The following is a 55,318-nucleotide window of genomic DNA, read 5'->3' on the forward strand; positions in this document are numbered from 1 at the left end:
AAGATCAGGACAATCCGGTCAAAGCGCTCGGCGGCTACCCGCTCATCAATCATGGCTGCCCTTCCACGCCGCTGTTACCGAAACAGTCACACCCCTGTCCCATGGGCGCCGTGCAGCTCGGCCCCACCGGCTTTCAGACCATCATGACACTTTTGCGGGTGATGCTCCCCGCCGAGTACCGCAAGCTCGCCTTCTCGTTCCCGCGGGCCAAGCCGAGGCGGCGTCGCCGTCGTCAGCCCCTGGTCGCACCGTCCTTCACGTGCGCCTCAAGGACGTCACGGACGCTGGTCCACGCCTGCGGCCCGTAGCGGTCGTTGTTCACGTGATGCAGCTGGCCCTCGCCACTGAACATGCTCACGAAATATTGCATACCCTGCCAGGCAGGGAACGTCGCGTCCTCGTCCCTTGATATGCGACGTCCGATCCGGGCCATGCCGGACAGCAATCCCGTGGTGCCCGCCCACTGGGTGCTGAACGCGGCGCCGGTGAGCTCGGACATAATCCGCGCGATATCCCGGGCTGTCACCCGGCTCCCGGCCACCTCGACGACGCGTGGCGCGGCGTCGTCCAGTGCCACGCGAGCGACGGTGCGGGCGACGTCGTCTTTGGTTGTGAAGTCGAGCAGCTGGTCGGGCGAGGACCAGTAGAGGACCTTGTGCCTCCTGAACAGGATCATTGGAGCCTGCCCGGTCAGCATGTCCGCGAAGGCCCCGTTGAGCACGGACGTGGCCCGGAGCGGAGTGGCATCGACGGCGGCGGCGAACTCCCGGCGCAGCTCGAAGTTGCGGTTGCTGCCAGGGGTTACCCGGCGGTAATCAGCCGAGTAGTCGGACGGGATGAAGCGTGCCACACCGGCCTCAACGGCCGCAGCCAGCAGCGCCTCCTGGGCGTCGACGATGACGGAGCGCGCGCCGCTGACGGCAGACACGACGACGTCGGCGCCGCGGAGGGCGACGACGAGGCCGGTGTGGTCCGTATAGGCCGCCGCGCGAACCTCAACGCGGTCACACCCGCCGTATTGCGCCTGAGCGGCGCCGCCGCCTGGGCGGGTCAAAACACGAACAAGGACTTCGGCGTCGGCGGCGAGCAGCTCGCGGACGATCCGATGGCCGAGATCACCGGTGGCTCCGGCAACGAGGACAGTGGTCATGATGGGGTGCTCTTCTCTGCTTGGGTGGTGTGCTGGTCACTGCTTGGAGTCACGTCGCGGGGGGCACGGCTACCGTCCCAAGGCAATGGCGATGGCCAAACCAGCCAGCACCAAGGATGTCGGGGCCATGAGCCTGCGTTCGTCCCGGCTCTTTGATGCAAGGTTGGGCAGGACGCTCAGTAGTAGGTAGGCCGCAACAACCCACATTGCAACCACATCAGCTGGCGCGGGCAGGAGGGAAATCAACCCGGACCTGTCGAGGGCCACGGCTGCAAAGACGGCGTAAACAAAGACCGACAGGGCGCTTCCCAATCTGAGGCGCGCCGGGAGGACTTCGTTGTGGCCGCCCCAGGCGAAGCGGCCCAGCGGAAGCCCGACAATAAGAAGCACCTGAAATACTGCGAGGAAGCCGAGCAGTGCGCAGTAGGTCAAGGTTATTGTCAGCGTCATAGGTTGAAGACTAGCGTCCGTGACGAGTCGCCCTGACCCCTCCCCTCCTTTGCTCGGCCGTGTCTCAATTCCGGGGGCGGCTCGCCCTCGTACCCCGAGTTATCTGGACTCCACGGAGTCCACGCAAGCGTTCTACTGACGGCCATCAGGTCGTTCGTGGAGATTTCTCACAGCCCCAGTGTCTCGAATCGCGAAGGATTCGAGGCACTGAGGTTATGAGGCGCGTGGTCCAGCGATGGCGACGAGTTTAGGTCCCCGCAAGGGATGCCGCAATGGGCACGCGGGGTGATTGCGATGGCACACGGGGGGATTGCGATTGAGACTCGACCTTCCGGGACCGAAGAAGTGATTGAGTTCAACTGGTGGGGCGCGAGAACAGGTTGACGAGGTTGCCATCAGGATCGCGGAACAGCGTGGACCTGTTGCCCCACGGCATGGTGGTCGGCTCGAGCACGATGTTCTCCAGTGAAGCGCGGAGTCGCGCAACTTCAGCGTCCACATCCGGGACGAGGAACTCGATGACGAGACTGTCATTGCTACTCGGCCTTGGAGCCTGGTCGCCAAGCATGCTCACGGTCGCTGTGCTCCCAATCGCGACAACGCACGTGCCGGTGCGGATTTCTGAGAACACGGGAGCCGGCCTTAGCGCGGTCGTGCCCGTGACTATCTCATAGAAACGGGTGAGCCGCTCTACGTCGTGGGTGATAATGCGGATTGATGCGAATTCCATGGGTTCTCCAGTTTGCAGGGGTCTTGCCTCAACCCGTCCAGACTAAAGTGATGTCCCGACACCGTAGTGTCGGTGTTTAGCAACTTCTCCGCCCGGGGTGATCTCCCGGAGAAGCCCATGGACAATGCCGAGGTCATCTGGATGCAGTGGGCGTCGCGGCGGCTTTTCGCCAGTCGGTTCAGCCGTGCTGATGCGATCGCCACGGAACGCACGAACTCCGTCTCGGAGGCGGCACCAGGCAACCAGGTACCAGTCGCGGCCCTTTCCGACGTAGCCCATCGGTTCGACTTCGCGTGAAGTAGTGACGGCGTTGCGGTCGACGTAGGCGATGCGAAGAACCTGCCCGGATCGAAGCGCCGTTGCGAATTGATCAGGCACCACCGCCGTGGGACCCTCGTCCAGGAGTTGGATGCGCGCAGCAAGTCCCGCAGTCTCACCAAGATTTCGATCTTCCATGACGGCAGCAACTTTTCGTTGCGCAGAACTCGCCGCGTCACCGAACGGAGACGTCGCCAGCATCCCGAGCGCAATCGTCACCGCGAGAACTTCGTCAACGGTGAACCCGAGCGGCGCCAGCGTGTGCGCCCTATCAAGACAATAGCCCCCGGAACGCCCGGGTTCTGCCCAAATAGGGACGCCACCCTGTTGCAGCGCCGACAAGTCCCGCTCAATGGTGCGTGCGCTGACGCCAAATTTCTCGGCAAGCCAACGTGCACTCCTCGGTCGCGGCGCCACGGCACGCAATTCCTCAACGAGAGCATAGAGCCGGTCCGTGCGAGTCACGTCCCGATCCTACAATCCCTACGATGCTGAACCTCCGTTGCAGCATGCCGGTCCCCTAGCGAGCAGCCAGGAGTGAATTCTTCGCTCGACGCTGTTGCGTGCCAAGGTTTCGAGACACATCGAGTCAGGTCTGGCGGCCGGTTCAGGCGTCCTCAAGGCGATCGTCGAGTGAACCTGCCTGACGGGAGCTCGCAGCGCCTAGGTCCGGTCGTGGAGAGTGATGTGGTAGCCGTCCGGATCGGCGAAGGTAAAAGTACGACCGAACGGACCGTCGATGGGAGCCGAGATGATCGTATGGCCATCGCGGGCGAGAGCGTCATGAATGACCTGGACATCGGTGGCGTGGAGCCAGATCGCGGCCCCGATCCCTGGCTGGGCAACAGAGGAGAGATCAGTGCCTGGAAAGATTTCCCGCAGCGCAAACGCAATCGGGGCCGTGTCAAAGACGACGGCGTGGGGCGGGCCGGCTTGGGAGCGAACCAGGCCGAGGTAGTGCTCGTAAAAAGCCTGAGAGACGTCGAGGTTGCGAGCTTGGAGCGAGATGAAGTCCGGGCCGATGGCGGGCATAAATAGCTACTTTCTGTAGTGTCAGTTTTCTGACATCGACAACCTATGTCAGAATACTGACATGCGTCAAGGCGGAGTGAATCTCGAAACCTCACTGGGTTACCTGCTGAAGGAAGCCTCAAGTGCGCTGCGGGCAGCAATGGAGGAAGCCTTGCGGCCGCTGGGAATGACCGTGACGCATTATTCGTGTCTCGAACTCCTCGCCCAGCGCCCGGGCCTGTCGAACTCTGAATTGGCACGGGGAACGTTCGTGACCCGTCAATCCATGAACGTGTTGCTGCAGAACCTGGAACAGGATGGCTACGTTGTCCGCCCGATCGAGGCGCGCGTGGGAAAAGTGCTTCCCGCGCAGCTCACACCCCGCGGCCGACTCAGCCTGGAAAAGGCCAGTATCGCGGTCCGGGCAGTTGAAGACCGAATGCTCGGTGGCATGACGAAGGACGAACAGTCCGCCGCATTCGGAGCGCTGCAAAGCATGATCTGGTCCCTGCGCGGTCATAAGGGAAAGTAAGTCGCGGCGATAAGGAAAGACCTGACCGCGCCCGTAAGCCGGTTCCCCACTGCGACAACCGAGGTTTGACGTACGACACTGCGGAATATTCGTTCAGGATGTCCCGTGCAGGCCGCCCGCAATCTGCCGCGCGAAGGTGCCCTAAAGAGAATCCGGCGCCGGACTATCGACTCCGTCTCGACCCGTTCTTAGTCCGGCTCGCTGCTTCTGCCAATGGTGGCGTATCGCTGGGCGAGGCTGGCGAAGGCTGAGGCGAGTTCGGGGGGACCAACGACTTCCATGTGCGCCTCAAATTTTCCAAATGAGGCGGCCAGCGCTTCCCAGGACCAGGCTCCTGCTTCGAGGCTGCAGGTTAGGGCATCGATCGCGGTCACTGTTCCGTCGCCGGCGAAGGGAAGAACGTCCTGCGCGGGGAGGTGGAGAATGACCGTGCCGCGGCACTGCCACTGATTGAGATGGGACCCCTTGAAGCGGGCGGAGACAAAGTCCTTGACGTCGCCGCCAGGCACCATGCGCGGGGTGAAGCGGGCGCCACGGGGTTCGCGGAGGCGGAGCCGATCGATTCTGTAGAGGCGCCAGTCTCTTCGATCCAGGTCCCAGCCGACGAGGTACCACCGCCCGCGAGAGGTCACCAGGTGATGGGGTTCCGCGCGGCGGGGTGATGGTGCCTGACTCCCAGTGTCAGAGGTGGCTTCGTCTGCGGCGTAGTCGAAGCGGAGGGATTCCCGGTCACGGATGGCATTCGCGACGGTGACAAGAGTGTCTAGGGAGACATCTCTGGGTGCCGCGTCGCCGGGCCCCCCGACTGGCGTGACCGTCAGCGCATCGAGCCGGCGCCGGAGCCGTAATGGCATTACTTGGCGGACGGTGCCGAGGGCGCGGATTGCGGCTTCTTCGATTCCCGCGCCGAGGGCGGGGGCTGCCTGCAGGGCGATGGCCACGGCGAGGGTTTGATCATCGTCGAAGAGCAGCGGTGGCAGCTCTTTGCCTGCGTTGTCGAGACGGTACCCGCCGTCCGGACCCATGGTGGCCCGGATGCTGTAGCCCATTTCCCGCAAGCGGTCGATGTCTCGGCGGACGGTGCGGTCGCTGATGTTCAGCCGTGTGGCCAGGAGCGATCCTGGCCAGTCCCGGCGGGTCTGCAGCAGAGACAACAGATTCAGCAGCCGTGAAGTCGTTGTCATGCACTCCAGCATATGTGGAGGTCTAGGACACGACCTGACCTAGACGCCTGTAATGCTGGTTCCATCGAGCCGGTAGGCCGTATTTCACCGAGGAGCCCAATGACTATTCAAACCACTACCCACCTCAACTTCCGCGGCGATGCACGCCAAGCGCTGGAGTTCTACCAGTCCGTATTCGGCGGACACACCGTGCTAAACACCTACGCAGACTTCGGCATGCCAGCTGAACTACCCGGTGCCGACAAGATCGTATTTGGCCTCGTCACCGCGGAAAACGGTTTCCGCGTGATGGGCTACGACATTCCCGGCGAAAGCGAAGGCACGATTGCCGGGGGCGGCTCGACCCGCCGTGAGAACAACACCACTATCACCGACCAGGCTTTCTTCGTCGCTATCGAATCCGACCTCCTCGAAGAGCTTCACGGTTACTGGGACGCGCTGGCCGTTGATGCCATCATCATCGAACCGCTTGCCGCGTCGGCGTGGAGCGCCGGTTTCGGGATGCTCACCGATCAGTTCGGCGTTACCTGGAGCGTCAGCGTCACTATCGCCTAAATGCTCCAAACGCCGTGGCGCGGGGTCCGGTTGACTCCCGCCACGGCCTCCGCAGCTCCCCACCAGCCCGCCCGGAACGGAGAATCATGTCCGCTGCACGCTCTAACTTCACTTGGCCCGCACACCCGGCCAAGTCGGTTGCCCTGGTGGGCGGCAACGACACGACCCGCTGTGAAGCAGGCAAGCCATGATCCACTCACATTTGACCGTGGCAGACGCCAGTGCATGGCGGGAGTGGTTGAACGAAAACGAGAACACAAGCGACGGGGTGTGGCTGACCCTCGCCAAGAAAGACACCAGCACGCCAACGACACTGACTTACACCCAAGCACTTGAGGAAGCGCTGTGCAGCGGGTGGATCGATGGACGCAAGAATAAGATCGATGCCCGAACGTACAGCCAGCACTTCACTCCGCGCCGGGCACGATCCATGTGGTCAGAACGCAACATCGAAATTGTCGGTGCACTTACCGCTGCGGGCCGCATGCGCGAACGCGGTCACGCCGAAGTAGCTCTCGCCCAGACAGACGGGCGCTGGGACCACGCCTACGCTGGGGCCGCGACAATAGAGGTACACGACGACTTACGCTGCGCTCTCCGCACAGCGCCCGATGCAGAGGCTGCCTTCAATGCCCTCACGCGCGGCGCCCGCTATCGGATACTGCTCGATGTAACCACCGCCCGGACAAAAGGTCTGCGTGCGAACCGCATCGCCAGGCACCTCGCAAAACTCGCGACGCCAGCGCAGGTGACCTAAACACGCCACACTCACCACAAGAGGTTCGGTAAAGCCCAGCCCGATCTATCGGACTTCGAACCCAGCGTCGCGGATCGCGGTCTTGACCTGGGCGATCATGTCCACCGGGCCGAAGTGGAAGACGGAGGCGGCCAGGACGGCGTCGGCCCCGGCGGCCACTGCCGGCGGGAAGTGCTCGGGCCGGCCGGCGCCGCCGGAGGCGATCAGCGGGACCTTCACGGCGGCTCGGGCTAGCCGGATCAGTTCCAGGTCGAAACCGTCCTTGGTGCCGTCGGCGTCGATCGAGTTGAGCAGGATCTCCCCCACTCCCCTGTCCGCAGCTTCCCGCGCCCACTCGAGCGCGTCGATGCCGGTGCCCTGGCGGCCGCCGTGGGTGGTGACCTCGAAGCCGGAGGGCGTGGGCTTGGACCCGGGCCGGGTGCGGCGGGCATCCACGGAGAGCACCAGCACCTGCGAGCCGAAGTGCCGGGTGATCTCGTCGATCACGTCCGGCCGGGCCACGGCGGCGGTGTTGATCGCGGCCTTGTCCGCGCCGTAGCGCAGCAGCTTGTCCACCTCTGCAACGCCGCGGACTCCGCCGCCCACCGTGAGCGGGATGAAGACTTCCTCGGCGGTGCGCCGGACGACGTCGAACGTCGTCTCCCGGTTGCCCGAGGAGGCCGTGACGTCCAGGAAGGTCAGCTCGTCCGCGCCGCCGTTGTCGTAGCGGTGGGCCAGTTCCACCGGGTCACCGGCGTCGCGCAGGCCCTCGAAGTTGATGCCTTTGACCACGCGGCCGGCGTCGACGTCCAAACACGGGATGACGCGGACGGCTACTGACATGACTGCTCCTGCTGTTGACGTGCTTCTTCGGGGGCCCTGGCTGACCTAAGACCGGCTGGCTTAGATCCGGCAGGCGTGGATGCTGCTGACCAGGATGGCGCGCGCGCCCAGGTCGTAGAGTTCGTCCATGATCCGGTTGGTGTCCTTCTTCGGCACCATCGAGCGCACGGCAACCCAGTCGGAGTCACGCAGCGGAGACACCGTGGGCGATTCCAGGCCCGGGGTCAGGGCGGCGGCCTGCTCCACGAGCTCGTTGCGGATGTCGTAGTCCATCAGCACGTACTGGCGGGCGACCAGCACGCCCTGGAGCCGGCGGATGAGGATCTCGACGGCGGGGTTCTGCTCGCCCTTGCGGCCGATCAGCACCGACTCGGACTTCAGGATCGGTTCGCCGAAGATCTCCATGCCGGCGGCCTTGAGCGTGGTCCCGGTCTCGACCACGTCGGCGATCGCGTCGGCCACACCCAGGCGGACCGAAGATTCGACGGCGCCGTCCAGCCGGACCACCTTGGCGTTGATGCCGCGCTCGGCCAGGTAGCCGCGGAGCAGTCCGTCGTAGCTGGTGGCCAGCCGCTTACCCTCGAGCTGGTCGATGGAGCTGAAGTCGCCCACCGGGCCGGCAAAGCGGAAGGTGGAGGCGGCGAAGCCCAGCGGCAGCAGCTCTTCGGCGTCGACCTCGGCGTCCAGCAGCAAATCGCGGCCGGTGATGCCGACGTCGAGCGTTCCCTGCCCGACGTAGACGGCGATGTCGCGCGGGCGGAGGAAGAAGAATTCGATGTCGTTGTCCGGGTCGACCATGACCAGTTCGCGGCTGTCGCGGCGCTGGCGGTAGCCGGCCTCGGCGAGCATGGCGGAGGCGGCTTCGGACAGGGATCCCTTGTTCGGGACGGCAACTCTCAGCATGGGAGGTTTCTTTCTGGGTGGATCGTCATGGGGTAACAGGCACTGCGGGCCACGGACTGCTCCGCGTCCGCCGGCGTGAGCCGGGGACGCGGAACCGCGTGGCTAGAGATGCTTGTAGACGTCTTCCAGGGTCAGTCCCTTGGCGAGCATCAGGACCTGCAGGTGGTACAGCAGCTGGGAGATCTCCTCGGCTGCGGCCTCGTCGGATTCGTACTCGGCGGCCATCCAGACTTCGGCGGCTTCCTCCACAACCTTCTTGCCGATGCCATGGACGCCGGACTCAAGTTCGGCGACGGTGCGGGAGCCTGCCGGACGGCTGGCGGCCTTCTCACTCAGTTCTGCGAACAGCGACTCGAAATTCTTCACACCCTCCAGCCTACTTGCTCGGGGCATAGCCCCGCCTGCCGGGTCTCCTGATGACTCCCCTGATGTGAGGGATTCCACAGCCTAGCGGTACTGCTTGAGCCTGACGGCGGTCGCGACGGCGGCGGTGAACGCCTCGTGGCCCTTGTCCTCGTTGGAACCGGGCAGGCCGGCCCGGTCGATGCCCTGCTGCTCCGTGTCGCAGGTCAGGACGCCGAAGCCCACCGGGGTGCCGGTGCGGACGCTGACCTCGGTCAGGCCCATGGTGGCCGCCTCACAGACGTATTCGAAGTGCGGGGTGCCGCCGCGGATGACGACGCCGAGGGCGACGACGGCGTCGAAGTGCGGCGCCAGCCGGGCGGCGGCGACGGGCAGTTCAAAGGTGCCCGGCACGCGCAGGACGGTGGGCTCGTCAATGCCGGCCTCCTTGGCCGCGCGGAGGGCACCGTCGAGCAGGCCGTCCATGATGGTGGTGTGCCAGCTGGCGGCGACGATGGCCACCTTGAGGCTGCCGGTTTCTGCGGACTGGGTGGTCAGGTCGATCGTGGGGGCGCCGTGGCCGCTCATAGGGTGTCCTTGCTGTTGGTGCTGTGGGGAAAGTGGGTGGGGAGGCGGTGCGGCCTAGCCGGCTTGGACACCGGATTCGACGCCGGCTCCGGACCCGGCTCCGGCTCCGGGGTCCAGCGTGGCCGGCTGCATGTCCAGGACCAGGCGGTGGTCCATCCGGTCCTTCTTGGTCTGCAGGTAGCGCAGGTTCTGCTCGCGGGAGGGCACCTCGGTGGGGACCATTTCGACCACGTGCACGCCGGCCTGGGCCAGCCGGTCCTGCTTGTCCGGGTTGTTGCTGAGCAGCCGGACCTCGTTCAGTCCCATCTCCGCCAGGATCTGGGCCGCGGCCTGGTAGGAGCGGGCGTCCACCGGCAGGCCCAGCTGCTCGTTGGCCTCAACCGTGTCGAAGCCGGCTTCCTGCAGCGCGTAGGCCCGGATCTTGTTCGCGAGGCCGATGCCGCGGCCTTCCTGGCCGCGCAGGTAGAGCAGGGTTCCGCCGTGCTCGTGGATCAGTTCCAGAGCGTAGGCCAGCTGCTCGCCGCAGTCGCAGCGGTAGGAGCCGAACACGTCGCCGGTGAGGCACTCCGAGTGCAGCCGGACCAGGGGCGCCTTGCCGTCGGTGGCCGGCAGCGGCGAGCTGACCGCCAGGTGCTCTGCACCGGTTTCCAGGTCCGTCCAGGCCTGGGCCACGAATTCGCCGAAGGCGGTGGGAAGCTGCACGATCGGGCCGCCGCTGACCGGATGCGGCTGCTGCGCCGGGGTGGCCGGCTGCGCTGGGGAAGTCGTCATTGTTTCTCCTCTGTCCAAGGTCCTAGGCGGAGGCCGCCGCGTGGCTACCGGTGTTCCCGGCCTCAAGGTACGCCACCAGGTCGGCGATCGAGATCAGCGGGCAGCCGTGCTCCAGCGCGAAGCTGCGAAGTCCGTCCAGCCGCATCATCTCTCCGTCGTCGTGCACTACTTCTGCGATCACACCGACGGGTTCGACGCCGGCCAGCCGGCACAGCTCCACGGCTGCTTCGGTGTGGCCGGGCCTCTCCCGCACACCCCCCTTAACGGCGCGGAGCGGGAAAACATGCCCGGGCCGGGTCAAGGAGCTGGGTTCGCTGGTGGGATCGGCCAGAATCCGGGCCGTGAGGGCCCGATCCGTGGCGGAAATTCCGGTGCTGACGCCGATCGCAGCATCGCAGGAGACGGTGTAAGCGGTGCCCTTGGCATCCTCGTTGATGGTGACCATCGGGGGCAGTGCCAGGGCGTCGGCGCGGTCGTCCTCCAGCGGCACGCAGATCACGCCGGAGCTGTGCCGGATGGTCCAGCCCATCAGCGCCGGGGTGGCGTGCGCGGCGGCGAAGATGATGTCGCCCTCGTTTTCGCGGTCTTCATTGTCGACCACCAGCACCGGCCGGCCCTCCGCCATGGCGCGGACGGCGTCCTCGATGGGGTCCAGCACCGGGGCGCCCGCGCCGGCGGCGCGGACGGCGTCCTCCTGGCGGTTCTGCAGCGTGCTCATGATGCGTCCTCTCCGGCGGTGCGGGCGGGGGCGAAGGCCAGGAGCCGTTCGGTGTACTTGGCCAGCACGTCCACCTCCAGGTTCACAGGCGCGCCGATCTCCTTGGCACCGAGCCCGGTTTCGGCCAGCGTGGTGGGGATCAGGCCCACCTCGAACCATGGCTCGGACGCCGGGGCGGGGCTGACCGCGGTGACGGTGAGGGAGACGCCGTCGACGGCGATGGAGCCCTTCTCGGCGATGTAGCGGGCCAGCGGCGCGGGCACACCGAAGCGCAGCCGGTCCCAGTTGCCCAGTGCCTCGCGCTCAAGGAGCTGTCCGACGCCGTCGACGTGGCCCTGGACGACGTGCCCGTCCAGCCGGCCGCCGGCCGGGAGGCAGCGTTCCAGGTTGACCCGGTCCCCCGCGGCAAGGCTGCCGATGGTGCTCCGGACCAGGGTCTCGCCCATGACGTCGACGCTGAAGTCGGTCCCGTCGATGTCCGTGGCGGTCAGGCAGACGCCGTTGACGGCGATGGAGCCGCCGTGGGCCAGGCCCTCGGTGCTGGTGGGTGCGTGCAGCCGGAGGGTGGCGCTGGTGTCCCCGTCGCGGGCGACCGAGAGTACCTTTCCTTGTTCGGCGATAATTCCGGTGAACATCAGTTGCCTCCTGGGGCGGTGACCGCGGGGTGGCGCGGGGTGGTCTCAGATGAAGAAGGGGTGCCTGTCTCGGCGCCCGGGTGGGCGGAGCGGGGCCGCAGGTGCAGCCGCAGGTCGCGGCCGAGCCGCTGCACGGAGCCGCCGGTGGCCTCGTCCCAGTCCCAGTGCTGGGCGTCGGCGAGGGTGCCGATGCCGAGGTCCTCGAGGGCGGCCGTGCCGGAGCCCAGCAGGGTGGGCGCGAGGTAGAGGATCAGCTCGTCCACCAGGCCGGCGGACAGGAACGCGCTGAGGATCCTGGAGCCGCCCTCCACCATCAGGTGCCGAACGCCGGCGTCGAACAGTTGGTCCAACGCCTCGGCCGGCTCGCGGGTGGGCAGGTGCAGCACCTTGCCGTCGTCGCCGTGCACGGCGGCGTCCTCCGGGATGCCCCGCAGACCCATCACGGCGCGCAGCGGCTGCTTGTCCGCGTTCCGGCCGTCGGGGGTGCGGGCCGTCAGCCGCGGGTTGTCCACCAGCACGGTCTGCGTGCCCACCAGGATCGCATCGATCCGGCCGCGCAGGGCGTGGTTATCCTCAAGCGACTCGGGGCTCGAGATCCACTGGCTGGTGCCGTCCGCGGCGGCGATCCTGCTGTCGAGGGTCTGGGCGATGTGCAGGGTGACGAACGGCCGTTGCACGGCGACGGCGTCGAACCACCGCCGGTTGAGCTCCAGTGACGTCTCTTCGGCAAGGCCGGAACGGACGGTGACGCCGGCGGCGCGCAGCGTGGCCGCTCCCCCGGCGGCGGGATCATGCGGGTCGTCCACGGCGTAGACGACGTTGGCGATGCCGGCGTCGATGATGGCCCGGGCGCAGGGGCCGGTGCGGCCCACGTGGTTGCAGGGCTCGAGGGTGACCACCATGGTGGTGCCGGTGAGGTCGAACCCGGCCTGCTTCGCCTGCTCGATCGCGTCGGCCTCGGCGTGCGAGGTGCCGGCGCCGCGGTGGTAGCCGGTGACCAGCGGGGACCCGTCGGGGGCGATGATGACGGCCCCAACGAGCGGATTTGCGCCGCGGGGGCCGAGGGCGGCCGCGGCGAGGGCGGCGTCCATCGCCGCCGATTCGGCTGCGCTGAAGTCAGGTGTGGTGTGGTGAACGCTCATCGGCCGCCCGCCCGGTCCCGGAGGACCGCGGTGCGGTGGAAGAGCCATCGCAGGGGGTTCATGTGTCTGTCTATACCTTTCCTCTGAACCGCGATGGCTCCGGGGGTATACGACAGCGCAGTGCCGCGGCGCGAAAGGGCGCCGCAGTAACAGCTGTACGTGCTTCTCTCATCCAGACTTTAACTGTCGGTACCGGAATTCCACCGGTTCAACCGTCCGCCGTTGCCCTCCTGTTGGAAGGCGCCGGCTCGCGGGTCGCGGACTGTCACCGCCGGTTCGGACTTGCACCGACCCCGGAGCACGTATGTGTGAAGCTATTCTGACACAACCGCGCCTGGCGGCCGGGTATTCCGGGCCCGCGGCCGTCACCGGACGCAACAGGCGAGGGATCGCCCAGAAGCCGCGGCGTCGCCCGGACGCTCGGTCCGGTGTTAGCGCTTTCCGGCCTCGCGGAGCCGCTCGATCGCCTCGGCCGGATCGTCCGCGCCGTAGACCGCGGAACCGGCGACGAAGACATCCGCCCCCGCCTCGGCAGCCCGCCAGATGGTGTCCTCGGTGATGCCGCCGTCGACCTGCAGCAGCACGTCCAGGCCGGACGCGTCGATGGCCGCGCGGGCCCGGCGGATCTTGGGCAGGGTCAGTTCCAGGAACTCCTGGCCGCCGAAGCCGGGCTCCACCGTCATGATCAGGATCATGTCCAGTTCGCCGAGCATGTCGAAGAACGGCTCGACACCGCTGCCCGGGCGCAGCGCCAGCCCGGCCTTTGTTCCCCTGGCCCGCAGTTCGCGGGCCAGCTTCACCGGAGCGATGGACGCCTCGGCGTGGAAGGTCACGGAGGCGACGCCGGCGTCGGCATAGGCCGGCGCCCAGCGGTCCGCGTGCTCGATCATCAGGTGGGCGTCGAGCGGGATCGGACTGATCTCCTGCAGCCGCTGCACCACCGGCAGGCCCAGGGAGAGATTGGGCACGAAGTGGTTGTCCATCACGTCCACATGCACCGCATCCGCGGTCCGGATCTTCGCCAGCTCGGTCTGCAGGTTCGCGAAGTCGGCCGAGAGGATGCTGGGGTTGATGCAGGTGTGCGTCATGGAAGTCCTTTGCTGTGGTGCCGGTGTGGTGCCAGTATGACCGCTGGATCAGGCCTTTTTGTGGATGAGCGCCAGGAACATCGCATCCGTCCGGTGCAGGTGCGGCCAGAGCTGGGCGGTCGACTCGTGGCCGGCGTCCAGGTGACCGGTGAGGCTCACGGCGTCCAGGGCGGCGCCGGCGTCGAGCAGCTCCAGGTCCTCGCGCTTGCGCAGGGCGTCGCTGACGACGGCGGTGGTCTCGGCCGGGTGCGGCGAGCAGGTTACGTAGGCGACGACGCCGCCGGGCTTGACCGCGTCGAGTGCGGATTTGAGCAGCTCACGCTGCAGCGGACCGAGGTCCGCGAGGTCCTTGGGCGTGCGGCGCCAGCGTGATTCCGGGCGGCGGCGCAGGGCCCCGAGGCCGGTGCAGGGCACGTCGACGAGGACGCGGTCGAACTGGCCGGTCATCTCGGTTCCCACCTCGCGGCCGTCGCCGGTGCGGACCTGCCAGGTCTCGCGTGGAACGGCGCTAAGAGCCTGGCTGACCAGCTTGGCGCGGTGCGGGGCGGGTTCGTTGGCCAGCAGGGTGGCGCCGTGCTGCCGGGCGAGGGCTCCGAGGAGGGCCGCCTTGCCGCCGGGGCCGGCGCAGAGGTCAAGCCAGCGTTCGCCGCCGTCGTTCTTGGCTTCTCCGTGGCCCTCGGCTGCAAGGTCCACCGCGGCGAGGGCGCGGGCCACGAGCTGGGAGCCGACGTCCTGGACGCGGGTGCTGCCGTCCCGAACGGAGGCGAGCCGGCCCAGGTCGCCGCCGCTGGAGAGCGCCGAGCCCTCCACCAGCTCGCCGGGGGTGGCGCCGTTTTCCAGCGCCTCGTCGAGGCTGCCGAGGCCGGGCAGGGCCACCAGGTTGACCACCGGGGCGGCGTTGTCCGCCTCCAACAGGCTGGTGATCTCGGAGACCGGCCGGCCGTGCGCCACCAGCGACTGGCGGAAGGCACGGACGATCCAATCCGGGTGGGCGTAGCGGATGGCGGCGCCCTTGGTCTCGTCCGCTTCTCCGGTGAGCAGGAGCTCGAGCCATTCGTCGAGCGTGTGGGCGGAGACCTTGCGCAGCACGGCGTTGATCAGGCCGGAGGGGCCGGCGCCGATGACGGCGCGGGCCAGGCCGACAGTCTCGTCCAGGGCGGCGTGGGCGGGAACGCGCATGGCCAGCAGCTGGTGCGCGCCGATCCGCAGGGCATCGAGGATCGCCGGATCCAGCTGGTCCAGCGGCCGGTCCACGCAGCGGGCCAGGATGGCGTCATAGGTGCCCTGGCCGCGGAGGGCGCCGTAGCTGAGTTCGGTGGCGAAGCCGGCGTCGCGCTTGTCCAGGCCGTGGTGGCGGATCCGCGCCGGGAGCACCAGGTTGGCGTAGGCGTCCTCGGCGGCGACGGCGCGGAGCACCTCGAAGGCCACCAGCCGGGCCGGGTCGGCGCGGCGGGTGCGCTGGGCCGGGGCGCTTTCGGTGAAGTTGCGTTTGGGACCCCGGTTGCGTTCGCGGCCCTGGGCGTCGCGGCGCACGCCGGCGCGGGAGCTGTCGGCTCCGGCGCCGCCCTTACCGCGCTGGCTGCCGGAGTTTCCTTGGCCGCGCTGGTTGCCCGCGCCGCCTCCGCTGCGGCCGCGGCCGTTTCCGTTGGATCCGGACTCGCTCATTCGAAGACCACGCTTTCCAGTGTTGCCTGCCCGCGCGCCCAGTCGGCGGCGGCCATCATTTTCTTGCCTGCGGGCTGTACCCGGGTCAGTTCCACCGGGTGTGAGCCGGTTCCCACCAGGACGGCCTTGTCGACCACGGCCACGTGGCCGGGCTGCAGGGCCCCAGCCTGGGGCCGCAGGCGGACGGGTTCAAGTTTGATCCGCTGGCCGTCCAGCGTGGTCCAGGCCCCCGGTTCGGGCGTCACGCCGCGGGAGCGGCGGCTGATTGCCAGCGCCGGAAGCTGCCACTCCAGGCGGCCGTCCTCGAGGGTGAGCTTCGGGGCCAGGGTGACATCCCCCTGCTGCGGGACCGCGGCGGCCTTGCCGGCGTCGACCGCGGAGAGCGTCTGGGCCAGCAACACGGCGCCGCTGTGGGAGAGGCGTTCCAGGAGTTCCCCCGCGGTGTCCTCGTGTCCGACCGACTCGGTGAGGGTGCCGTAGACGGGGCCGGTGTCCAGGCCTTCCTCGAGCCGGAAGGTTACGGCGCCGGTCACGTCGTCGCCGGCGATCAGGGCGCGCTGGACCGGGGCGGCGCCACGCCAGGCCGGCAGCAGCGAGAAGTGCAGGTTGATCCAGCCGTGGGCGGGGACGTCGAGCGCGGACCGCGGGATCAGCCCTCCGTAGGCAACAATGGCGGCGACGTCCGGGGCGGCGGCGGCAATCCGGGCCGTCACATCGGCGTCGACCTTGGCCGCGTGGATGACCTCAATGCCGAGCTCGGCCGCCCGCGCCGCCACCGGCGACGGGGTCATGACGCGCTTGCGCCCCAGCGGCGCGTCGGGGCGCGTCAGGACGGCGACGACGTCGAACCCTGCGCCGACCAGCGCGTCAAGTGAGGGGACGGCGACGGCGGGGGTGCCGGCGAAGAGGACCCTCACTGGGCGGAACCGAAGGAAGCGCCGGCGCCGAAGCTGGAGCCGACAGTCTTGGCGCGCTTCGACGTCGTCTGTTCGGTGATGGAGTCATAGTTGGCGTTGCGGATGGCGCGCAGGGCGGCCTTCCGGTCCTCACCCTCGAGACGGTCCGTGAAGAGGATGCCGTCCAGGTGGTCCGTCTCGTGCTGAAAGACGCGGGCCAGCATGCCCTCGCCCTCGAGCTCCACCGGGTTGCCGTGCACGTCGACGCCGGTCACCCGCGTGTGGCGGAAGCGGCGGACCGGGAAGCCCAGGCCGGGGATGGAGAGGCAGCCCTCCACCTCGTCGGGCTGGAAGTCCTCGCTGTTGTCCAGGACGGGGTTGATGATGTGGCCCTCGACGCCGCGGATCCGGTACGTGAAGACGCGCTGGCTGATGCCCACCTGCGGGGCGGCCAGGCCGGCGCCTTCGACGTCTTCCATGGTTTCGAGCATGTCCGCCACCAGCTTCTCCAGCTCGGGCCCGAACTCCGTCACGGGATCGGCAACTGTGCGCAGCACAGGGTCCCCGATGATGCGGATGTTCAAAATGGCCATGGGTGATCTGTCCTTCGAGCTGGGCGGTCAGGGATTCCATCCAGTTTAGTGCCAGATTCCGTGGCGGGGATTTTCCCTGCCTTGTGCATCGCCCCGCTAAAAATGTCAGACCCCCGCAGGAGACTTGATCCATGGAAGCCATCGGGGGTTTCATCGCGGATCTCGATTCCGGACCGACAACGGTCGCCGGAGTGTATGCGGCCCTGTCCTTGATGCGGGAGGCCGGTCCGGAGGAGGCACGGGATGCCTCCCTGCTCGATCTCCAGACCGCGGCCGATCTGGCAGATGCCGCCGAGGAGCTGTCCCGGCTCACCGCATATTGGCAACTCGTGGCCTCAGCGGCGGTGGACCGAAGCAGGAAGCGTGCCGCGCAGGACGCCCACGCCGTTCCCGGGTGGACCACCGGCTGGCAGGCGTCTGCCAAGCCGACCCGGCCGGAAATCGCGGAGGCGGCAGGGACAGCGGTACCCGCGCGACGGTCTGCCACCGAAGATATTGCCGTCACCCTGTCCGCTGCATCGGACGACGGCTACCGGAATACCGCGGAATTCCTCCGGGCCAGGCTGCATATCTCACTCGCCGAGGCACGGAGCAGGCTGCGGCTGGCCGAGGCAGTACTGCCGCGGCAGGACCTGACTGGAGAGCTCCTTCCGCCGGTCCGCGAGGAACTCGGAGCCGCGGTGGCCGCGGGCGACATATCCGCGCGCTCGGCCGGCGTCACCTTGGCGGCCCTGGAAAAGGCCAAACCCGTCTGCGACACCGAAACGCTCGGGCGCATGGAACACGCCCTCACCCGCACGGCAGTCGAACATGACCCCGATTTCCTGGTCCGGATCGCGCAGCGGTGGTTGAACGCTGTGGACCCGGACGGGAGCGAACCGTCAGAGGAGCTACTCCGGCAGCTGCAGGGCGCTTTCATCCGGAGGCGGCGGCACGGTCTGCAGCACCTCGAGATTTTCGCCACGGACGAGCAGTTCGAGCACCTGATCACCGTCATGAACACCGCGACAAACCCGCGGATCGGGTACGACGACGGCGGGTCCGTGGACTTTCGGACCGTCGCCCAGAAGCGGCTCGATGGACTGGTGGGCGGCTGCGAGGTGGCCCTCGGTTCCGGCGGTCTGCCGGCAGCCGGAGGGCTCAGGCCGCAGGTGATGGTGACTATCGACTACCGGGACCTGCTGGAACGGATCGAATCGAGCCAAGGCACGGGGACCATGCTCTTCTCGGGCCCGGTCACCGCCTCCACGGTGCGGAAGATTGCGTGCGACGCGGACATCATTCCCGTGGTGCTCGGCGGAGAGGGCCGCGTCTTGGACATCGGCCGGGCGTCCCGGGTGTTCCCGCCGCATATCCGGAAGGCACTGGTTGCCCGGGACCAAGGGTGTGCCTTCCCCGGCTGCTCCATCCCGGCGCCGTGGTGCGAGGCGCACCACATCGACTACTGGTCACGCGGCGGGGCCACAAGTACGGACAACGGCGTGCTGCTGTGCTCGCATCACCATCACGTCGTCCACAAGGAACAGTGGGAGATCCAAGTCCGCCTGGGGGTGCCATGGTTCATCCCGCCACCGCACGTGGACCCCGGCCGAAGACCGTGCCGCAACGGATTCTTCCGTCCTGTTGCTGCCTAGCCGGAATGTCCGTCCGTTTGCTGGCCGCTTCCGTGCCATTGCCGCGCGGCCGGCTACTGTCTGCCGTCGTCATCTGGCCGGCGCCGCGGGACGGGATGCTACCTCCCGCCGGTCATTCGGCCAGCGCCGCCGTCGTGACTGGGCCTGCCCGGATTGCTCTCACGAACACATGTTCAGGAAACCGGTGGCTCCCGGCCGCGAATGGAAAGTCACTGCGTGTCCCGCGTCGTTCCGGAAAACCGCTGTGGAGCCACTGACCGTCATCGAGCCGGCCTGGTAGAGGTTGTCCCAGCCGGCGGGAGGGTTGCCATTGCCGTCGTCGAGGATCTTGTCGGCGAGGAAGTACGTCCCGTCGACAAGTGCCTCGCGGATACCGCAATGCGTGAAGAGGTTGAACGGCACGGCCACGGGAGTCTCCGATGCCGGCACGGCAGTAGTGGCTGGGGCGCCCGACGGGGATGCCGGCGTGGTCGCTGATCCAGGAGCCTGAGCGGTCGGGGATCCCGATTCCACGGTGGGTGCTGCGGATGCCGTCCCCTCTCCCGGCCCGCCGGGAGCCGCGCAACCGCTTAGCAGTGCCATGGTAAGGGCACCGACCATGCTGTGATAACGAGAGTTGCGCCGAACTGCCATGCCCAAGGGTGGGCAGCCGACACCGCTTCGCGGAAGGGCGTTTCGGCCCGAAAGAGGCGCTAAGGCGAAGGGTTAGCGTGCCATCGGCGGGGCGATCGGCAGCAGCGCGGGACCCGCCGCCACGGTGTCGGCCGACATCTCCCAGACCCGTCGCAGCGCGCAGAACTTCCACCAGTGATGCTTCAGCACGTTGGGGTTGGCGCGTTCCGGACGGACCTCGGTCTCGCCGATGGCCACGGCCAGCAGGATGGGCGAATCACCGTGCTGCCACGGCTCCCACTCCCCCGCCACCGGGTCAACCAGGCTCTCCTCGGCCTTCATACCGGCCACCAGCTGCATCACCACCTTGGCGTCCAGCGGCTTCACCATGCCGTCCCGCGTGGTGCCCTTGGTCTTGTAGTCGATCAGGCAGGTGCGGCCGTTGATCTTCGCCACCAGGTCGAGGGTTCCCGCGTATCCCACGGTCTGGTTCCAGACGGTGATCTCCGGTGCGATCGGTTCGACCTGGAACAGCTGCCACCACTCGTCGAAGCGGGCCGCGAAGGCTTCCTCGCCGTTTGCCGCCAGTGCCTCGCGGGATTCCTTCATCTGGTGCGGCCGGCCCAGGGCACGCAACGCAACCTGTTCGCAGTAGTTGTGTACCCGGTCGCCGCGCTTGGCCGCGTCGTCCCGATATGTTTCCGCGGCCTTCGCCGCCCGGCTCACGGCCTGGCGGACCTTTGCCGGGCTGCCCAGGATCTCCGGCAGTGACGGATCGGCGGCCAGGCTGTTGGCGCCCATGTAGCCGAACCAGCCATCCAGTCCGTGCGGCTGCTGGCCGATCACCGTGGTGATCGAGGGAACCGTGAACGGAGCCGAGGTGGCACGGGCGTACATCCGTCCGTACTCGGTGGCGTGGGCGAGGAGTGGGGCTGTCATGGCAAGAACTCTTTCACAGGGGTCTGACGCGATATGAGGCTGTGGAGGCGATCAACGACGACGGCGGTTACGGGCGCTGCGCGCGCCGTCGCCGGTTGCCGGTTACGGGCGCTGCGCGCGCCGTCGCCGGTTGCCGGTTACGGGCGCTGCGCGCGCCGTCGCCGGTTGCCGTTGCCGGTTGCCGGGCAGGTAGCCGGGAGACGCTCCCCAGCAGTCGGTACCCGCCCAGTTGTCCGAGACCGTCCAGTCCTCGGCCCGACCGGCCCAGCCGATAACGACGCCTGACCGCCAAAAAACAATGGTCCGCCCCGCTCGGAGAGCGGAACGGACCATCTGTTGGTGGGCGATACTGGGTTCGAACCAGTGACCTCTTCGGTGTGAACGAAGCGCGCTACCACTGCGCCAATCGCCCCGGGTGCCCTTGAATGCTAGCCCACCCCGGCGGAAATCTAAAATCGGCCTTCAACTGGGGCGGGGCGGCCTGCCGGGTCCCGGTCCGGGCCCATATCGGGGGTGTCCGCGAATCGTGATGACGACGTCGGATCCTCCGCAGAGCCTTCGGCCGTACAAAGCCCGCGTTCGGACGGCCGGACCACCGATTCGTAGTGCCCGGAACGGCGCCGTGCTGGTCGTGCCCCCACCCAAGCCGTCGGCTCCGCCCCTCGCGACGCTGCCGGAAACGGCCCCGAATTACAGCCCTGTAATTAGCGAAATCCGCGTGGTTACAGGGATCCGCGGGGGCTGGCAGCCGGCGGATGGCCCTCGATTTGTGGATTGCCTGAACCTCCTATAGAGTTCTTACTCGTTGGAACGCGAGGAACTGCCGAGTGCGGCGGGAAATCAACAATCAACACTGCGGACGTAGCTCAGCTGGTAGAGCACCACCTTGCCAAGGTGGATGTCGCGAGTTCGAATCTCGTCGTCCGCTCGCAGGACACTGTCACGGATAAGAATCTTCACGGATTCTGTCTACACGGTGGGTTGGCCGAGAGGCGAGGCAGCGGCCTGCAAAGCCGTATACACGGGTTCGAATCCCGTACCCACCTCGGTGAAAACCCTGGTTTCCGGTCCCGGCCGGATGCATAGGGGCGATTGGCGCAGCGGTAGCGCGCTTCCCTGACACGGAAGAGGTCACTGGTTCGATCCCAGTATCGCCCACCAAAGCAAGGCAACTTGCTTGATCCAGTACCGCCGGCATTGCCGGACGGACTAAATGCGGACGTAGCTCAGCTGGTAGAGCACCACCTTGCCAAGGTGGATGTCGCGAGTTCGAATCTCGTCGTCCGCTCTCTTTACCATCCACTCCGGATTCCTCCGGTTGCGGGCGATTGGCGCAGCGGTAGCGCGCTTCCCTGACACGGAAGAGGTCACTGGTTCGATCCCAGTATCGCCCACACTCACCGCAGCTCCCCCGGGAGCTGCTTTTTTCGTTTCCACGTCTCCCGGCACCGCGACCGGCCGCCGTCGTGATGCCCCTTCCATCGTGGCTTTCTCCTCTGGGCGTACAAACCGTCAGTACCCTTGGCATGCCTCCGGGCCGGGGCTAGGATCGAAAGCGCTAGGAGCGATCTGGCTCCGCGACTGAAAGGAGGTGCCCGTGGGTTTACTTGACGATCTAAAGGGCAAGGCTCAGAAGCTGATTGATGGCAACGAAACGGCTATCAAGGACGGCATCGAGAAGGCCGGTGACTTCGTCGATTCCAAGACCGGCGGAAAGTACGCCGACCGCGTCGACACCGTTCAGCGGAGCGCCTCCGACTACGTGGACAACGCCAACGGCCGGCCCGAAACCGGTCCCGCCAGCGAACCCCACGTCGCGGGGGTCCCGCCAGTAGCCGGGGAACCCCGGCAGCAGGGCCTCTAGCCCAGGTACGTCAGCGAGGTGCCGGTCCCGCCGTGAGGCGGCGCCGGCACCTTCGTCGTTTAATCAGTGGCACCGAGACACCGAGTCGCCGACGCGGCGCGGCTGCCGCGGGCAGCCGGCGGCGCCGGGGCGGACGCCGGGAACACCGACCCCGTGAGTCCTACGACGGTTCGTGGTTCTGGCCCTCGCGGGCCAGGGCGGTCAGGCGCGAGACCGCCCGGAAGTACTTCTTCATGTAGCCGCCGGTCATCATCTCTTCGGTGAAGAGCCGGTCGAAGGGCACACCGCTGGCCAGGATCGGGACGTCCTTGTCGTACAGCCGGTCGGCGAGCACCACGAAGCGCAGCGCCACGGCCTGCTCGGTGATGGTCTCCACATTGCGCCACACCACGGCGTCGATCCCGTCGATCAGCTGCCGGTAGCGACTGGGGTGCACGCCGGCCAGGTGGTTGATCAGGGTACTGAATTCGTCCTTGGCCACGGTCTTGCCGTCGAATTCCCGCTGCATGTGGTGGGTGAGTTCGTCGTTGCGCAGCGGCGACGGAGCCTTCGGCAGGCCGCGGTGGCGGAAGTCCTCGCCGTCGATCCGGACGACGTCGAACTGGTCCGCCAGCACCTGGATCTCGCGCTGAAAGTCGACGGCGGCAAAGCGGCCGTCGCCCAGGGAACCGGGCAGGGTGTTGGAGGTCGCGGCGAGCTTGACGCCGGCGTCGGCGAGCTCGCGCATCAGCCGGGACATCAGCACGGTGTCCCCCGGATCGTCGAGTTCAAACTCGTCGATGCAGACCAGCTTGTAGCTGCTCAGGGCCTCCACGGTCTTCCGGAAGGACAGCGCGCCGACCAAGTTGGTGTACTCCACGAAGGTGCCGAACGCTTTGGGCCCGGGCGCCGCGTGCCAGAGAGAGGCCAGCAGGTGGGTCTTGCCGACGCCGAACCCGCCGTCGAGGTAAATGCCCGCGCGGGACGATTCCTTCTTGCCGAAGAGCCGCTTGAACAGGCCATCGCCGCTTCCGGCACCGACGCCGGCTGCGAATGTTTCCAGCGCCCGGACGGCGTGAGCCTGGCTGGGCTGGGCCGGATCGGGGCGGTAGCTGGCGAAAGAGACCTCACCAAAGCGCGGCGACGGATAAAAACCCTTGAGGAGTTCATCCACGGAAACCGCCGGGGTTCTGGCGGCGAGCTGTTCGATCTGTACCAAGGTGGTCCGTTCTGCTGGTCTCGTGTCCCCAGAAAGACTACCGGCAAAGCCGCAGTGGCTACCGGCGGCGTCCGCGGCCGTGACGAAGACCATATTTCCCCCCGAGAACCCCGAAGGAACAATCCCGCGCGCCCGTGGTTAGTGTTGTCATAGGCCCGGGGCCGCGACACGCGTCCGCCGGGCACCCCCGACTTCCAGTGAAAGGCGCTCTTGATGCCCTACCCCGTTGAGCAGAACAAGAAATTTGCCGGCTACGCCCACCCCGAGCGGCTGGTCTCCACCGACTGGCTCGCCGCCGCGCTGGAGGACGGAGCCGTCGGGAACGGTCAGCTGGTGGTGGTCGAATCCGACGAGGACGTGCTGCTCTACGAGACCGGCCACATCCCGGGCGCCGTCAAGATCGACTGGCACACGGACCTGAACGATGAGGTCACCCGCGACTACGTCGACGGGGAAGCGTTCGCCGCCCTGGCCTCCGCCAAGGGCATGTCCCGCGACAGCACCGTGGTCATCTACGGCGACAAGTCCAACTGGTGGGCCGCCTACGCGCTCTGGGTCTTCACCCTGTTCGGCCACGAGGACGTCCGGCTGCTCGACGGCGGCCGCGACAAGTGGATCGCCGAGGGCCGGCCGCTCACCACGGACAAGACCGCCGTCGAACCGGCCGAGTACCCCGTGGTCGAGCGCAACGACACCCCGATCCGCGCCTTCAAGGACGACGTGCTGGCCCACCTGGGCAAGCCGCTGATCGACGTCCGCTCCCCCGAGGAATACACCGGCCAGCGCACCCACATGCCGGCCTACCCCGAAGAGGGCGCCCTCCGCGGCGGCCACATCCCCACCGCCGCCTCCATCCCCTGGGCCCGCGCGGCCGCTGAGGACGGCACCTACCGCGACCGCTCCGAGCTTGAGGCGCTGTACCTGGGCGAGGCCGGGCTGACCCCTGGCGACGACGTCGTGGCCTACTGCCGGATCGGCGAGCGTTCCAGCCACACCTGGTTTGCCCTGAAGTACCTGCTGGGCTTCGAGAACGTCCGCAACTATGACGGCTCCTGGACCGAGTGGGGCAACGCCGTCCGCGTCCCGATCGCCAGGGGCGCCGAGCGCGGCACCGTCCCCGCGGGAAAGTAAGCTGGAATCGTGACTTCCACTGCCCTGCCCACCGCCCTGGCGGAGATCGTTGACGACTTCCAGGCACTCGAGGAATCCGAGCGCCTGCAGCTGCTGCTGGAGTTCTCCCGCGAACTGCCCGACCCGCCGGCCCGGCTCTTGGACCACCCGGAGCTGCTGGAGCAGGTGGTCGAGTGCCAGTCGCCGCTGTTCCTTACGATCGAAACCGAGCCCGCCGCGGATCAGTCGGGGGCCCAGAGCGTCCGGCTGTTCTTCAAGGCCCCGCCGGAGGCTCCGACCACCCGCGGGTTTGCCGGTGTCCTGCACGAGGGACTCGACGGGCTGAGCCCCGCGGAGATCCTGGCGGTGCCGGACGACATGCCCGAACTGCTGGGCCTGACCCGCGCCATCACCCCGCTGCGGATGCGCGGCATGACCGCGATGCTCGGGCGGATCAAGCGCAAGGTCGCCGAACTGCCGCAGCAGGGCTAAACGGCACCATGGCACGCAAGACTGCCTCCCAGGGAACCCCGGCCACCGCGGCACTCGCGGCGGCCGGGGTATCCTTCACCGCGCACCCCTACACCCACGATCCGGCGGCGGCCAGCTATGGCATGGAGGCCGCCGAGGTGCTGGGCATCGACCCGGCCCGGGTGTTCAAGACCCTGATGGTCGACGTCGACGGCCGGCTCGCCGTCGGCGTGGTGCCGGTGAGCGGCAACCTGGACCTCAAGGCCATCGCGGCGGCCCTCGGCGGGAAGAAGGCAGCCATGGCGGATCCGGCGACGGCGGAGCGCCGCACCGGCTACGTCCTCGGCGGGATCTCCCCGCTGGGCCAGCGGCAGGCCTCCCCCACCGTGCTGGACGAGAGCGCCCTGGCCCTCGAGACCATCCTGGTTTCCGGCGGACGGCGCGGACTGGACCTGGAGCTCAGCCCACAGGACCTGATCCGGCTCACCGGCGCCCGCACGGCCCGGATCGGCACCGGCCGCTGACGGCCGGGCGTTCCGCCTAGTCCACCGGGGTGGCCCGCGGAGCCAACCGCTGTCCGAGCCACGCCGTCACCAGGGCTTCCCAGCGCTCCGGGTCCACGTTCCATTCCTTGGTGTGCCGCGCGGTGGTGAACGATTCGAACGTGACCATCTCCGGGTTCTTCTCCGCCAGCACCGCAGAGGGGCCGTAGGGAACATACTCGTCGTCCACCGAGTGGATGATGAGCGTGGGCGTCCGCAACTCCACGGCGCGGGACACCCAGTCCATCGCTTTGAGGTCCACCGGCGCGGCCAGCCCGGTAAGGCGCCGGCCCAGCGGGTGGCTCATCATCAACTGCCCGTAGCGTCCGATGCCCGAGGGGATCCGGTTCAGCTGGGCGTGGTGGGCCAGCACGTCCACCCAGTTGATCACCGGAGCGTCCAGCACCATGGCGCGGATCAGGTGGTGGTAGCGGGAGAGGTCGGCGGTCTGCAGGCTGATGGCGCCGCCCATGGACCAGCCAAAGAGCACCACCTCCCGGGCGCCGTGCTCCAAGGCGTAGCCGATGGCCGCCTCGACGTCGCGCCACTCGGTCCAGCCCAGCCCGTAGCGGCCGTCCGGGGCGGAGGGCGCCTGGCCATCGTTGCGGTAGGTGATCAGCAGGCTGGTCAGGCCCAGGTCGCGGGCCACGCGGACGGCCCGCAGGCCCTCCTGCCGTGAGGCGCCGCGGCCGTGGACCATGATCGCCCACACGTCCGACGACGGCGCCGATTCCCTTGACGGCGCCTCGGCACCGGGAGTGGCGGGGGCTTCGCCTGCGGCGGGTGCGAAGGATGCGTCGGGAGCGTCTCCGGCAGCAGAGGATGCGACGGGAGCGCCGGACGGGGCATCGACGGCCGGGGCGGGGCGGACCAGCCATGCCGGCGCCGTGCCGCCGTCGACCTCGATCTCGACGTCCTCCGTCGGCAGGCCCAGCGCCGCGGGATCCGGATGCACGGCGCCACTCCAATAGGCCCGCCGGACCTGGCTGAGGTCGCCGCCGTAGACGGCCTCCACCTCGCGCAGCACGGTCTGTTCCGCCTGCGAGTAGGAGACGATCCGGCCGATCCGGGCGTGCCCGCGGCCGCCGTCGAAGAACAGTCCGTAGACGCCGTCCACCACGGCGTCCGGGGTGGCCTTGAGGATCACCTGCGGCTTCCCGCCGGCGTCCCGGATCACGGCCAGGACCTCCTGGTCCTCCTCCCGGACCCGGACGGGGGTGACCACGCGGCGGGCGAAATACAGCGCCAGCGCCGACGAGCCGGCGGCCAGCAGTCCGGCAGCGGCTCCGCCGCCGGCAATCCCGGCCGCCGCCCACTTCGCGTTGCGGGTCAGGGACGCGGCCGGCGCGGGGGCAGCCGCCACCGGGACGGGCAGGACGCGGAGGCTGGTGCCGAGTCGGAATGCTCCGCCGGAGAAACGCTGCATGGCGCGCGACGCCGGAGGCGGACTCTGCCAGGCGAGGGCGGCTGACATCGGTACCGGCACCGGACGCCGGGAGGGACGCGGAAGGGAGACCATGCCATCATTCTCACCCACCCGGCACGCCAGTCCGGCATCGGGCGCGGGACCCGCCCGGATGCTTTCCGCGGGGACTAGGCTTGGGGCATGAGCGACCCGATTGTCATCCTGACAGAAGAGCCCCTGAACGCGGACGACCGCGTCAACATCGAGACCCTGGTCGCCGACGGCGACATGCCGCTGGTGGTCCTGGTCCCGGCCAACACCGAACGGCACCTGCTGGTGGACTTCCTGGAGAACCTCTCCATGCTGGAGTTCGCGAAGGCATTCCGCGAGCTCTCCGGCAAGCAGCCGGATCCGGAGCACGAGCGCACGGCCGCAGCGGAGACCCTTGCGGCCTCGCTGACCGCCCTGGGCGGGATCGGCGGCGGCGTGACCGGAGAGGTGGTCGAAGGCAAGCCGGTGGATGCGTTGGTTGCCAAGGCACGGGAACTCAACGCCGGCCAGGCCGTGGTTATCACCCGCCCGCACGCGGTGGCAGACACTTTCCACACCGACTGGGCCAACGAGGCGCAGGACAAGCTGGGCCTGCCGGTGCTGCACCTGTACGCCGGCTCGGGATTTATCGGGGACTCCTAAGCGTTATGGATGCCATGAGTATCTTTGGCAACAAACCCAAGAATTCACCCGTCCCCTCCCCCGTCGCCGACGCCGATCCCGACACGCAGAAGACTGACGGCACCGGCGTGCGGCCGGTGGTCAAGTCCGAGGATGAGTGGCGCCAGGAACTGAGCCCGGCCGAATACCAGGTGCTCCGTCAGGCCGGCACCGAACGGCCCTACACCGGCGAGTACTGGGACACCCACACCCAGGGCGTCTACAAGTGCCGCGCCTGCGGCACCGAGCTCTTCACCAGCGCCGAGAAGTTCGACTCGCACTGCGGCTGGCCCTCCTTCTGGGCACCGCTCGCGGAGGGCAACGTCCGCTACATCCGTGACCGTACCCTGGGCATGGAGCGTATCGAGGTCCGGTGCGCCGCCTGCGATTCGCACCTCGGCCACGTCTTCGAGGGCGAGGGCTACGGCACACCCACGGACCAGCGGTACTGCATCAACTCCGTGTCGCTGACCCTGGTGCCGGCGGAGGACTAGCCAAGGGCGCGGACAGCTTGAGCTGGAAGACTGGGGCAGCCACGATTGCCCCAGTCTTTCTTATGCTCGCGCTAATTTTGCGTTAGGAATGCTGCTTGCTTGCTACGCTCGCCGTAGATTCCCGAGCAACCAGAAAGGCCGCCGACGTGACCGCTACCGCCCTCACCGTTTCCGCCCCGATCACCGCCGAGTCCCCGGACTGGCAGCGCCTGAAGTCCGCCGCCACCGCCCTGCAGGCCCTGCAGATCAAGGACGGTTCGGTCCCCGAGGCGGCGGACCACGCCGCCGCCGCGGATCAGGTCGCGACCATCACGGACGCCGTCGCCGCACTGGCCCCGGCCTTCCCGCACGACGCCGCCTACCTGGACCTGCTCGTCACGGACTTCCGCCGCTGGGCCGACGGCGGCTTCGGCGTCCCGGACTTCCTGGACTCGCTGCAGGCCTTCCAGCCGCAGCGGCACCGGGTCAACGGCCTCCAGCACCTGGTGGTCTTCCCGATGTACACCCAGAACGGCAGCACCAACCGGCTGGTAGAGGCCGTCCTGATCGAGGTCATCTGGCCGGAATTCATCGACGGCCTCGAGGCGGGCGAGTACTCCAACAAGCTCTTCGTGCCGATCCGTTTCCTCGACTTCACCCCCGGCTACGACACCAACTCCGCGGTGCTCTTCCCGGAGACCGTCGCCGTCCGCGAGACCCCCACCTTCACCTGGGGCGCCATCTTCGCCGACCGTGAGGCCGCCCGCTTCCGCCGGGTGCTGCGCGCCGCCGCGGACATCACCTCCCTGGAGCTGCCGGCCGACGCCGCGGCCCTGCTCGAGGACCAGGAGCTGACCCAGGAAACCTTCGTGATGTGGGACCTGATCCACGACCGCACCCACATGCGCGGCGACCTGCCCTTCGACCCGTTCATGATCAAGCAGCGCATGCCGTTCTTCCTGTACTCCTTGGAGGAACTCCGCTGCGACCTGACCGCCTTCCGCGAGTCCGTGAAGATCGAAAAGGACGAGGACGCCGATCCGGAAGCCCGCCGGCACGCCAAGCTGGTGCAGTACGCGGTGATCTTTGACCGCATCTTCCGCTTCGCCATCACCGGCAGCCGGGTCCGCAACTACGACGGCCTGGGCGGCCAGCTGCTCTTCGCCTGGATGCACCAGCACCGTGTCCTGCACTGGACCGACAGCCGCCTGAGCATCGACTGGGACGAGGCCGCCGACGTCGTCGTCGAACTCGGCGCCCGGATCGAGGAACTCTACTGGCGCTCGATCGACCGGCCCAAGACCGCCCACTGGCTGGCCGCGTATGAGCTCATCTCCTCGACCGTCACGCCCAACCCGGCCTCGGTCTGGGCCAAGGGCCCGGAGGCGCTCCCCCTCGACGGCCCGCCGCGCGGCCTGACCGACCAGGTCCTCGACGACGAGTTCCCGCTCTCGATGTTCTACGAGGCGCTGGAGAAGAAGATGCGCACCGTCATCGAATCCACCGCGGGCATCACCGGCAGCTCCGCCACCGCCGCATGAGCGCTGACGTGCTGAACGTCCTGGTCGCGGGCGGCAGCGGCGCCTCCGGCATCGCCGTCGCCCGCGCCCTCCGCGGCGCCGGGCACGCGGTCTTCACCGTCGGCTCCGACGCCGCCCGGATCGCGGCCGCCGCGGCCGCCGCCGGGGAGAGCGTGGTCCCGCTGACCTGCGACCTGGCCGACCCGGCCGCCGTCGCCGCCCTGCGCGCCGACCTCGCCGGGCGGGGCGTCCGGCTCGACGGCGTCATCCACCTGGTGGGCGGCTGGCGCGGCGCGAAGGGCATCGCGGACCAGCCGGATGAGGACTGGGACTTCCTGGAACGGAACGCCGTGACCACGCTCCGCAACGTCAGCCGCGCCTTCTACGACGACCTCACCGCCTCCGGCACCGGCCGGCTCGCCATGGTCTCCTCCACCACCGCGGCCGCCCCGACCGCCGGCGCAGCCAGCTACGCCGCGGCCAAGGCCGCCGCCGAAGCCTGGACCCTGGCCGTGGCCGACGGCTTCCGCCGCGAGCAGTCCGGCCACAAGGAACACCCGGTGGAACAACACAGCGCCGCGGCGGTCTTCGTGGTCAAGGCGCTGGTTGACGACGCCATGCGCGCCGCGGCGCCGGAGCGGAAATTCCCGGGCTACACGAACGTCGCCGACCTGGCCGCCGCCGTCGTCCGGCTCTTCGACACCCCTGCCGGGGAACTCAACGGCCGGCGCCTGCCGCTTAGCCGCTGAACCGGCACCTGCCTACACTGAAAGCGTGAACGAAACGATGACCAGCGCGGTCCACACCCCCGAACAAGCACCCACGATCGCCCGGCTGCACAACCCCGCGGTCCGCGGCTTCGCCTCCGACAACTACTCCGGCGTGCACCCCGAGGTGCTGGCCGCCCTGGCCGCCGCCAACGAGGGCCACCAGGTCTCCTACGGCGAGGACGTTTACACCGCCCGCCTCCAGCAGCTGATGGAGGAACACTTCGGCACCGGCATCGAGTGCTTCCCGGTCTTCAACGGCACCGGCGCGAACGTGCTCTCCCTGCAGTCGCTGCTGCCCCGCTGGGGTGCGGTCATCTGCGCCTCCACCGCCCACATCAACATGGACGAGAACGGCGCCCCGGAGCGGATCGGCGGCATCAAGCTGCTGCAGGTCTCGACGCCGGACGGCAAGCTGACCCCCGCGTTGATCGACCAGGAGGCCTGGGGCTGGGGCGATGAGCACCGCGCCCAGCCGCTGGCCGTCTCCATCACCCAGACCACCGAACTGGGCACCTGCTACACCCCGGAGGAAGTCCGGGCCATCGCCGAGCACGTGCACGCCAAGGGCATGAAGCTGCACATGGACGGCGCCCGGCTGGCCAACGCCGCCGCCCACCTGGGCGTGCCGCTGCGCGCCTTCACCCGCGACGCCGGCGTCGACATCCTCTCCTTCGGCGGCACCAAGAACGGCCTGCTGTTCGGCGAAGTGGTGGTGGCCCTCAACCCCGAGGCCGCCCACGGCCTGATCTACCTGCGCAAGATGAACATGCAGCTGGCCTCCAAGATGCGGTTCATGTCCGCGCAGTTCATCGCCCTGCTGGAGGGCGACCTGTGGCTGCGCTCGGCCTCGCACGCCAACGCCATGGCGGCCCGGCTGCGCGCCGGCGTCGAGTCCGTCCCCGGCGTCGAGCTGAGTCAGAAGACCGAGTCCAACGGCGTCTTCGCCATCCTTCCTCCCGGCGTGGCGGACCGGCTCCGCACCTCGTTCCGGTTCTACGACTGGGACGAAGCGCGGCGCGAGGTGCGCTGGATGTGCTCCTTCGACACGACCGAGGACGACGTCGATGCCTTTGTCGCCGCCATCCGGCACGAACTCGCGGACCACTAGGCGTCCCTCCGCTCCGGCCCGGCGGCGAGCCTGCCCGGCCGGGGCGGACCCCGTGCTTACCCTGTCCCTGTGACTGCACTCGACCAGGCGCCGGCGGATTTCCTCTTCGCCCTGGGCACCCTCCGCGAAGCCCGCTGCCGCAGCGAATTGCGTCTCGACGAGATCCCCGCCCCCGCCCGGCTGGCACCCTTCGCCGTCGCCCTCGGCGCCGAGGTGGTGGGACCCGGCGACGGGACACCGGGCGCGGTCCACGGCCCCGCAGCTGCGGCGCTGGCACCGGCCGCCGGGAGCGACGACGTCGAACTCGCCACCGGCCGCTTCATCCTGCTGCACGACCCGGACGGGTCCGAGGTCTGGGACGGCGAATTCCGGATCGTCACCTACATCCGCGCCCAGCTCGAACCCGACATGGGCAACGACGAAATGCTGGGCTCCGTGGCCTGGACGTGGTTGGTCGAGGCACTGGAAAACCACCGGGCCCCGTACCGCTCCGCCGGCGGGACCGCCACCCGCGTTCTCTCGGAAAGCTTCGGCACGCTGGCGGACCGTCCCGGCACCATCGACATCGAGCTGCGGGCCTCCTGGACCCCGGAGGGACGGGACATCGGCGCCCACCTGGAGGCCTGGGCCGACATGGTCTGCACCTTCGCCGGGCTGCCGCCGCTTCCCGAGGGCGTGGCCGTGCTCCCGCGCCGGCGCCCCCGGCTCGCCTGAGCACCCCTCCGGCGCCCCTGGGAGCACCGTTTACGCTCCTTGCAGGACCCTGCCGCGGTGTCCCGTCAAGCGGCTTTCGGCCTGCTCAGCGGGGTTATCGGTAAACTGGAGTCACCATGACCGCTCAGATACCGGACTCCAGCCCCGCAGACACGGCTGACGCACCAGCCGCCGCCCCCACCGCCGCCGACACGTCGGCCGGCACGCCGGAGCCCGGAGGAGCCGAGCACATCACCGTCGAGGGCTTCGACAGCCTGGTTCCCGCGGTCATCGACCTGGACGCCCCGCGCGACGGCGTCCCCCTCGTGATCGAAACGCAGGCCGGCCTGGAACGGTGCGCAGCGGCCCTCGCCGCCGGCCACGGCCCCGCCGGCGTCGACGCCGAACGGGCCTCCGGCTTCCGCTACGGCCAGCGGGCCTTCCTGGTCCAGATCCGCCGCGAGGGGGCCGGAACCTGGCTGATCGACCCGGAACCCTTCCGCGACCTGACCATCATCAACGACGCGCTCCGCGGCGTGGAATGGATCCTGCACGCGGCAAGCCAGGACCTCCCCTGCCTCTCCGAGCTGGGCATGTGGCCGGACAAACTCTTCGACACCGAACTCGCCGCCCGGCTGGCCGGGCTTCCCCGGGTGGGCCTGGCCGCCGTGATCGAACAGCTCCTGGGCTTCGGCCTGGCGAAGGAACACTCCGCCGCAGACTGGTCCACCCGGCCGCTGCCCGAGCCCTGGCTGCGCTACGCCGCCCTCGACGTCGAGGTCCTCACCGAGCTCCGCGAGGAACTGATCGAATTGTTGACCGCGGACGGCAAGCTGGAGTACGCCGAGCAGGAATTCGCCGCGATCCTTGAGGCCGGACAGGCGCCGCCGCGGGTGGATCCGTGGCGCAAGACCTCCGGCCTGCACCAGATCCGCGACCGCCGGCAGCTCGCCGCGGTCCGCGAACTCTGGCTTGAGCGCGACTCGCTGGCCCAGAAGCGCGACGTCGCCCCCGGCCGGCTGATCCCCGATTCCTCCCTGGTGGCCGCGGCGAAGGCGATGCCCACCACGGTCCCGCAGCTGCTGGGCACCAAGGGCTTCCACGGCCGGGCCGCCCAGCGCGAGGCCCCGCGCTGGCTCCGCTGCATCAGCACCGCTCGCAACCTTGAGGATCTGCCTCCGCTGCACCTGCCCACCAACGCTCCCCCGCCGCCGCGCGTCTGGGCCGATCGTGACCCCGAGGCCGCGGCACGCCTGGCCACCGCACGTCCCCGGCTCCAGGCGCTGGCCGAGGAACTGAACCTGCCGGTGGAGAACCTGCTCACCCCCGACTTCCTGCGCCGCGTGGCGTGGCGCCCGCCGGCCGAGGTCAGCGAGGAGGGCATCGCCGAGGAGTTGCAGAACCTCGGCGCCCGCCAGTGGCAGATCGAGCTCACCGCCGGGCTGATCGCGGACTCGTTCCTCAACCCGCAGCCGCTGCCGCCCAAGGAACCCAAGCCGGTCACGCCGCCCGCCGTCTGACGGTATGGAGACACTCCGAAGTCATTGAACGCGCCGACATCGTTGAACAGGCTCCTTGCTTGTGATGTTACTCACGAGTAACATTGCTAGCGATGCCGCCAGGGCCATCCCGCGCACCAGCCGTCACCGGCCGCGGGGACGGGCCCGGCACCCCTGTCTCAATGAGGAGTTACACGTGAGCCAAGACAGCCCCAGCGGAGCCCGCAGCAGCGGCACCCCCCGCTCCGCCCACCGCGCCGTGCGCGACGTCGTCTTCGTCGACGGCGTGCGCACCCCATTCGGCCGCGCCGGCGAGAAAGGCATCTACGCCGGGACCCGCGCCGATGACCTGGTGGTCAAGTGCATCCGCGAGCTGATGCGCCGCAACCCCTCCCTCCCGGCCGGGCGGATCGACGAGGTCGCCATCGCCGCCACCACGCAGACCGGTGACCAGGGCCTGACCATCGGCCGCACCGCGGCCCTGCTCGCCGGCCTGCCCCGCACCGTTCCCGGCTTCGCCATCGACCGCATGTGCGCGGGCGCCATGACCGCCGTCACCACCACCGCCAGCGGCATCGGCTTCGGCGCCTACGACGTCGTCATCGCCGGCGGCGTCGAACACATGGGCAACCACCCGATGGGCGCCGGCGCGGACCCGAACCCGCGGTTCATGTCCGAGCGGATCGTGGACCCCGCCGCACTGAACATGGGCAACACGGCCGAGAACCTGCACGACCGGTTCCCCGCCATCACCAAGGAGCGCACCGACGCCTACGCCGTCGCCTCCCAGGACAAGCTCGCCGCGGCCTACGCCAAGGAGCAGATCCAGCCGGACCTGGTCCCCGTGGCCACCATGAAGCCGGGCCAGGGCTGGACCGTGAACTCCGTGGACGAGCCTCCCCGCCCCGGCACCACGGTGGAGGACCTCGCCGGGCTGCGCACGCCGTTCCGCGCGCACGGCCGTGTCACCGCCGGCAATGCCGCCGGACTCAACGACGGCGCCACCGCCGCACTGCTGGCCTCCGCCGACGCCGCCGAGGAACTGGGCCTGCCGGTCAAGATGCGCCTGGTCAGCTACGCCTTTGCCGGCGTCGAACCCGAGGTCATGGGCATCGGCCCGGTCCCGGCCACCGAAAAGGCGCTGAAGAACGCCGGCCTCGGCATCGAGGACATCGGCCTGTTCGAGATCAACGAGGCCTTCGCCGTGCAGGTGCTCAGCTTCCTGGACCACTTCGGGATCGCCGACGACGACCCCCGGGTCAACCGCTACGGCGGCGCGATCGCCGTCGGCCACCCGCTGGCCTCCTCGGGCGTGCGCCTGATGAACCAGCTGGCCCGCCAGTTCGAAGAGGACCCGTCAGTCCGCTACGGCATGACCACCATGTGCATTGGCCTGGGCATGGGCGCCACCGTCATCTGGGAGAACCCGCACCACGCCGACTACGGCACCGAGACCACCACCACGGGCGACACCGCCACCGAGACGGGAGCAGCAGCATGAGCGCCGCCGATTTCCAGAAACTTGCCACCCTGTTTCCGAACGAGACGGTGACCCACTCCTACGTCCAGGACATCGAGCTTCCAGCCGTGAACGGCACCAGCCCGGGCACATTCGCGCTGGTCACCCTCGACAATGGCCTGGACCACTCCAAGCCCACCACCCTGGGCCCGAACACCCTGGTGGAGCTGGGCACCGTCCTCGAGGGCCTGCGCGAGCGGGCCGCCCGCGGCGAGATCGTCGGCGTCGGCGTCACCGGCAAGCCGTACTTCCTGGTCGCCGGCGCGGACCTGTCCACGGTCAAGTCGGTCAGCGGCCGCGAGCAGGGCCTCTGGATGGCCCAACTGGGCCACGAGGTCTACTCCACCCTGGCGAATCTGGGCGTGCCGAGCTTCGCGTTCATCAACGGCCTGGCCCTGGGCGGCGGGCTGGAGATCGCGCTGCAGTCGACCTACCGCACGGTCTCCACCGGTGCGGGTGCCCTGGCGCTGCCGGAGGCATTCATCGGCCTGGTTCCGGGCTGGGGCGGCGTGTACATCCTGCCGCGGCTGATCGGGCCGGAGAACGCCGTCAAGGTGATGATCGAGAACCCGCTGAGCAACAACCGCACCCTGACCGGACCGCAGGCCTTCGACCTCGGCGTCGCGGACGCGATCTTCGAGCCGGCCGACTTCGTGGAGCAGTCCGTGGCCTGGGCCGCGAAGGTGATCGCCGGCGTCGAAACCCCGGCACGCGCCGCCGCCGTCGACCCCGCCGATCCCGCGGTCGCCGAGCGCTGGGCCGGCGCGGTCGCCGCGGGACGGGCGTTCGTGGAGGCCAAGACCTCCAACGCTTCCCCCGCCCCGGCCAAGGTCCTGGACGTCCTCGAGGCCAACCGCACCATGACCCAGGCCGAGTCGGCCGAGCTGGAGTGCCAGACCCTCGCCGACCTGATGCAGACCGACGAGTTCCGCTCCACCGTGTACGCCTTCCTGGACCTGGTGCAGCGCCGGGCCAAGCGGCCCGCAGGGGCCCCGGACCGCAAGCTCGCCCGGCCGGTGACCAAGGTCGGCGTCGTCGGCGCGGGCCTGATGGCCGGCCAGCTGGCGCTGCTGCTCGCCCGCCAGCTCAAGGTCCCCGTGGTGATGACGGACATCGACCAGGCCCGCGTGGACAAGGGCGTCACCTACGTCCACGGCGAGGTCGACAAGCTGCTGGCGAAGAAGCGGATCAGCCCTGACGCCGCGAACCGCACCAAGGCACTGGTCAGCGGTTCGGTGTCCAAGGAAGCCTTCGCCGACGCCGACTTCGTGATCGAGGCTGTCTTCGAGGAACTCAACGTCAAGAAGCAGGTGTTCAAGGAGGTCGAGGCGATCGTCTCGCCCGAGTGCATCCTGGCCACCAACACCTCCTCGCTCTCGGTCACCGCCATGGCGGAGGACCTGGAGCACCCGGAACGCCTGGTGGGCTTCCACTTCTTCAACCCGGTGGCCGTGATGCCGCTGCTGGAGATCGTCCGGGCGCCGAAGACTGACGACGCCGTGCTGGCCACCGCGTTCGTCCTCGCCAAGGGACTCAAGAAGTCCGCCGTCCTCGTCAAGGACGCCGCGGCGTTCGTGGTCAACCGGATCCTGCTGCGGCTCATGGGCGAGGTCACGGCCGCGTTCGACGAGGGCACCCCGGCCGACGTCGCGGACAATGCCCTGCGCCCGATGGGCCTGCCCATGACGCCGTTCGTGCTCGGCGCCATGGTGGGACTGCCGGTCGCGCAGCACGTCCAGGAATCCCTGCACGAGGCCTTCGGCGATCGGTTCCCGGTCTCGAAGAACCTGCAGGCCCTGATCGACAACGGCGTGACCTCCGTCTGGGACCCCGCCTCCGTGAAGGCCGGCGCCCCCCGGATCCCCGAGGAAACGCTGGCGCTGATGAGCTTCGGTGACTCGGCCTCGACCGGCGAGGACGTGCTGCGCCGGGTGCAGGACGCCTTGGCCGAGGAGATCGGGCTGATGCTCTCCGAGGGCGTCGTGGCCGGGCCGGAGGACATTGACCTCTGCATGATCCTGGGTGCCGGCTGGCCGATGTTCCTGGGCGGCATCACCCCCTACCTGGACCGGGTGGGCGCCTCGGAGCGGGTCAACGGGAAGAAGTTCCTGCCCGCGGGCGTGGCCTCGGAGCCGGCCGCGTAGGCTGCCGGCCTGGTCAAAGCGCCGCCGTTTTCTGCCCCCGGGCGGTAAACGGCGGCGTTTTGCTGTGTCTGCTCACTTTGCTGTGTCTGCCGCTACCGCTGCCTCCTTGGGCGGCTAACACTCGCAGATCATCAGGAGGTTGCCGTCCGGGTCGCGGAAGGTGAACCACCGGCCGTCCGTGATGTCCATGACTTCCCCGCCGAGGCCGGTCAGGTGGCGGTGGGCGGCGTCGATGTCGCCGGTGTTCAGGTGGAAGGCCGGCGCCCGGAACACCGCGTCCGGGGAGAAGATTTTGCTGTCCAGGACCAGCCCGGCCCCGGTCATCGGCAGGAGGTAGAGGTGGTCGAAGAGAATCTCACCGTCCGCCGGTACGCCCAAGAGGCCGCAGTACCAGTCCCTCGCGGCCGCGATGTCGCTGACGGGGACGAAGACTGTGCCGATCTCGGCGCGGACGGGATTCATGGGCGGCGGACCTCCGATTGGTTGATGCCCCTCTCCTGCGGACGGGAGAGGGATGGGAAACTGCCCCGCACTCTACCGGGAGGGGCGGACCGCACAGCGGAAGCCGTACGGTGCGCCCGCACGTTCTGCACGTTCGGCACCACGGGGGTCCGCCCTACTTGCTCCCGCCTCGGGCCGGCGCCGACGACTGCCCGCCCGCGCCGGTTCCACTGCCGCCGGCGGTGCCGGTGGTCCCACCGGTGCCGGCCTGGCCGCCGCGGCGGCCCTGGCCAGACGTCGTGCTACCGGCGCCTCCGCCGTTCTGGGAGCCGGCGTTGCCGCCGTTCTGGAAGGTCCCGAAGTTGGCCCGCTGGGAGCGGTTGCCGGCGTCGATCTGCTTTTGCACGGCGGAGCCCGCGAACATGCCGCCGGCCACGAGGGCGACGCAGACGAGGATCTTGGTGGACCGGCCCATGACGTAGCGGCTGCGCGGGACGAACGGCTCGTCCGCGGCGTCCGGCAGTTCCGGGGCCGACGCCGGCAGCTCCGCCGTGTGCAGCGCCTCCGTCGCCGTACCGGTGGGCAGCGCCTCCGTGGCCGGGTGCGGGCCTCCCCAGGACCCGGCCTCCGCCGGCACCGGCAGCGCCTGGGTGCCGGCGGCTTCGGCGTCCGTCCCCCCAAGGGCGGCCCCGCCGTCGTTCTCCCCAACGTTCCCGCGGCGGCGGCGTGCGCCCTCGGCGCCGGCAAATACGTTCTTCATGGCTGTCCTATTCATAGCGGAGGGCGTCGATGGGCCGCAGCTTCGCGGCCTTGTTGGCGGGATAGACACCGAAGACCAGGCCGATCACGGCGGAGACGGCCAGCGACAGCCACACCGTCCATGGCTGGACCTCGGGCTGCACACCGAGCACCGGGAAGGCGCTGCCGGTGAACCCGATCACGATCCCGGCCACACCGCCGATCACGGAGATGATCAGCGACTCGATCAGGAACTGGGCGACGATGCTGCCGCGGGAGGCGCCGATCGCCTTGCGGATGCCGATCTCCCGCGTCCGTTCGGTGACCGTGACCAGCATGATGTTCATGACGCCGATGCCGCCCACCAGCAGGCTGATCGCCGCCACGGCGCCCAGCAGGATGGTCAGGGTCTGGGTGGTGTTGGTGGCGGTGGTAAGGATCTGTGCCTGGTTCCGGATCTGGTAATCGCGGTTGGTCGCATCCACGCCGTGCCGGGCGTCCAGGATCATCTGCAGTTCGTTCTGCGCCTGGTTCATCACATCCGCGGACGCCGCCTGGACCGTGATCGAGGCGAGCGTCGGCGCGTAGCCGGTGAACTTGCTCTGCGCCGTCGAGAGCGGGACAACCACGATGTCATCGGGATCGTTCAGGCCGGAGGAGCCCTTGGCGGTGAGCACCCCGGACACGGTGAAGTTCTGCCCGTTGAGCTGGATGGTCTGGCCGACGGCGGAGGCGGTGGAGGCGCCGAAGAGGTCCGAGGCAACCGTGGCTCCGATCACCGCGACCGGAGCGGCCCCCTGCTGGTCCGCGTCGGTGAAGAGGCTGCCGGCCGCCACCGTGCTGTTGCTGATGGTGAAGTAGGGCGCCGTGGTGCCGAGGAAGCTCGCCACCGAGTGCGTGGCGTTGTTGTACGTCCCGGTCACCCCCTGTGCCTGCACGATCGGCGCGGTGCGGGCGACGTCGGGCGCCAGCACCGGGTCCGTCAGCGACTTCTCGTCGTCCAGTGTGAGGTTGGTGCTCCTGGTCCGGGTGCCGCTGACCGCGGTGCCGGCCCCGGCCCGTCCGCCCACCGACGTGGAGCGGCTGACGGTCAGCACGTTGGTGCCGAGTTTGCCGATCTGCGCCTTGATGGCGTTGCTGGTGCCGGCGCCGACGGCGAGCAGGACGATCACCGCGGCGATGCCGATGAGGATGCCCAGCGTGGTGAGCACCGAGCGCAGCTTGTTGGCCGCGACGCCGGCCAGGGCGAAGCGCGCGGACTCCAGGAGGCTCACTGCGCCGCCGCCAGGGCGGGGACGCGGAGCGGACGCTGCCGGACGTCGGAGATGATCCGCCCGTCCTGCATCCGGACCACGCGGCCGGCGCGCTCCGCCACGTCCATCTCGTGGGTGATCATGACGATGGTGCGGCCGGCCGCGTGCAGCCGTTCGAACAGGTCGAGGATCTCGTCGGAGGACCGGGAATCGAGGGCGCCGGTGGGTTCGTCGGCGAGGAGCAGCACGGGGTTGGTGACCAGCGCCCGGGCGATCGCCACGCGCTGCTGCTGGCCGCCGGAAAGCTGGGAGGGTTTGTGGTCGGCGCGGCTGGCGAGGCCGACGGCGTCGAGCATCGCCAGCGCCCGGGTGTGCCGTTCCTGCCGGCCGACGCCCGCGTAGGCGAGCGGCATGGCCACGTTGTCCGCGGCTTTGGTGCGGGAGATGAGGTTGAAGTTCTGGAAGACGAAGCCGATCTTGCGGTTGCGGATCTGCGCCTGCTGGTACTCGTCCAGGTCCGCGGTGCGGATGCCGTCGAGGAAGTAGCCGCCCGAGGTGGGGGCGTCCAGGCAGCCGATGATGTTCATCATGGTGGATTTGCCGGACCCGGAGGCGCCGATGATGGCCACGAAGTCACCGCGTTCGATGCCGATGCTGACACCGTCCAGGGCCCGGACCTCGGCCTCTCCCCTGCCATAGACCTTGCTGACGTTGGTCAGCTCGATGACCGCCGCCATGGCCTACTGGCCGCCGTTCCGGCTGCCGCCGCCGCGGGTGCCGCCGCCGAACCCGGCCCCGCCAAAGCCGGCGCCGCCCTGCTGGGTGGTCCCGGTGCCGCTGTCCAGGGTATTGGAGATGGCGGGCAGCTCGATCTGGTCGCCCTCGGAGAGCCCGGTCAGGATCTGGGTCCTGCCGTTGGCGGTGATTCCGGTGGTGACCTTGGTGGGGGTGGTGACGCCGTTCCGGGTGACGTTCACGGTCTGCCGGTCGCCGCTGGTGGTCACCGCGAGGCTCGGGACCAGGAGCGCGTTGTCCGCAACGGCGGTGGTGACGGTGATGTTGGCGCTCTGGCCCAGGCGCAGGCCCGCGGGCGGGTTGGCGATGGACACGGTCACCGGGTAGGTTACGACGCCGTTGGTGGTGCTGGAGGTCTGCGCGATGGAGACCACCTTGCCGGTCACCGGTGCGGCGGTGGCCGGCTGGGCGTTGCCTTGGGCGTTCAGGGCCGGGAAGACGAACTGGGCGGTCTGCTCCGGCTTCATGGCGGCGATGTCCGACTCGGAGAACCCGGCCACCACCTGGAGGTGCGTGGTGTCGCTGATGGTGACCAAGCCCGCGGAGGAGCCGCCGCTGGCCGCGGTGGTGCTGCTGCCGGCGGAGGCGGCGGACCCGCCGGACGCCCCGCCGCTGGTTGCGCCGCTTCCGGTGGACCCCGCTGCGGCGGAGCCCGAGCCGCCGGAGGAGCCGGCGAGAGCGCCCACCGTGGCGTTGACGGCGGTGACCGTGCCGGCAGCGGGGGCGTTGACGTTGCAGGAGGCCAGGTTGGCCTGCGCGGTCTCCACCGCCACCTGGGCACTCGTGATGTTGGTACCGCCGGCGGAGGCCGCGGAGTTCTGGGCGTTACCCAGCGCGGTGGACGCGGTGGCGAGCTGCTGCTTGTCCTTGAGCTGGGTGGAGGAGGACTGGTTCTGCGCGGTGGTGAGCGCCTGCTGGTCCTTGGCGAGCTGGTTCTGGGCCGCGACGACGGGGTCCGTCCAGTTGGCCGGCTTGGGGTTGGGCACCGGCTGTGTCTGGGCCGCGGTGACGGCGGCGTTGTCCGCGTCCAAGGCCTTCTGCGCCGCCGCAACGGCCGCGGCCTGCTGGGCGGCGTCCAGGTTGGCGGACTGCTGGGCGTTGACGAGGCTCTGGTTCGCCGAGGACACCTGCCCGGCGGCGCTGACCTCCTGCTGGTTGGCCTGCGCGGTGACGGAGGCGAGCTGGGCCTCGGCGGTCTTGAGCGCGTTCTGGGCGTTGGTGGGATCGATGGTCAACAACTGCTGGCCCGCGGCGACCTGCTGGCCGGCGGCGGCGCTGACGGAGATGATGGCGCCGGTGCAGTTCTGGGCGTTGACCACGGTGGTGGTGGCGGAGGTGACGTTGCCCGAGGCGGTGGCCACCGAGGAGATGCCGGCCTTGGTCACCGCAACCGTCCGCACCGAGGCGGCCGGGGTGGTGGACCCTGCGGCCGTGACGGAGAGGTAGGTGCCCGCTCCGAGCGCCAGAATCAGGGCGCCCAGGGCAGAGTTGATGACAAGGGTTTTTGAGGTCATGGCTGGACGGTATCGGCCGTGGCTGGGGGAATACCGGGAACAGGGTTGGAGATCGCCAGCGATCAGGGCGCGGGCCGCCGCCACGTCTCCCGGAGCCTGCCGCCGTCGAGTTCCAGGACCCGGTGGGCGGCAGCCCGAGCGTAGGCGGCGTCGTGCGTGACCAGCAGGACGCCCGCGCCGCGGCCGGCCGCGTCCGCGACGGCGGCGTGCAGCCGGGCCAGGCCGTGACGGTCGAGGCCTACGGTGGGTTCGTCGAGCGCCAGCAGGGCCGGGCGGCGTGTCAGCACGGTGGCCAGGGCCAGGAGCCGCTGGCGGGACGAGGGCAGCTCGGCGGGGTGCGCGGCGGCGGAACCGGCCAGGCCGACGGCGGTGAGGGCGTCCATGGCACGCGCCGTGGGGTCTCCGTCAGGGCCGGTCAGCCGGCGCAGGCCGAAGCGGACCTCGCGCAGCACTGTCCGCTCGAATAACTGGTCGCGGGGCTGTTGGAAGAGCAGGCCCACAGTGTCCGCCACCAGGCCGGCGGGGACTCCGGCGATGGGATCGCCGAGGACCCTGACGTCGCCCTGTCGCGGCTGCAGGAGCCCGTTGGCCAGCCGCAACAGGGTGGACTTCCCGGCGCCGTTGGGGCCGGTCACGGCAACGATCTCGCCGGGCACGACCGCGAGGTCCAGCCCGCGCAGCAGCGGGAGGATGTCGGCGTCGTCCGCCCGCTCACGCCAAAGCCGGGGCCGGGACATCAGGCGCCTCGAACGCGCCGGGCCGGTGCCGACGCGCGCGTAGCCGAAGCCGACGTCCCGCAACTCCAGGACGGGGGCGGCGGCAGGGTCGACCGGCGCCGGGTGCCGGACTCCCCCGGCCGCGTCGCCCGCCAGGACCCCGGCGTCCCGGAGCACCTGCTCCGGGATGTCCCAGGGCTTCCCGGCCGCCACGGCCGTTCCATCCGCCAGGACCAGCCAGTGGGCGGCGCTGCGGGCGAGCCCGTCGGCGGCCTGGCCGAGGACGACGACGGCGGTCCCGGACGCCCGGAGGTCGCCCACCAGGCGCACGATGCCCTGAGCCCCGGCCGGGTCCAGCGAGGCGAGCGGTTCGTCCAGGATCAGGACCTCGGGCTCGCCGATCACCGCGCAGGCAACGGCCAGGCGTCGCAGTTCCCCGCCCGAAAGCCATTCCGGGTTCCGGTCCAGCAGGCCGCCGAGCCCGGTCCGTTCGGCCGTCAGGGCCACCCGCCGGAGCATCTCCGGGCGGGGCACGCCCCGGTTCTCCAGGCCGAAGGCGAGTTCCTCCGCCACGGTGTGGCGGACGGTGGAGAGCATGGTCGCGGCGTCCTGCGGCACGTAGCCCACCCGGCCGGACCAGGCGGCGGGGTCGATCCGGGGGTCGCCGTCGCCGCCGGAGAACTCGAGGCGTTCCCCGCCGAGGGCCAGACTGCCGCGGAGGCTGCCCGCGGCGCCGGCGCGGAGCCAGCCGGCAAGAATCTTGCCGAGGGTGGTCTTGCCGCTGCCGGAGCCGCCGAGGACGGCGGTGAGGGTGCCCGGCCGCAGTGTGAGCTCGACGTCGCGCAGCGCCGGGGCGTCGTCGCCGTGGTAGCTGAAGCCACCGATCTCGGCGGCAAGGAGGCTCATGCTCCAGTCCCCAGCAAGCCAGTAGCCAACCAGCCGCCGGCAAGCCGGACCGCAACGGCGGCGGCCGCGATCAGCAGGGCGCAGGCGCGGAACACCCGCTGCCCGCCCGGGTCCTCGAGTTCCCGGTAGCTGGTCCGCGGGCCGGGGTTGCCGAAGCCGCGCGCGTCCAGGGCCTGGGCACGGACGCCGGCATCGTCCACGAGGGCCAGGACCAGCGGCACCGCCTGCAGCCGGGCGGCAACGAGCCGGGAGAGGAATCCTCCGGAGACCACCAGGCCCCGGGCTTCCTGGGCCTGCCGGATGCGTTCCAGCCGGGCCGCCATCCCGGGCGCCAGGGTCAGGGCGGAGGCGAGCACGAAGCTGAACTGGGGCGGGATCCGCCGCGCGGCGAGGGCGGCCAGCAGGTCGGGCACGCTGACGGTGAAGGAGAACAGCAGCAGCACCAGCACCGAGGCGGTGGTGCGGGTGGCCAGCTCGAGGGCGAAGCCCAGCCCCTCGGTGGTGACCCGGGCCGGACCCCACTGGGCCAGGACCGTGCGTCCCTCGGGGAAGAAGAGCCCGTGCAGCGCCAGCAGGGAGAGCAGGAGCGGGGCGAGGATCACCGCCGCCGAGCCGAGCACCCGTCCGGCCACGCCGGCCCCCGCGGCCAGCAGCGCCGCACCGGCGGCGACCGCCAGGGACAGCGGCCAACTGCCGGCCGCCGTCGTCACGACGGCGGTGCAGGCCGCCGCCGTGAGCGCGGTAAGCGGGTGCAGCCGCACCCTAGGCGTCGGGCGCGGCCGGGGCCTTGCCGGCCAGGACCCGGAAGCGGCGGACGAAGGGGAACTGGAAGGTGGTGCGGCGCGGCAGGGCGTAGGCCAGGAGGGCGGCGATGGTGAAGACGATCGCCTTGTCCATCGGGTCCGAGATCAGGGCCTGCTTGGTGATGGCGGCCAGCAGGGTGTCCCCCATGACCCGGAAGGCGCTGACCAGGGCGCCGGTGCCCAGGCCGGCGGTGCCGCCGTAGACGAAGGCCGCGATGGGTGCGGAGACGACGCCGGCCAGGATGCCGGTGACGAAGCCGGCCACGGGGGCGAGGTAGAAGCGGCGGAACAGCCCGGCGCGGGCGGCCATGCCGGCGAGGAAGCCGATCAGCGCGGCGCCGGCGGCGAAGGGCAGGACGGTGGGGTTGAAGAAGGACCAGATGATGCTGCCCAGGACGCCGCTGGCGGCGCCCGCGGCCGGTCCGGCGAGGACCGCGACCAGGACGGTGCCCACCGCGTCGATGTAGAACGGCAGCCCGGTGGTGCCGATCAGCTGGCCGAGGACGACGTTGAGCACGATCGCGACCGGCATCAGCACCAGGGTGGAGGTGGGCAGGGTCGGCAGGACGGCCACCAGGAGCAGCACGGCGCCGAGCAGGAAGCCGCCCAGGGCCACGAGCGCGGAGGCGCTGGTGGGGCCGTCGGCCAGTTCCACGGGCTGGGTCAGGACCAGGTAGACGTAGGTGGCGGCGATGGCGACGGCGCCGGCGATCTCCAGGAGCAGGCGACGGCGGCCGCGGGGTTCACCGGAGCGGGGTCCGGTCGCGGGGAGAGTCAAGGGCTGCTGTGACATGGGGGTCCTTCGGCTGGGGTCGGCAAAGTCCGCCTGATGTCACCTCGGCGCAGCTACCATCTTAGCCTTTGCGGACCCTGGTGACCGGCCCGGTGTCCGGCCCGGGGTTCGGGCTGGGATCCGGCCCGGGGTTCGGCATCGGTTCCGGGCCCAGGGTGCGGGCCAGCGCCCCGACCGAGCCCACGAGTTCGGCGAAGCAGGCGTCGGGGTCGTTGCCGGAGACAATCCGGGCGTTCGGCGGAAGCCCCCAGAGTCCGCGGAAGTCCGCCACCGTGGTGCCCATCAGCAGCGGCGAGTCCGCCTCGACGTCGACCGTCGCCAGCCGGGTGCTGAACGGGGTCCGCCCGGCGGCGGCGCAGGCGGCGAACGCGTCGTGCACGTGCGCCACGTAGCCCTGGTCGTAGAGCCGGTGGAACTCCATGTAGAACCGGAGGGCGTCCGAAAGGCAGGCCACCAGGGGATTCGCGGCGGTGCTGCGCAGGCCCTCGGGCTGCTCCGGCAGCACCAGCTCCGGCGCTGGCAGCCCGGCGGCCTCCCCCAGCCGCCGCAGGTGTTCGGGCCGCATCTCGATCCGTTCCGTGGTTTCCAGTGCGCAGACAACGGGCAGCTTGTCCTCGGGCAGGCCACGATAGGCCGCGTAGACCTCCTTGGCCGCGTGCGGGTCCACGTGGGTGTTCCACTCCGCCGTCGGCGTCGTATTGCCCTGGTAGTAGAAGCTGCCGCCCATGATCACGAGGGACTTCAGCAGCCGCGGCAGATCGGGTTCCCGGCGCAGGGCCAGGGCGAAGTTGGTCAGCGGTCCGGTGATCAGGCCGGTGAGCTCGCCGGGATGCGCGCGGGCCTCCTCGATCCAGAGGTCGACGGCGTGCCGGTCCGAGATGGGCCGGGCCGGGGCGGGGAGTTCGGCGTAGCCGATGCCCTGCGGCCCGTGGGTTTCCTCGGTGGTGACCAGCGGGACCTGCAGCGGGACCTCGGCGCCGGTGGCCACCTCGATCCCGCCGCGGCCGCAGAGTTCCAGCAGCGAAAGGGTGTTCAGAGCCACCTGCCGGGCGCCCACGTTCCCGGCGGTGCAGGTGATGGCGTGCACCTCCACCTCGGGGCGGGAGAGCAGGTAGACGATGGCGAGGGCGTCGTCGATCCCGGTGTCGACGTCCATCAGGATGCGGGAACCGGCGGCCGGGGCGCCGGGGACGCGATCGCTCAGAACAGGGCAACCTTCGGCGTGCGCGGGAAGATCTCATCGAGCTCGGCCAGTTCGGCGGCGTCCGGAACCCAGGCGACGGCCGCGGCATTCTGCCGAACCTGTTCGGGGCGGGTGGCGCCGGCGATGACGCTGCTGACCGAGGGCTGGGCGGCGAGCCAGGAGAACGCGACCTGGATCTCGGTGAGGTCCCGTTCCGCGGCGAAGGCGGAGAACCGGCCCAGCTGGTCCCAGTCGGCGTCGTTGACCAGGTTGGTGCGGGTATGGCTCAGGCGCGATCCCTCGGGGGCCTGGCCCTTGGCGTACTTGCCGGTCAGCAGGCCGTTGGCCAGCGGGAAGTAGGGCAGGACGCCCAGGCCGTAGGCCTCCGCGGCGGGGGTGACTTCCTGTTCGGCACGGCGGTCCAGCAGGTTGTAGTGGTTCTGGCTGGAGATGAAGCGGGCGCCGCCGCGGGCGCGGGTCACGTATTCGGCCTCCGCGATCTGCCAGCCGGCGCGGTTCGAGTGGCCGATGTAGCGGACCTTGCCGCTGGCCACGAGCTCGTTGAGCGCGTCGAGGGTCTCCTCGATGGGGGTGTGCGGGTCCGGGGTGTGGAACTGGTACAGGTCGATCCAGTCGGTGCCGAGCCGGCGCAGGGAGGCCTCCACGGCACGGATGATGTACCGGCGGGAGCCGCGGGCGCCGAAGTCGTTGCCGTTGGCGCCGTTCATGTCGAGGCCGAACTTGGTGCCGATGACGGCGTCGTCGCGACGGCCGGCGAGGGCCTTGCCCAGCATGGTTTCGCTCAGGCCCGGTTCGCGGCCGTAGACGTCGGCGACATCGAAGAAGGTGATGCCGGCGTCGAGCGCGGCGTGGACGACGGCGTCTGTTCCCTCCTGCGTCTCGGTGGCGGTGCCGGCCCGGCCCAGGTTGTTGCAGCCGAGGCCCACGGCGGAGACGGTCAGTCCGGAATTTCCTACGCGTCGGTAATCAGTCATGGAATTCAGCCTATAACGGCCTACCCGGCGGGGAGTTCCAATCCGTGCTCGTCCATGGCGTCCTGCAGTTGGGCCAGGGTGCGCGGGCAGATGCCCGGCATGCCGGCGAGCTGGCGGCGGCCCAGCGGGACCAGGTGTTCCAGCGTCTCCACCCCGGCGTGCGCCAGGGAGCGGCGTGCCGGGGCGGCCAGTCCGGCGGGGAGGGGGGTGCTGCCGGGTCGTGGGGATTTGCGCGTCATTGCGTGTCCTTCCAGTCGCTGCCCCCAATAACCAGGTGAGCCGGGTCCGGCTCCGTTCAGGTGCCGCCGGCTACAGCGAGAAGCTGGAGGCCGGCTTGGCGGAGTGTTTCAGTTTATAGTCCGTGGAGCCATACGGCGCCGCCCCGATGCTGAGTTTGGTGAAGTCCAGGGCCTCGCCGCGGATGCAGACCTTGATCGCGTTGACGGTCTTGGCCACGTCCGGGGTCAGGCAGAAGATGTTCAGCTTGGCGTCCGAGAATTCGGACCGGTCCACCACGCCCAGGCCGCGCCAGGCCAGGTGGCTGATCAGCGCGTCCTTGGCCTTCTCCTCGAGGTACCGGTCCCGGCTGGTGCCCTCCTTGGTCTTGAGGGCGTACTGGGCCACCACCCAGGACTGTTCCTCCTCGGGGATCTCTGCGTAGCCGTCCTCGGCGCACTGGGCGGCGAAGGCCTCCATGAGGGATTCGCCGGCGTCCGGGTCGGCGACGTCGGTCTCCTCGGTCTTGCTCTGGTGTCCCACCACGCCGTGGTTCATCACGAACTCGGAGTAGTCCTCGTCGATCCAGGCCTCGCGGAAGTGCAGGACCCCTTCCTCGTCGCGCTTGTAGACGCGGATGATGCCGCTCATGCTGTGTTCCTTTGGTGGTTCGGTCAGAGGATCGGCAGGCTGCCGGTGCTGGGGTGTTCCTGGCCGGGCAGCGGGCGCGCGAACGGCACCTTCGTGCCGAGGACCTGGGCGACGACGTCGTGCGTGATCTGCTGGGCCGTCAGGCCGACGCGCTCCAGCACCTGGCTGCGGGTGCCGTGGTCCAGGAATTCGACCGGCAGGCCCACCTCGTTCAGGGCGGTGTCGACGCCGGCGGCGCGCATCTCCTGGCGGATCCGGGAACCGACGCCGCCGGCCCGGACGCCGTCCTCGATGCAGATGACCAGGCGGTGATGGGAGGCCAGGGCGATCACCGAGGCGGGCACGGGCAGCACCCAGCGCGGGTCGATGACGGTGGAGCTGATGCCCTGCGCCCCGAGGCGGCCGGCGACGTCGAGGGCCAGTTCGGACATGGCGCCGACGCTGACGATCAGCACGTCGTTGTCGGTGGAGCCGGCGGGCCGGCGGGCGAGCACGTCCACGCCGTCGGCCAGGCGTTCGAGCGCCTCGACCTCGGCGCCGACGCTGCCCTTGGAGTAGCGCAGCACGGTGGGGGCGTCCTCGATGGCGACGGCCTCCCGGAGTTCTTCCTTCAGCCGGGTGGCGTCGCGCGGGGCGGCCAGGTGCAGGCCGGGGACGATCTGAACCATCGCCATGTCCCACATGCCGTGGTGGCTGGCGCCGTCGGGCCCGGTGACGCCGGCGCGGTCCAGGACCACGGTGACGCCCGCCTTGTGCAGGGCCACGTCCATCAGCAGCTGGTCGAAGGCGCGGTTGAGGAAGGTGGCGTAGACGGCCACCACGGGGTGCAGGCCGCCGAAGGCCATGCCCGCGGCGGAGGTGAGGGCGTGCTGTTCGGCGATGCCGACGTCGAACACGCGCTCCGGGTGCCGCGCGGCGAACTTGTGCAGGCCCACGGGAATCAGCATCGCGCCGGTGATACCCACGATGTCCTTGCGTTCGTCCGCGATGTCGGCGATCTCGTCGGCGAAGACAGAGGTCCAGGACTTGGCGCCGCCGGCCTCGGTGGGTGCGCCCGTTTCCGGGTCGATGATGCCGACCGCGTGGAACTGGTCCGCCTCGTGGGCGCGGGCCGGGGCGTAGCCGTGGCCCTTCTCGGTCATGGCGTGCACGATCACGGGACCGGCGTAGTTCTTGGCCGTGGAGAGGGCGTTTTCCATGGCCTGGAGGTTGTGGCCGTCCACGGGACCGATGTACTTCATGCCGAGGTCCTCGAACATGCCCTGCGGGGCCCACCAGTCCTTGATGCCCTTCTTCATGGCATGGAGGCTCTTGTAGGTGAACTGGCCCACCGGGCCGCCGCTCTGCAGCCGCTTCTTCCACCAGTCCAGGGCACCCTCATAGGCGGGGGCGGCACGGAGTGAGTCGATGGTGGGGCGCAGCGAGGCGAGGTAGTCGGCGAGGCCGCCGACGGTCGGGGCGTAGGACCGGCCGTTGTCGTTGACGACGATCACGACGCGGCGCTTCTTGTCCGCGGCGATGTTGTTCAGGGCCTCCCAGGCCATGCCGCCGGTCAGGGCACCGTCGCCGACGACGGCGATCACGTACCGGTCGCCGTCACCGGTGAGCCGGCGGGCGCGGGAGATGCCGTCCGCCCAGGACAGCGAGGAGGAGGCGTGGGAGCTTTCGACGATGTCGTGCTCGGACTCGCCGCGGTCCGGGTAGCCGGAGAGGCCGCCCTGCTGGCGGAGGGTGCTGAAGTCCTGCCGTCCGGTGAGGAGTTTGTGCACGTAGGACTGGTGTCCGGTGTCGAAGACGATGCTGTCGCGTGGCGAGTCGAAGATGCGGTGCACGGCGATGGTCAGTTCGACGACGCCGAGGTTCGGCCCGAGGTGTCCGCCCGTCTGGGACACATTGCCGATCAGAAATTCCCTGACCTCGGCGGCCAGCTGGTCCAGCTGCGCCTGGGACAACGTGTTCAGGTCCTGCGGACTCCGGATGCTCTCCAAGATTCCCAACGGCCCTCCTTGCGGGTAGTAGACATGCCTTACAACTCTAACGCCTCGGCGTGTCCGCGGGTTGCGCGCCCCGGATGCGCGGGCGCCGCTCCCCCGCCGCGGGCCAACGCCGACGTCCCGGGAACGCCGAAGCCCCGGGCCGTCAGTGACGGTCCGGGGCTTCGGGTGGCCTCGCCGGGAAGGCTCGGCCGGTGGTGCTAGCTGGCCGAGATCTGGCGCAGCACGTACTGCAGGATGCCGCCGTTGCGGTAGTAGTCGGCTTCACCCGGGGTATCGATGCGCAGGACCGCGTCGAAGCTCGTGGTGGTGCCGTCTTCTGCCGTGGCGGTGACCTTGAGGGTCTTCGGCGTGGTGCCCTCGTTGAGGGCGGTGACGCCCTCGACGGAGAAGGACTCGGTGCCGGTCAGGCCCAGGCTGGCGGCGTTCTGGCCGGCCGGGTACTGCAGCGGCAGGACGCCCATGCCGATGAGGTTGGAGCGGTGGATGCGCTCGTAGCTCTCGGCGATGACGGCCTTGACGCCGAGCAGAGCGGTGCCCTTGGCGGCCCAGTCACGGGACGAACCGGAGCCGTATTCCTTGCCGGCCAGGACGACCAGCGGGGTGCCGGCGGCCTGGTAGTTCTGGGCGGCGTCGTAGACGGCGGCCTGCGGGCCGTCGGCCTGCGTGAAGTCGCGGGTGAAGCCACCCTCGACGCCGTCGAGCAGCTGGTTCTTGATCCGGATGTTGGCGAAGGTGCCGCGGATCATGACCTCGTGGTTGCCACGGCGCGAACCGTAGGAGTTGAAGTCCTTGCGCTCGACGCCGTGCTCCAGCAGGTACTTACCGGCCGGGGTGTCCGACTTGAAGGAACCGGCCGGGGAGATGTGGTCGGTGGTCACCGAGTCGCCGAGCTTGAGCAGCACGCGGGCTCCGCTGATGTCCTGGACCGGCTCCGGCTGGGCCTTCATGCCCTCGAAGTACGGGGGCTTCCGGACGTAGGTGGAGTCCTGGTCCCAGGCGAAGGTGTCGCCGGCGGGGGTGTCGAGGGCCTTCCAGCGCTCGTCGCCTTCGAAGACACCCTCGTAACCGCGGGCGAACATGCCCTTGTCGATCGAGGAGTCGATGGTCTCCTGGACCTCGGACGGGTTCGGCCAGATGTCCTTGAGGAAGACGTCGTTGCCGGCTTCGTCCTGGCCCAGCGGGTCGCTCTCGAAGTCGAAGTCCATGGTGCCGGCCAGGGCGTAGGCGATGACCAGCGGCGGGGAGGCCAGGTAGTTCATCTTCACGTCCGGGTTGATCCGGCCTTCGAAGTTGCGGTTACCGGAGAGCACGGCGGTGACCGAGAGGTCGTTGGCCTGAATGGCCTCGGAGATCTCGGCGTCCAGCGGGCCGGAGTTGCCGATGCAGGTCGCGCAGCCGTAGCCGACGATGTAGAAGCCGAGCTTCTCCAGGTACGGGGTGAGGCCCGACTTGTTGTAGTAGTCGGTGACGACCTTTGAGCCCGGGGCGACGGAGGTCTTGACCCACGGCTTGGCGGTAAGGCCCTTTTCGACGGCGTTGCGGGCCAGCAGTGCGGCGGCCAGCATCACGGATGGGTTGGACGTGTTGGTGCAGGAGGTGATCGAGGCGATCGACACCGCGCCGTGGTCCAGTTCGAACTCGCGGCCGTCGGCGGTCTTGACCGCCACGGTCTTGGACGGGCGGCCGTTGGCCTTGGGTCCGTGCGAGTGCGGGGCCTCCTCGGTGAGGTGGCTGGCGTTGGCGGTGAACGACGGCGCGTCGGAGGCCGGGAAGCTCTCATCGATCGCTTCGTCCAGGCTGCCGTCGGCCAGGTCGACCTTGACGTAGTTGCGCAGATCCTCGCGGAACTGGGCCTTGGACTCGGAGAGGATGATGCGGTCCTGCGGGCGCTTCGGGCCGGAGATCGACGGGACAACCGTCGACAGGTCCAGCTCGAGGTACTCGGAGAACTTGATCTCACGGGACGGGTCGTGCCAGAGGCCCTGCTCCTTGGCGTAGGCCTCGACCAGGGCGACGTTCTCGTCCGCCCGGCCAGTGAGGCGCAGGTAGTCGAGGGTCACGTCGTCGATCGGGAACATCGCGGCGGTGGAACCGAACTCGGGGCTCATGTTGCCGATCGTGGCGCGGTTGGCCAGCGGCACGGCCGCGACACCCTCGCCGTAGAACTCGACGAACTTGCCGACCACGCCGTGCTGGCGCAGCATCTCGGTGATGGTGAGCACCACGTCGGTGGCGGTGGCGCCGGCCGGGATGGAACCGGTCAGCTTGAAGCCGACGACGCGCGGGATGAGCATGGAGACGGGCTGGCCCAGCATGGCCGCCTCGGCCTCGATGCCGCCGACGCCCCAGCCGAGCACGCCCAGGCCGTTGACCATGGTGGTGTGGGAGTCGGTGCCGACGCAGGTGTCCGGGTAGGCGCGCAGGGTTCCGTCAACCTCGCGGGTCATGACGGTGCGGGCCAGGTATTCGATGTTGACCTGGTGCACGATGCCGGTTCCCGGCGGGACGACCTTGAAGTCGTCGAACGCGGTCTGGCCCCACCGGAGGAACTGGTACCGCTCGCCGTTGCGCTGGTACTCGATCTCCATGTTGCGCTCCAGTGCGCCGGAGTTGCCGAAGGCGTCGATCTGCACGGAGTGGTCGATGACCAGTTCGGCCGGTGCCAGCGGGTTGACCCGGGTGGGGTCGCCGCCGAGGTCCTTGACGGCCTCGCGCATGGTGGCGAGGTCGACAACGCAGGGCACGCCGGTGAAGTCCTGCATGATCACGCGCGCCGGCGTGAACTGGATTTCAGTGTCGGGCTCGGCGTTGGGATCCCAGCCGGCCAGGGCGCGGACGTGGTCGGCCGTGATGTTGGCGCCGTCCTCGGTCCTCAACAGGTTCTCAAGCAACACCTTGAGGCTGAACGGAAGGCTGTCTGCGCCTTCGACGGAGTTCAACCGGAAAATCTCGTATTCGGTACCGGCTACATTAAGTTTGCCTTTTGCACCGAAGCTGTCCACAATGCTCATCGCAGGACTCCTCTCGCAACTGTTTCATCTTTGTCGCGCCGCAGACCCCTAAGCTAGTTAGGCAAGCCTAACCAAGCGCTTTGTGGGGTGCTGAGCCCGCGCGACGTCGGACTACTCCGCCCATCCTAGTGGCCCGGGCCCCGGGGAGTCAGCAACGCCACCGTCTCCAGGTGGTGCGTATGCGGGTAGAGGTCGAACCCGCGCAGGGACTTCAGTGCCCAGCCCCGCTGCTGGAAGTAGCCGACGTCGCGGGCGAACGACGCCGGGTCGCAGGAGACGTAGGCGATGGCGCGCGGCGCGGAGTCCACGAGCTGGCTGACCACGGCCTTGCCGGCGCCGGCCCGGGGCGGGTCAAGGATCAGCGCGTCGAAGCTGCGCGGCTTCTGCCGCAGCACCCGTTCGACCTTGCCCTGGACAATTTCCACCTGCGGGGCGTGGTGCAGGTTCTTGCGGGCGTCCCGGCTGGTGCCGGGCGATCCCTCGACGGACAGCACGGAGCCGGTGACCCCGACGGCGTCGGCCAGCGCGGCGGTGAAGAGCCCGGCGCCGGCGTACAGGTCCGCCACGGCCGAGCCGGGGGCGAGGTAGCCGCCGTCGTGCAGGGCCTCCTTGACCGCGCCCACCAGGGTCTCCGGGGCGTGGCGGTGGATCTGCCAGAAACCGTCGCCGGTGACGCGGAAGTCGTGGCCGGAGGCGGTTTCCTGCACCCAGGTACGGCCGCGCAGCTGGGTGACCTCACCGGTGGCGGGGTCCAGCCGGGCGACGGAGACCCTCTCCGGCAGGCGGGCCGCGATGGCGGCGACCCGTTGCGGGCGGGTGCCGGGGGCGGGAACCAGCAGCACCAGCGGCCGGGAGCCATTGGCCGGGGCCGCGACCTCGATCCGTTCGATGCCCTGCAGGTCCTGGTCCCAGAGGCGCAGGTCATTGATGCCGTCCACGGCCAGCGGCATCTCGCGGACCGCCAGGACGGCGTCGGAGCGGTAGGCATGCATGCCCAGCTGGCCGGACGGGGTCATCGCGAAGCCGGTGCGTGTGCGCCAGCCGAGGCCCGGCGCCGCCGAGGACGCGTCCTCCCCCACCGCCTCGACGTGGCCGGCGCCCGGGAGGCCGGCCAGGGCGTGGGCGTCAATGCCGGCCAGCCGGTGCAGCTGTTCGGCCAGGACCTCGGCCTTCAGCCGCCGCTGGCGGGGCAGGGAGATGTGGCCCAGTTCGGCGCCGCCCACCGGCGGATGGCCGTGGGCCCAGGCGCGGCGCGCGTCGGCGGCGTGCCAGAAGTGTTCCACCCGGTCCTCGGAGGCCTCGAGCACCTCAATGACGTCGGCGCGCCAGAACTTGGCACCCTCGGCGTCGTCGGTGAGCCTGATGCGGACCTTCTCCCCCGGGATGCCGTGCCGGACGAAGATGACCCGGCCCTCGTGCCGGGCCACGGCGTGGCCGCCGTGGGCCACCCGGCCGACGTCGACGACCAGTTCGGTGGCGGCGGGGGTCCGGGGGTCGGTGCTCATTGAATATCCTGCAGTCTCTTGGCTTCTTCGGACGATTTCAGCTGCCACGGCACGCTGGCGACCATCACTCCGGGTTCGAAGTGCAGCCGGGTCTTGATCCGCAGGGCGGTCTGGTTGTGCACCAGCTGCTCCCACCACTTGCCCACCACGTACTCGGGGATGTACACCACGATCAGGTCCCGGGGTGAGTCCCTGCGCATGTTCTTGATGTATTCCATGATGGGCGTGACCGTCTCGCGGAACGGGCTGGCCAGGACCGTGATGGGCACCGGGATATCCAGCTTCTCCCAGTCCGCGAGGGTCTGCTCGGTCTCCTCCGGGCTGATGTCCACGGTAATGGCGTCCAGCCGGGACGGCCGGGACGCGCGGGCGTACGCCAGGGCGCGGAGCACGGGCTTGCGGACGTGGGAGACCAGCAGCACGGCGTGGACGCGGGTGGGCAGGGCGCGCGGCGAGGAGTCCTCGTCCACGGCGAGTTCCTTGGCGACGTTGTCGTAGTGCGCCCGGATGCTCCACATGATCAGGAACAGGATGAACATGGCCAGCAGGGCGATCCAGGCGCCCTGTTCAAACTTGGTGATCAGCACGATCACCAGCACCAGGCCGGTCATGCCGAAGCCGATGGTGTTGATGGTGCGGGACTTGAGCATCCGCAGCTTTGCGGCCGGGTCCTTGGCGAGCTTCAGCTCCCGGCCCCAGTGCCGGATCATGCCGAGCTGGCTGAGGGTGAAGGAGATGA

Annotated in this window: 56 protein-coding genes, 6 tRNA genes and 1 riboswitch (2 of these 63 only partly in view); of the genes, 22 read left to right on the forward strand and 40 right to left on the reverse strand. The window is 69.3% G+C overall.

Annotated elements, in window-relative coordinates; translation table 11 throughout:
- The 6 genes from QWJ39_RS11955 to QWJ39_RS11980 form a co-directional block, all read right to left on the reverse strand.
- On the reverse strand, positions 1–53 hold the start of the coding sequence (locus tag QWJ39_RS11955; protein ID WP_290258053.1) for a diacylglycerol kinase family protein. 844 nt of this gene lie to the left of the window's left edge; only the first 53 of its 897 coding nucleotides appear in the window; its start codon is at positions 51–53; its stop codon lies off the left edge, out of view.
- Between the two features lie 179 nt (positions 54–232).
- Positions 233–1,150 carry an NmrA family NAD(P)-binding protein gene (locus QWJ39_RS11960; RefSeq protein ID WP_290258054.1) on the reverse strand — a complete coding sequence of 306 codons (918 nt, stop codon included), beginning with the start codon at positions 1,148–1,150 and terminating at the stop codon, positions 233–235.
- Between the two features lie 69 nt (positions 1,151–1,219).
- Positions 1,220–1,600 (reverse strand): hypothetical protein, encoded by a 381-nt coding sequence (locus QWJ39_RS11965; RefSeq protein ID WP_290258055.1) that lies wholly within the window; start codon positions 1,598–1,600, stop codon positions 1,220–1,222.
- Positions 1,601–1,955: 355 nt separating this feature from the next.
- Positions 1,956–2,330, reverse strand: coding sequence for a VOC family protein (locus QWJ39_RS11970; protein WP_290258056.1), 375 nt, complete (start codon positions 2,328–2,330; stop codon positions 1,956–1,958).
- A 42-nt stretch (positions 2,331–2,372) separates the two neighbouring features.
- Positions 2,373–3,113 carry a YafY family protein gene (locus QWJ39_RS11975; RefSeq protein ID WP_290258057.1) on the reverse strand — a complete coding sequence of 247 codons (741 nt, stop codon included), beginning with the start codon at positions 3,111–3,113 and terminating at the stop codon, positions 2,373–2,375.
- Positions 3,114–3,311: 198 nt separating this feature from the next.
- Positions 3,312–3,680, reverse strand: a complete 369-nt coding sequence (locus tag QWJ39_RS11980; RefSeq protein WP_290258058.1) for a VOC family protein — start codon at positions 3,678–3,680, stop codon at positions 3,312–3,314.
- 61 nt (positions 3,681–3,741) lie between these two features.
- Here QWJ39_RS11980 and QWJ39_RS11985 point away from each other — a divergent pair, with 61 nt between their 5' ends.
- Entirely contained in the window at positions 3,742–4,191 is a 450-nt protein-coding gene (locus QWJ39_RS11985) for a MarR family transcriptional regulator (RefSeq protein WP_290258059.1), read from the forward strand.
- 188 nt (positions 4,192–4,379) lie between these two features.
- Here QWJ39_RS11985 and QWJ39_RS11990 read toward each other — a convergent pair whose 3' ends face one another.
- The gene (locus tag QWJ39_RS11990) at positions 4,380–5,375 is read right to left on the reverse strand and encodes a WYL domain-containing protein (protein ID WP_290258060.1); all 996 of its coding nucleotides are present in this window, start codon (positions 5,373–5,375) and stop codon (positions 4,380–4,382) included.
- A gap of 99 nt (positions 5,376–5,474) precedes the next feature.
- On the opposite strand from QWJ39_RS11990, the gene QWJ39_RS11995 reads away from it, so the two are divergent.
- Together QWJ39_RS11995 and QWJ39_RS12000 are read left to right on the forward strand one after the other, a co-directional pair.
- Positions 5,475–5,930: a VOC family protein gene (locus QWJ39_RS11995; protein WP_290258061.1), complete on the forward strand. Its 456-nt coding sequence runs from the start codon at positions 5,475–5,477 to the stop codon at positions 5,928–5,930.
- A gap of 187 nt (positions 5,931–6,117) precedes the next feature.
- The gene (locus QWJ39_RS12000) at positions 6,118–6,687 is read left to right on the forward strand and encodes a YdeI/OmpD-associated family protein (protein WP_290258062.1); all 570 of its coding nucleotides are present in this window, start codon (positions 6,118–6,120) and stop codon (positions 6,685–6,687) included.
- Between the two features lie 45 nt (positions 6,688–6,732).
- On the opposite strand, the gene hisF is transcribed toward QWJ39_RS12000, so the two are convergent.
- The 12 genes from hisF to def form a co-directional block, all read right to left on the reverse strand.
- On the reverse strand, positions 6,733–7,509 hold the full coding sequence (gene hisF, locus QWJ39_RS12005) for an imidazole glycerol phosphate synthase subunit HisF (RefSeq protein WP_290258063.1): 777 nt from the start codon (positions 7,507–7,509) through the stop codon (positions 6,733–6,735).
- A 60-nt stretch (positions 7,510–7,569) separates the two neighbouring features.
- Entirely contained in the window at positions 7,570–8,412 is an 843-nt protein-coding gene (hisG, locus tag QWJ39_RS12010) for an ATP phosphoribosyltransferase (RefSeq protein ID WP_290258064.1), read from the reverse strand.
- Between the two features lie 102 nt (positions 8,413–8,514).
- A complete protein-coding gene (locus QWJ39_RS12015; RefSeq protein ID WP_290258065.1) occupies positions 8,515–8,778 on the reverse strand; it encodes a phosphoribosyl-ATP diphosphatase in 264 nt (87 codons plus the stop codon).
- A gap of 81 nt (positions 8,779–8,859) precedes the next feature.
- On the reverse strand, positions 8,860–9,342 hold the full coding sequence (gene ribH, locus QWJ39_RS12020; protein ID WP_290258066.1) for a 6,7-dimethyl-8-ribityllumazine synthase: 483 nt from the start codon (positions 9,340–9,342) through the stop codon (positions 8,860–8,862).
- A gap of 54 nt (positions 9,343–9,396) precedes the next feature.
- Entirely contained in the window at positions 9,397–10,113 is a 717-nt protein-coding gene (gene ribA / locus QWJ39_RS12025) for a GTP cyclohydrolase II (RefSeq protein WP_290258067.1), read from the reverse strand.
- A 22-nt stretch (positions 10,114–10,135) separates the two neighbouring features.
- Positions 10,136–10,831 carry a 3,4-dihydroxy-2-butanone-4-phosphate synthase gene (gene ribB / locus QWJ39_RS12030; protein WP_290258068.1) on the reverse strand — a complete coding sequence of 232 codons (696 nt, stop codon included), beginning with the start codon at positions 10,829–10,831 and terminating at the stop codon, positions 10,136–10,138.
- Positions 10,828–11,466, reverse strand: coding sequence for a riboflavin synthase (locus QWJ39_RS12035; protein ID WP_290258069.1), 639 nt, complete (start codon positions 11,464–11,466; stop codon positions 10,828–10,830). The genes ribB and QWJ39_RS12035 overlap by 4 nt, the downstream gene beginning before the upstream one ends.
- Positions 11,466–12,608, reverse strand: coding sequence for a bifunctional diaminohydroxyphosphoribosylaminopyrimidine deaminase/5-amino-6-(5-phosphoribosylamino)uracil reductase RibD (gene ribD, locus QWJ39_RS12040; protein WP_290258070.1), 1,143 nt, complete (start codon positions 12,606–12,608; stop codon positions 11,466–11,468). Before ribD ends, QWJ39_RS12035 begins: the two co-directional genes overlap by 1 nt.
- Before the next feature lie 155 nt (positions 12,609–12,763).
- A riboswitch (FMN riboswitch) is annotated at positions 12,764–12,914 on the reverse strand.
- A gap of 125 nt (positions 12,915–13,039) precedes the next feature.
- Positions 13,040–13,696, reverse strand: a complete 657-nt coding sequence (gene rpe, locus QWJ39_RS12045) for a ribulose-phosphate 3-epimerase (protein ID WP_290258071.1) — start codon at positions 13,694–13,696, stop codon at positions 13,040–13,042.
- A 48-nt stretch (positions 13,697–13,744) separates the two neighbouring features.
- Entirely contained in the window at positions 13,745–15,361 is a 1,617-nt protein-coding gene (locus tag QWJ39_RS12050) for a transcription antitermination factor NusB (protein ID WP_290258072.1), read from the reverse strand.
- The gene (fmt, locus tag QWJ39_RS12055; RefSeq protein WP_290258073.1) at positions 15,358–16,278 is read right to left on the reverse strand and encodes a methionyl-tRNA formyltransferase; all 921 of its coding nucleotides are present in this window, start codon (positions 16,276–16,278) and stop codon (positions 15,358–15,360) included. Before fmt ends, QWJ39_RS12050 begins: the two co-directional genes overlap by 4 nt.
- The gene (def, locus tag QWJ39_RS12060) at positions 16,275–16,850 is read right to left on the reverse strand and encodes a peptide deformylase (protein ID WP_290258074.1); all 576 of its coding nucleotides are present in this window, start codon (positions 16,848–16,850) and stop codon (positions 16,275–16,277) included. The genes fmt and def overlap by 4 nt, the downstream gene beginning before the upstream one ends.
- A 131-nt stretch (positions 16,851–16,981) precedes the next feature.
- Between def and QWJ39_RS12065 the strand changes: the two genes are divergently transcribed.
- Positions 16,982–18,484 carry an HNH endonuclease signature motif containing protein gene (locus tag QWJ39_RS12065; RefSeq protein ID WP_290258075.1) on the forward strand — a complete coding sequence of 501 codons (1,503 nt, stop codon included), beginning with the start codon at positions 16,982–16,984 and terminating at the stop codon, positions 18,482–18,484.
- A gap of 159 nt (positions 18,485–18,643) precedes the next feature.
- On the opposite strand, the gene QWJ39_RS12070 is transcribed toward QWJ39_RS12065, so the two are convergent.
- The 3 genes from QWJ39_RS12070 to QWJ39_RS12080 form a co-directional block, all read right to left on the reverse strand.
- Entirely contained in the window at positions 18,644–18,892 is a 249-nt protein-coding gene (locus QWJ39_RS12070; RefSeq protein ID WP_290258076.1) for a hypothetical protein, read from the reverse strand.
- A gap of 297 nt (positions 18,893–19,189) precedes the next feature.
- On the reverse strand, positions 19,190–20,035 hold the full coding sequence (locus QWJ39_RS12075) for a cytochrome (RefSeq protein WP_290258077.1): 846 nt from the start codon (positions 20,033–20,035) through the stop codon (positions 19,190–19,192).
- A 337-nt stretch (positions 20,036–20,372) separates the two neighbouring features.
- Positions 20,373–20,447: transfer RNA gene (locus QWJ39_RS12080), tRNA-Val, on the reverse strand.
- A gap of 443 nt (positions 20,448–20,890) precedes the next feature.
- Between QWJ39_RS12080 and QWJ39_RS12085 the strand changes: the two genes are divergently transcribed.
- The 6 genes from QWJ39_RS12085 to QWJ39_RS12110 all read left to right on the forward strand — a co-directional run bounded on the left by QWJ39_RS12085 (position 20,891) and on the right by QWJ39_RS12110 (position 21,899).
- A tRNA-Gly gene (locus QWJ39_RS12085) sits at positions 20,891–20,963 on the forward strand.
- Positions 20,964–21,010: 47 nt separating this feature from the next.
- Positions 21,011–21,081, forward strand: a tRNA-Cys gene (locus QWJ39_RS12090).
- Between the two features lie 40 nt (positions 21,082–21,121).
- Positions 21,122–21,196 (forward strand) — tRNA-Val (locus QWJ39_RS12095).
- 54 nt (positions 21,197–21,250) lie between these two features.
- Positions 21,251–21,323 (forward strand) — tRNA-Gly (locus tag QWJ39_RS12100).
- A 34-nt stretch (positions 21,324–21,357) separates the two neighbouring features.
- Positions 21,358–21,429: transfer RNA gene (locus QWJ39_RS12105), tRNA-Val, on the forward strand.
- 197 nt (positions 21,430–21,626) lie between these two features.
- Complete coding sequence (locus tag QWJ39_RS12110) at positions 21,627–21,899, forward strand: antitoxin (protein WP_290258078.1); 273 nt, start codon at positions 21,627–21,629, stop codon at positions 21,897–21,899.
- 160 nt (positions 21,900–22,059) lie between these two features.
- Here QWJ39_RS12110 and zapE read toward each other — a convergent pair whose 3' ends face one another.
- Positions 22,060–23,097, reverse strand: a complete 1,038-nt coding sequence (gene zapE / locus QWJ39_RS12115) for a cell division protein ZapE (RefSeq protein WP_290258079.1) — start codon at positions 23,095–23,097, stop codon at positions 22,060–22,062.
- 213 nt (positions 23,098–23,310) lie between these two features.
- Here zapE and QWJ39_RS12120 point away from each other — a divergent pair, with 213 nt between their 5' ends.
- From QWJ39_RS12120 to ybaK, 3 genes are read left to right on the forward strand one after another with little or no spacing between them, the layout of a single operon-like run.
- Complete coding sequence (locus QWJ39_RS12120; protein WP_290258080.1) at positions 23,311–24,228, forward strand: sulfurtransferase; 918 nt, start codon at positions 23,311–23,313, stop codon at positions 24,226–24,228.
- 9 nt (positions 24,229–24,237) lie between these two features.
- Positions 24,238–24,699: a SufE family protein gene (locus tag QWJ39_RS12125; RefSeq protein ID WP_290258081.1), complete on the forward strand. Its 462-nt coding sequence runs from the start codon at positions 24,238–24,240 to the stop codon at positions 24,697–24,699.
- An 8-nt stretch (positions 24,700–24,707) separates the two neighbouring features.
- The gene (gene ybaK, locus QWJ39_RS12130; RefSeq protein ID WP_290258082.1) at positions 24,708–25,202 is read left to right on the forward strand and encodes a Cys-tRNA(Pro) deacylase; all 495 of its coding nucleotides are present in this window, start codon (positions 24,708–24,710) and stop codon (positions 25,200–25,202) included.
- 16 nt (positions 25,203–25,218) lie between these two features.
- Here ybaK and QWJ39_RS12135 read toward each other — a convergent pair whose 3' ends face one another.
- On the reverse strand, positions 25,219–26,739 hold the full coding sequence (locus tag QWJ39_RS12135; protein ID WP_290258083.1) for an alpha/beta fold hydrolase: 1,521 nt from the start codon (positions 26,737–26,739) through the stop codon (positions 25,219–25,221).
- 87 nt (positions 26,740–26,826) lie between these two features.
- Here QWJ39_RS12135 and QWJ39_RS12140 point away from each other — a divergent pair, with 87 nt between their 5' ends.
- The 9 genes from QWJ39_RS12140 to QWJ39_RS12180 all read left to right on the forward strand — a co-directional run bounded on the left by QWJ39_RS12140 (position 26,827) and on the right by QWJ39_RS12180 (position 37,062).
- The gene (locus QWJ39_RS12140) at positions 26,827–27,318 is read left to right on the forward strand and encodes a hypothetical protein (protein WP_290258084.1); all 492 of its coding nucleotides are present in this window, start codon (positions 26,827–26,829) and stop codon (positions 27,316–27,318) included.
- 14 nt (positions 27,319–27,332) lie between these two features.
- Entirely contained in the window at positions 27,333–27,830 is a 498-nt protein-coding gene (gene msrB, locus QWJ39_RS12145; protein ID WP_290258085.1) for a peptide-methionine (R)-S-oxide reductase MsrB, read from the forward strand.
- A gap of 146 nt (positions 27,831–27,976) precedes the next feature.
- A complete protein-coding gene (locus tag QWJ39_RS12150; protein ID WP_290258086.1) occupies positions 27,977–29,350 on the forward strand; it encodes a DUF6421 family protein in 1,374 nt (457 codons plus the stop codon).
- A complete protein-coding gene (locus QWJ39_RS12155; protein ID WP_290258087.1) occupies positions 29,347–30,078 on the forward strand; it encodes an SDR family NAD(P)-dependent oxidoreductase in 732 nt (243 codons plus the stop codon). Before QWJ39_RS12150 ends, QWJ39_RS12155 begins: the two co-directional genes overlap by 4 nt.
- A 37-nt stretch (positions 30,079–30,115) precedes the next feature.
- On the forward strand, positions 30,116–31,207 hold the full coding sequence (locus QWJ39_RS12160) for a low specificity L-threonine aldolase (RefSeq protein ID WP_290258257.1): 1,092 nt from the start codon (positions 30,116–30,118) through the stop codon (positions 31,205–31,207).
- Between the two features lie 69 nt (positions 31,208–31,276).
- The gene (locus QWJ39_RS12165) at positions 31,277–31,921 is read left to right on the forward strand and encodes a DUF3000 domain-containing protein (RefSeq protein ID WP_290258089.1); all 645 of its coding nucleotides are present in this window, start codon (positions 31,277–31,279) and stop codon (positions 31,919–31,921) included.
- 116 nt (positions 31,922–32,037) lie between these two features.
- Positions 32,038–33,420, forward strand: coding sequence for an HRDC domain-containing protein (locus tag QWJ39_RS12170; RefSeq protein WP_290258090.1), 1,383 nt, complete (start codon positions 32,038–32,040; stop codon positions 33,418–33,420).
- A gap of 238 nt (positions 33,421–33,658) precedes the next feature.
- The gene (locus QWJ39_RS12175) at positions 33,659–34,900 is read left to right on the forward strand and encodes an acetyl-CoA C-acyltransferase (protein WP_290258258.1); all 1,242 of its coding nucleotides are present in this window, start codon (positions 33,659–33,661) and stop codon (positions 34,898–34,900) included.
- Positions 34,897–37,062 (forward strand): 3-hydroxyacyl-CoA dehydrogenase NAD-binding domain-containing protein, encoded by a 2,166-nt coding sequence (locus QWJ39_RS12180; RefSeq protein ID WP_290258091.1) that lies wholly within the window; start codon positions 34,897–34,899, stop codon positions 37,060–37,062. Before QWJ39_RS12175 ends, QWJ39_RS12180 begins: the two co-directional genes overlap by 4 nt.
- 114 nt (positions 37,063–37,176) lie before the next feature.
- On the opposite strand, the gene QWJ39_RS12185 is transcribed toward QWJ39_RS12180, so the two are convergent.
- The 16 genes from QWJ39_RS12185 to QWJ39_RS12260 form a co-directional block, all read right to left on the reverse strand.
- Positions 37,177–37,524 (reverse strand): VOC family protein, encoded by a 348-nt coding sequence (locus QWJ39_RS12185; protein WP_290258092.1) that lies wholly within the window; start codon positions 37,522–37,524, stop codon positions 37,177–37,179.
- A gap of 154 nt (positions 37,525–37,678) precedes the next feature.
- On the reverse strand, positions 37,679–38,263 hold the full coding sequence (locus QWJ39_RS12190) for a hypothetical protein (RefSeq protein WP_290258093.1): 585 nt from the start codon (positions 38,261–38,263) through the stop codon (positions 37,679–37,681).
- A gap of 7 nt (positions 38,264–38,270) precedes the next feature.
- On the reverse strand, positions 38,271–39,515 hold the full coding sequence (locus tag QWJ39_RS12195; protein ID WP_290258095.1) for an ABC transporter permease: 1,245 nt from the start codon (positions 39,513–39,515) through the stop codon (positions 38,271–38,273).
- Positions 39,512–40,231 carry an ABC transporter ATP-binding protein gene (locus QWJ39_RS12200; RefSeq protein WP_290258096.1) on the reverse strand — a complete coding sequence of 240 codons (720 nt, stop codon included), beginning with the start codon at positions 40,229–40,231 and terminating at the stop codon, positions 39,512–39,514. Before QWJ39_RS12200 ends, QWJ39_RS12195 begins: the two co-directional genes overlap by 4 nt.
- 3 nt (positions 40,232–40,234) lie before the next feature.
- Positions 40,235–41,803: an HlyD family efflux transporter periplasmic adaptor subunit gene (locus QWJ39_RS12205; RefSeq protein ID WP_290258097.1), complete on the reverse strand. Its 1,569-nt coding sequence runs from the start codon at positions 41,801–41,803 to the stop codon at positions 40,235–40,237.
- 62 nt (positions 41,804–41,865) lie between these two features.
- Positions 41,866–43,425 carry an ABC transporter ATP-binding protein gene (locus tag QWJ39_RS12210; RefSeq protein WP_290258099.1) on the reverse strand — a complete coding sequence of 520 codons (1,560 nt, stop codon included), beginning with the start codon at positions 43,423–43,425 and terminating at the stop codon, positions 41,866–41,868.
- Positions 43,422–44,186 carry an energy-coupling factor transporter transmembrane component T gene (locus tag QWJ39_RS12215; protein WP_290258100.1) on the reverse strand — a complete coding sequence of 255 codons (765 nt, stop codon included), beginning with the start codon at positions 44,184–44,186 and terminating at the stop codon, positions 43,422–43,424. Before QWJ39_RS12215 ends, QWJ39_RS12210 begins: the two co-directional genes overlap by 4 nt.
- A 1-nt stretch (position 44,187) precedes the next feature.
- Positions 44,188–45,021, reverse strand: coding sequence for an ECF transporter S component (locus tag QWJ39_RS12220; protein ID WP_290258102.1), 834 nt, complete (start codon positions 45,019–45,021; stop codon positions 44,188–44,190).
- Between the two features lie 61 nt (positions 45,022–45,082).
- Positions 45,083–46,177, reverse strand: a complete 1,095-nt coding sequence (locus QWJ39_RS12225) for a nucleoside hydrolase (protein ID WP_290258103.1) — start codon at positions 46,175–46,177, stop codon at positions 45,083–45,085.
- Positions 46,178–46,221: 44 nt separating this feature from the next.
- A complete protein-coding gene (locus tag QWJ39_RS12230; RefSeq protein ID WP_290258104.1) occupies positions 46,222–47,199 on the reverse strand; it encodes an aldo/keto reductase in 978 nt (325 codons plus the stop codon).
- A gap of 20 nt (positions 47,200–47,219) precedes the next feature.
- A complete protein-coding gene (locus tag QWJ39_RS12235) occupies positions 47,220–47,438 on the reverse strand; it encodes a hypothetical protein (RefSeq protein WP_290258105.1) in 219 nt (72 codons plus the stop codon).
- Between the two features lie 70 nt (positions 47,439–47,508).
- Positions 47,509–48,066, reverse strand: a complete 558-nt coding sequence (locus QWJ39_RS12240; protein ID WP_290258106.1) for a hypothetical protein — start codon at positions 48,064–48,066, stop codon at positions 47,509–47,511.
- Positions 48,067–48,089: 23 nt separating this feature from the next.
- A complete protein-coding gene (gene dxs / locus QWJ39_RS12245) occupies positions 48,090–50,063 on the reverse strand; it encodes a 1-deoxy-D-xylulose-5-phosphate synthase (RefSeq protein ID WP_290258107.1) in 1,974 nt (657 codons plus the stop codon).
- A gap of 197 nt (positions 50,064–50,260) precedes the next feature.
- Positions 50,261–53,074, reverse strand: coding sequence for an aconitate hydratase (locus QWJ39_RS12250; RefSeq protein WP_290258108.1), 2,814 nt, complete (start codon positions 53,072–53,074; stop codon positions 50,261–50,263).
- 125 nt (positions 53,075–53,199) lie between these two features.
- Positions 53,200–54,579, reverse strand: a complete 1,380-nt coding sequence (locus tag QWJ39_RS12255; protein WP_290258109.1) for a TRAM domain-containing protein — start codon at positions 54,577–54,579, stop codon at positions 53,200–53,202.
- Positions 54,576–55,318, reverse strand: partial view of an APC family permease gene (locus QWJ39_RS12260; protein WP_290258110.1) — the 3' end only. The gene runs 1,234 nt beyond the window's last position; only the last 743 of its 1,977 coding nucleotides appear in the window; its start codon lies off the right edge, out of view — the gene reads right to left on this strand; it ends in the stop codon at positions 54,576–54,578. The genes QWJ39_RS12255 and QWJ39_RS12260 overlap by 4 nt, the downstream gene beginning before the upstream one ends.

This window comes from Arthrobacter sp. YD4 (assembly GCF_030410515.1).
Taxonomy (GTDB): domain Bacteria; phylum Actinomycetota; class Actinomycetes; order Actinomycetales; family Micrococcaceae; genus Arthrobacter.

Bases quoted from the DNA above. Each gene is read 5' to 3' on its own strand.
- QWJ39_RS12155 (WP_290258087.1), top strand. From the start codon at position 29,347: ATGAGCGCTGACGTGCTGAACGTCCTGGTCGCGGGCGGCAGCGGCGCC.
- msrB (WP_290258085.1), top strand. From the start codon at position 27,333: ATGAGTATCTTTGGCAACAAACCCAAGAATTCACCCGTCCCCTCCCCC.
- ribA (WP_290258067.1), bottom strand. From the start codon at position 10,113: ATGACGACTTCCCCAGCGCAGCCGGCCACCCCGGCGCAGCAGCCGCAT.
- QWJ39_RS12210 (WP_290258099.1), bottom strand. From the start codon at position 43,425: ATGAGCCTCCTTGCCGCCGAGATCGGTGGCTTCAGCTACCACGGCGAC.
- QWJ39_RS12255 (WP_290258109.1), bottom strand. From the start codon at position 54,579: ATGAGCACCGACCCCCGGACCCCCGCCGCCACCGAACTGGTCGTCGAC.
- QWJ39_RS12170 (WP_290258090.1), top strand. From the start codon at position 32,038: ATGACCGCTCAGATACCGGACTCCAGCCCCGCAGACACGGCTGACGCA.
- QWJ39_RS11980 (WP_290258058.1), bottom strand. From the start codon at position 3,680: ATGCCCGCCATCGGCCCGGACTTCATCTCGCTCCAAGCTCGCAACCTC.
- QWJ39_RS12235 (WP_290258105.1), bottom strand. From the start codon at position 47,438: ATGACGCGCAAATCCCCACGACCCGGCAGCACCCCCCTCCCCGCCGGA.
- hisG (WP_290258064.1), bottom strand. From the start codon at position 8,412: ATGCTGAGAGTTGCCGTCCCGAACAAGGGATCCCTGTCCGAAGCCGCC.
- ybaK (WP_290258082.1), top strand. From the start codon at position 24,708: ATGGCACGCAAGACTGCCTCCCAGGGAACCCCGGCCACCGCGGCACTC.
- QWJ39_RS12075 (WP_290258077.1), bottom strand. From the start codon at position 20,035: ATGACAGCCCCACTCCTCGCCCACGCCACCGAGTACGGACGGATGTAC.
- QWJ39_RS12190 (WP_290258093.1), bottom strand. From the start codon at position 38,263: ATGAAGAACGTATTTGCCGGCGCCGAGGGCGCACGCCGCCGCCGCGGG.
- ribB (WP_290258068.1), bottom strand. From the start codon at position 10,831: ATGAGCACGCTGCAGAACCGCCAGGAGGACGCCGTCCGCGCCGCCGGC.
- QWJ39_RS12220 (WP_290258102.1), bottom strand. From the start codon at position 45,021: ATGTCACAGCAGCCCTTGACTCTCCCCGCGACCGGACCCCGCTCCGGT.
- QWJ39_RS12240 (WP_290258106.1), bottom strand. From the start codon at position 48,066: ATGAGCGGCATCATCCGCGTCTACAAGCGCGACGAGGAAGGGGTCCTG.
- QWJ39_RS12160 (WP_290258257.1), top strand. From the start codon at position 30,116: ATGACCAGCGCGGTCCACACCCCCGAACAAGCACCCACGATCGCCCGG.
- QWJ39_RS11970 (WP_290258056.1), bottom strand. From the start codon at position 2,330: ATGGAATTCGCATCAATCCGCATTATCACCCACGACGTAGAGCGGCTC.
- QWJ39_RS12180 (WP_290258091.1), top strand. From the start codon at position 34,897: ATGAGCGCCGCCGATTTCCAGAAACTTGCCACCCTGTTTCCGAACGAG.
- QWJ39_RS12135 (WP_290258083.1), bottom strand. From the start codon at position 26,739: ATGGTCTCCCTTCCGCGTCCCTCCCGGCGTCCGGTGCCGGTACCGATG.
- QWJ39_RS11985 (WP_290258059.1), top strand. From the start codon at position 3,742: ATGCGTCAAGGCGGAGTGAATCTCGAAACCTCACTGGGTTACCTGCTG.
- QWJ39_RS12200 (WP_290258096.1), bottom strand. From the start codon at position 40,231: ATGGCGGCGGTCATCGAGCTGACCAACGTCAGCAAGGTCTATGGCAGG.
- QWJ39_RS11990 (WP_290258060.1), bottom strand. From the start codon at position 5,375: ATGACAACGACTTCACGGCTGCTGAATCTGTTGTCTCTGCTGCAGACC.
- QWJ39_RS12120 (WP_290258080.1), top strand. From the start codon at position 23,311: ATGCCCTACCCCGTTGAGCAGAACAAGAAATTTGCCGGCTACGCCCAC.
- QWJ39_RS12000 (WP_290258062.1), top strand. From the start codon at position 6,118: ATGATCCACTCACATTTGACCGTGGCAGACGCCAGTGCATGGCGGGAG.
- QWJ39_RS11965 (WP_290258055.1), bottom strand. From the start codon at position 1,600: ATGACGCTGACAATAACCTTGACCTACTGCGCACTGCTCGGCTTCCTC.
- ribH (WP_290258066.1), bottom strand. From the start codon at position 9,342: ATGAGCGGCCACGGCGCCCCCACGATCGACCTGACCACCCAGTCCGCA.
- hisF (WP_290258063.1), bottom strand. From the start codon at position 7,509: ATGTCAGTAGCCGTCCGCGTCATCCCGTGTTTGGACGTCGACGCCGGC.
- ribD (WP_290258070.1), bottom strand. From the start codon at position 12,608: ATGAGCGTTCACCACACCACACCTGACTTCAGCGCAGCCGAATCGGCG.
- QWJ39_RS11960 (WP_290258054.1), bottom strand. From the start codon at position 1,150: ATGACCACTGTCCTCGTTGCCGGAGCCACCGGTGATCTCGGCCATCGG.
- QWJ39_RS12250 (WP_290258108.1), bottom strand. From the start codon at position 53,074: ATGAGCATTGTGGACAGCTTCGGTGCAAAAGGCAAACTTAATGTAGCC.
- QWJ39_RS12185 (WP_290258092.1), bottom strand. From the start codon at position 37,524: ATGAATCCCGTCCGCGCCGAGATCGGCACAGTCTTCGTCCCCGTCAGC.
- QWJ39_RS12230 (WP_290258104.1), bottom strand. From the start codon at position 47,199: ATGACTGATTACCGACGCGTAGGAAATTCCGGACTGACCGTCTCCGCC.
- QWJ39_RS11995 (WP_290258061.1), top strand. From the start codon at position 5,475: ATGACTATTCAAACCACTACCCACCTCAACTTCCGCGGCGATGCACGC.
- QWJ39_RS12225 (WP_290258103.1), bottom strand. From the start codon at position 46,177: ATGGACGTCGACACCGGGATCGACGACGCCCTCGCCATCGTCTACCTG.
- QWJ39_RS12205 (WP_290258097.1), bottom strand. From the start codon at position 41,803: ATGACCTCAAAAACCCTTGTCATCAACTCTGCCCTGGGCGCCCTGATT.
- QWJ39_RS12050 (WP_290258072.1), bottom strand. From the start codon at position 15,361: ATGAGCGAGTCCGGATCCAACGGAAACGGCCGCGGCCGCAGCGGAGGC.
- rpe (WP_290258071.1), bottom strand. From the start codon at position 13,696: ATGACGCACACCTGCATCAACCCCAGCATCCTCTCGGCCGACTTCGCG.
- QWJ39_RS12140 (WP_290258084.1), top strand. From the start codon at position 26,827: ATGAGCGACCCGATTGTCATCCTGACAGAAGAGCCCCTGAACGCGGAC.
- QWJ39_RS12035 (WP_290258069.1), bottom strand. From the start codon at position 11,466: ATGTTCACCGGAATTATCGCCGAACAAGGAAAGGTACTCTCGGTCGCC.
- QWJ39_RS12065 (WP_290258075.1), top strand. From the start codon at position 16,982: ATGGAAGCCATCGGGGGTTTCATCGCGGATCTCGATTCCGGACCGACA.
- def (WP_290258074.1), bottom strand. From the start codon at position 16,850: ATGGCCATTTTGAACATCCGCATCATCGGGGACCCTGTGCTGCGCACA.